Raw genomic sequence first — 57,671 nt, forward strand, 5'->3', positions numbered from 1 at the left:
GAAACCGTCCCTGACGAAGAAGGCCTCGCTCTCCACCCCTTCGGCGTTATAGAAGATCCGTCCGTCGGTGAGCACGCCATCGACGTCCATGATAAGCAGACGGATCGCCTTCGCCTTTTCCTGGAGCCTGCGGTCGATAGACATAGACATCCTTCCCATTACAGCCTGTCGCGATTCATCACCAGCACAAAGTCTCGTTGGCGGTATGAATGGTCCGCGAGACGCTTGAGCGGGAGGTTGCCTCGCTGCTCAAGCGCCTCGAAGCTGCTTTTGCTCAGGAGACCGAAGATCTGCCGCTCAACCGTAAAAGCAGCGTAGACCTCATCGGGTGTCTGGAGTTCCGGCACCGGAGATGGTCGATCGAGATAGTAGAGGATATCCTCGCCTAACGACCGGCCCGGGTGAAAAATTACCAGGGGGGAGTCGCCCACAACCGCGCGAACCTGCTCGGCAATGACCTTTGCAGATTCATATCTGGCGAGCGTGGGATAAAAGTATTGAACAAGACCGATGGTCATCACGATGGCGACCGCCGCCACGCTCGAAAAGATGGCCCACGGTTGGCTCCTGCAGGCGGTATAGAGGACACCGATGCACCCGATGCCTAGAAGCAGCGCAAGGGGGATAGGCCAGACATCATGGGGCATGAGGAAACGCAATTGGATGAGCCGTGGCCCGACAAACAGGCCCAGCACGCCGACCAGACCCAGGAGGAAGGCTGCGACCCTGAGCAGACGAGCTTCCATCGGTTGCAAGGTATCGGCATACCGAAAGAGATGATCCCAGTATCGGGCCATCAGCAGGGCGAACGACGGGATGAGATACACAAGAAACCGCTCAGCCTTCCCTGCCGGCAGGCTCAAGAGTACGAAAAAGCCGATAGACCAGACGCGGAGCAGCAGGTCCGCTTCGTCACGATAACGGGAGCGAGACCTCACGAGGGTAAGAACCGCACAAGGGAGAAAGAGGCTCCAGGGAAAGAACACCGCAAAAATCATCACGAGATAGAAAAACGGTGAGTTTGGCGCGTGGACAACGCGGGTCAGATTCTGGTCGACAAAAAAGTGCCGGTTAAACTCACCGCCTAACCCCAGATAATAGGGCACGGTGACAAGCAGAAAGACCGCTACACCGCCCAGAAGGAACGGAATCTCTGCAAGCACCTTGACTCGCCGCGTGAGCGCCAAAAAGGTAAATGCCGCGCCTGCCGGCAGCAGGAGACCTACCGGACCCTTGAGCATCGTTGCCACGGCCATCGACAGAAAGGCGAAACAGAGAGCGCCGAGCCGACGTCCGCCTCTCCGGTACGCCAGATAGAAGGCCACGAACGCAAGATTCATCCAGAACGCCAGCTCGACATCGAATCTGGCCTGATGGGCATGCCAGACAGCGGACAGCGTGGTAGTCGTGATGAGCGCCGCGATCACGCCCAGCCGCCGGTCGAACAGCAGTTTCCCGCTGACGTACACCAGGAACACCAGCCCGATCCCGAAGGTCGCTGATGGAAATCGAACGGCAAACTCACTCGACCCCCACAGCGCGAAGGAAAGCGCCATAAGCCAGAAATGCAGCGGGGGTTTATTGACGTAGGGACGCCCCTCGTAGACAAGCTGCAGCCAGTCCCCGGTCCGGACCATTCTTCGCGCAATGGCCGCGTACATCCCCTCGTCACCTCTCAGCGGCACACCCAGATACGAGTAGTAGACGACAAGCCCCCAAATGAACAGGAGAGTCAGGACCAGCCACTCCTTTTCCAGCGCCCCTCTCGTCATACCACCCCAGCCCTCAGGAGGTCGTGCAGATGGATGACCCCCTCCGGTCTCCCTTCGGGATCCACGATCAGCAAAGAGGTGATCGCGTACCGCTCCATGATCTCCAGCGCCCTGGTCGCGAGGGCGTCCTTGTCGATGGTCTTGGGGTGCGACGTCATACAATCCCTGACCTGCCGCTGCAACAGATCGATCCCGTCCTGGAGTACCCGCCGCAGGTCGCCATCGGTAATGATCCCGGTGAGGACCCCGGCCTCGTCCACCACAGCGGTCATCCCGAACTGCTTTCGCGAAATCTCGGCCAGCGCGTCACGCATGAGCGCACCCTGAGCGATAACGGGAAGTCGCTCACCAATATGCATGAGGTCCTGCACTCGCCAGAACAGCCGCCGCCCCAAGTTGCCGGCCGGATGCAGGAGCGCAAAGTCCGCCTCGGTGAAGCCGCGCTGCTCGAGCAGGACCACGGCAAGCGCATCGCCCATTGCCAGGGCTGCGGTAGTACTGGCGGTTGGAGCCAATGCCAGCGGGCAGGCTTCTTTCGCGACGCTTACATCGATCGCGACGTCGCTCTGCCTGGCAAGGGTGGAAGCGGAATCGCCGACCAGCGCGATCAGCGCGAGGCCGAGCCGTTTGATTGCGGGGAGCAAGCCGACAAGTTCATCCGTCTCGCCGCTGTTCGAGACCGCGATCACGACATCGCCGCGAACCAGCATCCCAAGGTCGCCATGCCCCCCCTCGGCGGGGTGGAGGAAGAATGCGGGGGTTCCGGTGCTGGCCAGGGTGGAGGCAATCTTCTGAGCAATCGAGCCGGACTTGCCCATGCCGGTCAGCACGACCCGGCCCCGGCAATCCCGGAGGATCTCGACGGCCCGGTCGAACCGCTCATCAAGCTTCGGGATCAAGGCCAGGATTGCCTCGGCCTCGATCTGCAGCACGTGTCGCCCTCGATCGACGATCATGGGATCTCGATCCGCTTTGGCGGCCGTCCGAGCATCCGCTCCACGACGGGAATCACCTCGTCAAGCGCGATCAACCGCATACAGTTCTGTTCCCCCCGCCGGCACCCGCCAGGAAAGCAGGGCCGGCAATCAATTCCCTTGTAGAGCGTGGCATGGCCCTGACCGGCCGGCCCCCAGATCCTCGGGTCGGCAGGACCAAACAGGCCGACCACCGGCGTCCCCATCGCCGCCGCGATATGCATCGGTCCGTTATCGTTTCCGACAAAGAGAGCGGCCTGTCGAAGCAGCCCGGCCAGTTCCAGGAGCGTCAGGCGCCCGGCCAACGAACGGCAGCCGGTTTCCACCTGGCCGAGGATCGCCTCCGTGATCTCCTGATCTGCAACTGAACCAAGCAGCACCGCTTTGACGCCGAGTTTCCCCTGAATATAGTCTATAAGGGCCGCGAATCGAGCGGCGGGCCAGCTCTTAAACCACCACCGGGCGCCTGGGTGCACCGCCACGAAGCGCTCGCCGGGCGCGATCTTGAGCGCGGTAAGCGCTTCGCCGGCGGCCGACTCATCGGCCGGCCTCACCTTGAGTACAGGCAGCGTAGGAGCAACCGGAATCCCCAGCGCCTCCAGAGCCATCAGATGCTGGCGGATCATCGGCATCGGCTGCTCCTGCATCGGGACCAGATGCGTGTACAGCCGCCCGCGCCAGCGACCCTCCCGATTGAAGCCGACCCTGATCGCGGCGCCGGTGAGCCGGCTCAGGATCGCCGCTCGATCACCGTCGGTCAGGTCGAGCACGAGGTCGAAGCGGCGCCGACGCAGCGCGGCGGCAAACCCGAGCTGGCGCAGCGGCGATCCTGCCCGCTCCGCGATCAACACCTCGTCGAGATGAGGATTGGTGGCGATCATCGCCTCGGTCCCAGGATTGACCAGCATCGAGAGGTGGGCCTTGGGAAAGACCGCCCTGAGCCCAGCCAGGACCGGCGTACTGAGCAGCACGTCCCCCAGGTATCGGAGCTTGATCACCAATATCCGCTCCGGTGCAACTATGCCAGGGGTCGGCATCACCGACCTCCCACCCGGTGATATGCCTGCAGCGTCTTGCGCGCGGTTCCCTCCCACGAAAATCGCTTTGCGCGTTCGAACCCGCGCGCTCGAAGCATTGCGGCCAGCGTCTGGTCCTCCAGAACAGTGTTCATCGCGTCAGCCATGGCCTCAGCGTCCAGGGGATCCACCTGGAGCGCCGCCTCTCCGACAACCTCGGGGAGCGAGGATGTGTTCGAGGTAATGGTGGGGGTTCCGCACGCCATCGCCTCCAGGGGCGGCAACCCGAACCCCTCATAGAGCGAAGGATAGACAAACAGGTCGGCGTAGGAATAGAGGCGTCGGACCTCCTCCGGAGGAAGATAGCCCGGCATGACGACCTCCTCATCCAGACCCGAGCTCCTGACGACATCAGCAATCTCCTGAATTCCCTGTCCGGGAGCGCCAACGAGCACGAGACAGTGAGAGCGCCGTATGTGCGTCAGCCGACCAAAGGCCTGCACCAGTGTGGGGACATTTTTGCGCGGCTCGAGCGTCCCCACGAACAGTACATACCTGTCCTTGCGCAAGGCATACCGACGACAAAGCGCCTCGCGACCCCCCGCAACATGCTCGGGGTAGTAGTCGTCGCCTACGCCTTGATTGATGATCTCAATCTTCTCGCGGGACACGCCCATCATATCACTCACGTCTTGCGCTGCGTGCTCGGACGGAACCACAACAAGGGTGGCTCGATGTACGGTGCGCCTGGTCTTCTTTGATGCCAGGCGGGCTCCCCAACGCCGCGGCGCGATACCGGGCATGCGTTCGGCCGCCAAGTCATGAATCGAGACGATGCTCCCACATCTGCCGATGCCCCGAAGCCGATAGCTCGTCCCATGGTAGACATCCAACTCGTCAAGCCGGCTCCTCACCCGCAGCAGAAGTTTTGGAGCGGACACCACGCGAACATTTCTGCCCCATTCCGTCGGGGTCTTCGATTCGCCCCACATACCGGTGCGGTACAGCACAAACTCATCCTCGGGGGCCAAGCGCACCATGTGCGTGATGAGATTGGCCACATATTGACCAATCCCGGCCTGCCGTATGAACATCGGATTCGCGTCAATGCCGATACGCACAGCACGTTCTCGCTCGTTGCAAGCGCCCGCAGATCAGCCGAGCACACCATAGAAAACGCGACGGGATCCCACAGGCTTTACATTGCCCATCACGCACTCAACTGAGTGGAAAGCGGCTTTCTCTCTGCAAGATCGACGGCAACAATAAGCAGCCCTGTCAGTGTTGCGAAAAGAAGGGCCACTTGGTGGCCCAGCAACTGGTCGATGATTCCACCACCGAGGATCACGAGAAAAGATCCTGTCGCCGCCCACCACAGCGCCCTGGCCAAGTCACACGCCACCCGGCGCCGGATAGTCACGAGAAAATGTGCGTAGGCTCCGATCAGGGCCAACAGCGCCAGAAGACCGAGGCCGCCGAGTTCGGCGGCAACATGCACCAGCAGATTATGGGCTTGGCCGAACTCCTCAGGTATGTCGTATTTTTCCCGACTGGGCCGAAAACACTTTGGCCCGACCCCGAGGAACGGATGATCCTGCGCCATACGCAAGGCACGCTTCCAGACGGGAATTCTGTCCAGGAAGCTTGTATCCTGCCAGGGCGCCATCAGGCTGATCACCCGCTGCTTGATCAGCACATCCGATTTTACGGCTACAAAGGCCACGGCCACAAAGAAGGCGAGCAACATGATAGGCCACTTCCAGACCCGTCCCATTGCACTGAGGATTCCCAGGTTGAGCCCTGTAATGAGCCACATCGATCTGGTGTGGGTAAACACAAGGGCGACGGCGGACAGGACCATGACAACCCCGATGCATAGTCGCCAGCGAACATCGAATCGAATATGGATCAACAAGGCTGCCATAGCAACAAGCGCCATGGCAAGGAAGGCGGCGGTAAAAGACAGTCCAGGAACGCTCAGGCGCACCGCTGTGGTGGGAACCAGAAAATATCTGTATATCCCAGCAACATCGCCGATTCCGGTGGCAACTATCATGGTCAGCATGACCGACCTGACCTGAGATTCCGAATTGAGCGAATTCACGATCAAGAGGAAGAAGAAGCTGTAGATAAATATATCGGTGATTCCTCTAGCGACATTCAGGGCGCCGCAGGCATTCAGCACATCCCACCGCATGGCGCTCATGAAGGAGACCCCCAATAGCCCGAAGAAGAACCACCCCAAGGTGGGGATCCTCATGTCGAAGCGTCGGCGCCCAACCGCTCTCAGCGCCCACATGCCAAGCGCAGACGCGAACCCGATATTCTTTGCGGATTCTGAGATCGGCATAAAAAACACCGTGAAAAGAATGGACAGGCGCAGACCCTGTTCGGCGAACCGTATGAATTGTTCGCGATCTGTCGTCATCATCCGGCTATGCCACCCTGACAGCAAGATTCGATCGGTATTGCGCGATTTTCGTCGGTCATGTCCACCCACGCCTTTCGAATTTCTCCGGCAGCCGACTCAGCAGTTGATCATATAGACTACTCAGGATCCTCATCTGCGAATCCGGGCCGAAGACGGTCTCGATCCGCTCCCGGCCCTGTTGCCCCATGCGAGCGCGCCGCTCCGGATCTTTCAGGAGTTCTACAAGCGCGTTGGCCATCGCGTCAGAGTCTCTAGGAGGCACCAACAGGCCGGTCCGCCCGTCTTCCACGATCTCGGATGGGCCATCCACTCTCGTTGCCACCACCGGCTTCCCGCAGGCCATCGCCTCCAGCAGCACGATCCCGAACCCCTCATCGACAGAAGCCAGAACGAACAGGTCCATGGCATCAAGGTAAGGAATTACATCTTCCTGGAATCCGGCAAACCACACCCTGCCGTCCAGACCGAGAGATACTCCTAACCGCTCTAATCCCTCCTGCAAGCCGCGCTCATCGGCCCCTACAATGAGACAGGCCAGGTCATTGATGTCCTGCCTTGCCTTGGCCATCGCCCGAATGAGGACATCGTAGCCCTTTTTGGGGGCGATATTCGCCACGCTCCCGATCACAAGGGTCTCCGGAGAAATGCCGCGCTCCGCCCTGATGCTCCGACCGTCTCCGGATGCCTTGGCCCTCTCAGGATCAATACCGCTATAGACGGTGACCACCTTCTCCGCCGGTATCCCGCCTTGGATGGCTTTCCCCCGCACACCCTCCGACACGGCGATCAGGAGATCGGCCCAATGCAGGCATAGCTTCCTGAATTTGTTCGGCACCATTTCGCTGCGCATGTGGGCCACACAGGGGATCCCAATGAGGCGGCAGGCCATAGAAGCGATGGCAGCATCGTCGGCATCGTTGACGTGGACAAGGGCGATCTCCCTTGCGCGAAGCAGTCGCCAAAGTCTCAGGACTGCAAACGGAAGAAAAGGAATCGACTTCCCCTTCCTGAGCGGGGGGAGCGGAAGAGAGATCGTCTCCACCCCAAGGCGACGAAATCTGGTCATGGGCTCATCCCCGCACGAGAGGAGGATCGTGGCCGTATAGCGCGTTGGATCAAGTCGCGCCACGACATTGAGGAGGTCTACCAGCGCCCCGCCGTAGTTCTCACCGAGCGACCGATAAATGTAGAGAATCCGCTTCGGGCGAACCATCCCCTACCCGGAACACCTTAGGCGCCTGCCCAGTTCCCAGGCCTTCACATAGCGGGTGAAGGTATGGAAGCTGCAAAGGACTGCAAAGACCAATCCGTGGAGGCCATCCCGAAATCCCTGCTTGAGCAGGTACACCTTCAAGCAGGCGATCATGGGCCTGAAGGTGACATCCGACCAACCGATCCGGGCGCACCGCGCCATGATCTCCCGAGCCTTGATCTGCGTCTCCGCATCGATCTTCCTGAGGCGCTGATGGATGCTCCGACCGGTAAAGTGGTCGATCGGGTTCTGCAACGTGCCGCTCGCCCCGCCGACAATCGGTGTATCCAGCGTTGTCTCATCATACCGGATGAAGCCCCGCTTGAAGAGGCGCCACTGAAGATCCGGAAACGCCCCGCCCCAGCGCAGCCACCGGCCGAAGAAAAAGTTCTTCCGAGGGACCTGGTAGGCCACCACCCCCTCGCGGTCCGCTCGCGTGATACACGCGAGAATCTCATCTCTGACCGCCGGCGTCACCCGCTCGTCGGCATCCAGGATCAAGACCCACTGTCCGCCGGTCCGTTCGAGGCCGAAGTTGCGCTGGGCGGGAAACCCGGGCCAGGGATTCAGGTAGACCTTGTCGGTAAATCGTCGGCTCATCTCCACCGTGCGATCTTCGCTCACGGCGTCCACCACGACGATCTCATCAGCCCAACTCACGCTCTCCAGACATTGTTGGATATTTTCCTCTTCGTTCAGCGTGATGACGAGAGCCGAAACCCCGACTGTCCGTTCATCCTGTCCTGGAGGAGGTGTAACCGCCGGCGCACTGTGTCGATCGAGCAGCCGTTCCTGTCGACTTTCGGTTCCCTGACCCGACTCAGTGCGGAGCCCCAACTCCCAGATCTTGGCATATTTGATGAAATTGAAATAGGAAGCGCCGACTGCGGCAATCAATCCATGCATCCCATCGAGAAAGCCTCGCTTGAACAGGTAAAGCTGCACGAACTTCACGAGTGCGCGTAACAGCAGTTCCGAGCCGGTCACCGAACCGGACTGACGGCCCCTCGTCACCTGCTGCTCCGCCGAGATCCCCGTATACCAGTCCTGTTTCCTCAGATACTGCGAGAACTCTTGATAGGTGAGATGAACCAGGTCCCTGTCGATACAGCCGACGGAGCCCTCTGCGATGACAAAGTAGGCATGGGGATTCAGACCGCCGAACCGCCCTTTGCGTCGGTCAAACAGGCGAAGGACCCGATCGGGGTACCACCCCCCATGCCGCATCCACCATCCCAGGAAATAGTTTCTGCGAGCGATCCGGTACCCATCGTAACGGGGCGCCGCAAGCTCGCGTTCGATGGCCTGACGAAGCTCCTCCGATACCCGTTCATCGGCGTCGATATTCAAGATCCAATCATGCGTAGCCAGCGAGACAGCAAAATCCTTCTGCTCGATGAATCCGATCCATGGGTGAATAAAGATCTTATCGGTGTAGCCTCGGCAGATTTCCAGGGTACGATCCGAGCTGCCCGAGTCCACCACTATGATCTCCTTCGCCCACGTCAAGCTTTCCAAACACGTTTGGATATTCTTTTCCTCATTGTAGGTGATAACAATGACGCTGAGATCGGCCATTGCTGCCTCAGGCCCGAGCAAGCTGCGTGTTGTACAGCCGACAATAGACCCCACCAAGCGCCATGAGTTCCGGGTGCGTCCCTTGCTCGACACAGCATCCGCCGTCCAGCACCAGGATCTTGTCGGCCCGTATGACGGTGGAAAGCCGATGCGCAATCACGAAGGTCGTCCGATTCTGCATCAGCCGATCCAACGCCTCCTGGACCAGTCGCTCCGATTCCGCATCCAGGGCCGAGGTCGCCTCGTCCAGGATGAGGATGGGCGGGTTCTTCAGTATAGCCCTGGCGATGGCGATCCGCTGCTTCTCGCCGCCGGACAGACGTACCCCACGCTCGCCGATCCTGGTCTCGTATCGATTCGGGAGCGCGTCGATAAACTCCTCGGCATTGGCGATCCTGGCTGCCTCCACGACCTTGCTTGGAGCCACGTCACGCTGTCCGTAGGCGATATTGTTCAAGATGGTATCATCGAACAGGATCGTCTCCTGGGTGACGATCCCCATCTGCTCCCGCAGCGACGGGAGCGTCACCCGCGTAATATCGATCCCATCGATCCTGATACAGCCGCCTGTGGGATCGTAGAATCGGGGAATAAGATTGACGAGGGTCGTTTTGCCGGCCCCGCTGCTGCCGACGATCGCCACGATCTCACCCAGCTTGGCCCGGCAACTGACCGTGCGCAGCACGATCCGATCGGGCTCGTAGGCGAATGAGACGTTGTGGAACTCGAGCCCCTCCTGCATTCTCGGAAGCGTCGTGGCGTCCGGTTGCTCCACCACATCGGGGCGCTCATCCATCAGCTCGAAGACGCGGGCTACTCCCGCCATGCCGCGCTGGATGTTGTTGTTGATCTGGCTGATCCGCTTCACGGGCTGATAGAGGGATGCCAGGGCTCCGAGGAAGGCCATGAACGCCCCCGGTGTGAGGCTTTTGGAAAAGACCAGATAACCCCCGACCCAGACGGCCACCACGATGCCGATCGAACCAAGGATCTCCAATACGGGCGAGGTGAGCGCATCGACCCGCGTGATCCGCAAAAGAGCCCTGAAGACCTGATCGCTCGCCTCCCAGTATCGCTGTTTCTCATACTCCTCCATACTGAAGCCCTTGACGATCCTGATACCGGAGACGGTCTCATGCAAGATCGTGTTCAACTCAGCTCGTCGCTCCTGGACTTGAGTCCCCCTTCGGCGGATCTTCTGCCCGAATTTCACGATGGGAATAAGGGTCACAGGGAGAACCAGGAGCGACAGGAGGGCAAGCTGCCACTTGATGAGAAAGAGGACGGCAAGCAACGCAATGATGTTCAGCGGCTCTTTCAGAGCGTTGCGGAAGAGCTCGGTCGATGCGTCCCCCAGGGCTTCCACGTCGGAGCTGAGACGGGACATGATCTCCCCTGTTGAACGGCGGCTGAAGAACGCCAGCGACAGTGTCTGCAGATGGGCGTACAGCTCATTACGGATATCCCGCTGAATCCCTTCAGCCACGTACCGCATTTGCAACTGCTGGAGATACGTGAGCACGCCTTTGGCCAGAAACACCAGGAAAAGGGCCGCGCCGATAAAGGTCAGGGTGCTGATCCGATGAGTCTGCAGGAATATCTGAAACTGGACCAGCCGCTGGCCCAGCAGGGCCCTGATCGGGTCCGGGAGGCTAATCCCCGATCCGCTACCCTCAGCAGCGAAGAGACCGTCGAAGATCGGCTGGAGTGAGCCGATGGAGACCGCATTGAGGATGGCGATGAGGACCAGATAGACGAGGGCAAGGATAATCCGTACCCGGTAGGGAACGGCGTACCGGAGCACGCGAAGGAACTGCTGCAAAGGGGTGTGCATACTCGAAGAACGGCCTTCAGCTATCAGCGGTCAGCCTTCAGCGTCTGAACGGATGGCTGGTTCACATACGGCGCCACTGCACGCTGAACCTCCAGCAACTGGCTCAGAAGTCCTGGAAGCGCGTCGAGCCGGAGCATGTTGGGGCCGTCGCTGGGCGCATTGGCAGGGTCGGGATGGACCTCCATGAAGAGTCCGTCAACCCCTGCAGCCACGGCGGCTCGCGCAATGAAGGGGATGAATTGGGGCTGACCTCCCGAGGCATTACCCGCACCGCCAGGCAGTTGCATGCTGTGCGTGACATCGAACAGAACGGGGTAGCCGAAACTGCGCATGACCGGGAGTGAGCGGATGTCTACCACCAAGTTGTTGTAGCCGAAGCTTGTTCCACGCTCTGTCAGCACGATCGCTTCTGAGCCGGCAGATCGGAGCTTCTCGACGATATGACCGGCATCCCATGGCGACAGAAATTGTCCCTTCTTGACATTGACCGGCTTACCGGATCTCGCAGCAGCCAGCAGGAGGTCGGTTTGGCGGCATAAGAAGGCGGGGATCTGCAGAATATCCAACACCTCCGCCGCGGCAGATACCTGATTGACGTCGTGGACATCGGAGATAACAGGAACGCCCAGCTTTGCCTTCACACGCTCCAGAATGCGAAGCCCCTCCTCCAGGCCTGGGCCGCGAAATGAATGACCTGACGAACGATTGGCCTTATCGTAAGAGGCCTTGAGGATGAGGGGAACCCGGCAAGCTTCGCATACCACCTTGATCGCCTCACCGGTTCTGAGCAGGTGCTCCTCGCTCTCGATGACGCATGGACCGGCCACCAGAAGAAGCGGCGCTCCGCCGCCAAGCGTGAGTTCGCCGATCCGCACCTGTTTAGTCAGCGTCGCCTCTCCTGATGTCGCAACGAAGCTTTAATGAATTCACGGAACAGCGGGTGAGGGCGCCTGGGACGTGACTTGAACTCGGGGTGGAATTGACCGCCAACAAACCACGGGTGATCCGGAAGCTCGATCATCTCCACCAGCATATTGTCCGGTGAAAATCCGGACAACCGCATTCCGTGACGCTCCAGGTTGTCCCGGTAGTCGTTGTTGACCTCATAACGATGGCGGTGGCGTTCGCTGATTTCAGTGGTCCCGTAGACTTGGTGAGCAACAGACGGCACAACGATACGGCACGGGTATGTTCCCAGTCGCATGGTCCCTCCCAAGCTGGTAATCCCACGCTGCTCAGGCATGAGATCAATGACCGGGTGAGGGGAGTTCGGATCGAACTCGCGGCTATTGGCGCCCTGCAGGCCGCACACATGCCTGGCAAATTCGATGACGGCACACTGCATCCCCAGGCAGATCCCGAAGAACGGAATTCGCTCTTCGCGAGCAAAGGCGATGGCCGCCACCTTCCCCTCAACCCCCCGATTTCCAAAGCCCCCCGGAACTAGGATGCCTGCAACATCGTGCAGATGCGCCTTTGGGCCGTCACGCGCCACCATCTCCGCATCCACCGCCTTGATATGGACCTGACAGTCGTTGGCGATACCGCCGTGAATGATGGCCTCAGTCAAGCTTTTATACGAGTCTTTCAACTCAAGGTATTTTCCGATGACCGCGATCGTCACGCCGGCCGTGGATTCCTTCACCTTCCGAACGAGGGCCTCCCATTCCGTCAGATCGACCTCGGTCTGTGGCAGGCCGAGCATCTGGACAATGATCCCATCCAGCCCCTCACTGTGCAGGACCAACGGCACTTCGTAGATGCTGCTCACATCCTTCGCGGTGATGACCGCCTTTTCAGAGACGTTGCAGAAAAGCGCGACCTTGGCCTTCAGCTCCTTGGGGAGGATCCGGTCCGTCCGGCACAGCAGAATATCCGGCTGAATCCCGATCTGGAGCAGTTCCTTCACGCTATGCTGGGTCGGCTTCGACTTCAGTTCGCCGGCCGGCGCAATGTACGGCACCAACGTCAGGTGGATATACAGCACGTTCTCTCGCCCGACATCGCCCCTGAACTGCCGGATCGCCTCGAGGAACGGGAGGCTCTCGATGTCGCCGACCGTCCCGCCGACCTCAACGATCACCACATCCACACCCACCGCCACCCGATGGATCGCGCGCTTGATTTCATCGGTGATATGAGGAATGACCTGAACCGTAGCGCCCAGGTAGTCCCCTCGCCGCTCCTTGGTGATGACCGAATGATAGATTTGTCCCGTGGTGACATTGTTGGCCTTGGTCATGACATGGTCGGTAAACCGCTCGTAATGGCCCAGGTCAAGATCGGTTTCAGCGCCATCATCGGTGACAAACACCTCCCCGTGCTGAAAGGGGTTCATGGTCCCGGGATCCACATTGATATAGGGGTCACATTTCAGTATGGTGACCTTGAAGCCGCGACTTTCCAGCAAACAGCCGATGGAGGCGGAGGCTAAACCCTTACCGAGCGATGACAGAACCCCACCCGTCACAAAGATAAACTTTGTCGCCATCAATTTCCCCTTAACCCCTAGCCCCTGTCTTTCAACGCGTCCAACAGCTCTTCCCGACTGATGGTTGCCGTCCCAGCCCTCCCCACCACGGCACCAGCCGCATGATTGGCGATGACGGCCGCCTCTCGCAGGGAGGCTCCCGATGCCATAGCCAAGGCAAGGGCAGCCAAGACGGTATCCCCCGCCCCCGTGACATCGTAGACTTCCTTCGCGACCGCCGGGATATGGGTCACCCGCCCATCCTCAAAGAGCGACATCCCCTCCTCTCCCCGCGTCACCAATATGGCCTTGACCTCAAGTTTCCGGAGCAGCTCTCTTCCTGCAACGGCAAGGAGATCCTGTTGTCCCCATGCTGGAAGACGGGCAAAGGCCAAGGCCTCGTGATGGTTGGGGGTGATCACCGTAGCCCCCTTGTACAGGGGAAAGTGATGCACTTTCGGATCGACGACAATGATTTTCTGGGAACGTCGCGCGAGGGAAAGGATCTGCCGGGCGATCCGCCTGCTGATCACTCCCTTGGCATAATCCGAGATGAGCACGGCATCCGCATCAGCAAGCCGCTTTGTTGCCAGCTCGAGTACCTGATCCGCTGCCTCCTTCGAGAGGTCAGACATGCTCTCCCGATCGAATCGGACGATCTGTTGGCTCCCCGCCACCACTCGGGTCTTGATGGTGGTCGGGCGCGCGCGGTCTACCACCACACCATCGCTTTTTATCCCGGCAGCTTCGATCTGATGAATCAGGCGTTCTCCCGGCAGATCGTTGCCGACGACCCCTACCAGGATCACCCGTCCGCCCAAAGATCGGATGTTGGCGGCGACATTACCCGCTCCCCCCAGACGGAAGCTTTCGGCCTTCACCTCCACCACCGGGACCGGGGCCTCCGGGGAAAGCCTTGATACGCTCCCCCAAATATACTCGTCCACCATAATATCTCCGAGGACGAGGAGCTGCTTCTTGGGAAAACGAGCCAAAATCTGTTGATACCGAATAACCACACCCCCTGAAGAAGTCTTCATGACGAATGCGTATTGTCCGTCAGATTAGCCGAAATTATGGGAAAATTCAACGACTTTCCTTTACGCAATGGAATACCTTCTCCCGATAAAACGCCACACTTCGTGAGATTCCCTCCTCAAGGAAAATAGTCGGCTCCCAGCCTAACTCTGCCTTGGCTAGAGAGGCGTCTAGGCAGATCCTGTCGATCTCTCCAGACCGTTTGGATGCCAGAATCGGCTCCACCGTGGCCCCCACCGCCTTGCGTACCAGTTCAAAGATCTGCCGGTCGCTTACCTCGCGCCCCAGACCCACATTATAGCTTCGGCCTGAGGTCCGCTTCTCCGCCATCGCTAAAAGGTTCGCCCTCACAACGTCATCAACGTAGACGTAATCTCGGGTCTTGGTGCCGTCGCCGAAAATCGTCGGACGCTCACCGGCGAGCATCTGGCGGCTGAAGATCGCCACGACACCGGCCTCCCCTTCGGGATTCTGCCGAGGACCATAGACATTGGCGTACCGCAGGATCGTGTAGTCCAACCCGGACCCATCAAAGAGGCGCAGGTACTGCTCTACGGCATACTTGCTCACCCCGTACACAGATGCCGGACGGATCGGGTGGATCTCGTCAACCGGAAGCCGCTGGGGTTCGCCATATACTGCTCCCCCAGACGAGATGTTAATGAATTTCTTTACCTTGTAGGCAAGGGAGAGTTCGACCAGATGGAGCGATCCCACAATGTTCACCGAGGCGTCGAACGACGGTTCACTCATCGACCGACGCAGGTTGCCCTGGGCCGCGTGATGGTTGACCACGTCCGGGCGCTCGACGCGAAAAACCTCCTCCAGCGCCTGACGGTCACGAATATCCACCCGGTAAAAGCGCGCCGAAGGATGGACCTGCTCTTGTTTGCCCATCGAGAGATCGTCTGCTACGGCAACGTCATGGCCCTCTGTCACCAAGGCGTCCACAACATGCGATCCGATAAAACCGGCCCCACCTGTTACGAGAATTTTCATGCCTCTCCCCTATGAAACAGGGTGAAGGGTGTGGGGTGTCGGGTATTTCTTCTTTTACCCTATACCCTAAACCCTATACCCTGGCTCCTCACATGGCATTCTTATGGATGAACCCTCTCCAAAGACTCAGCCAGAGAATCCTCAAATCGAAGAACAATGACCAGTTATCAATATAGAACAGGTCGCACTCGATCCGCTTCTCGATCGAGGTATCGCCCCTCCACCCATTAACCTGGGCCCATCCGGTAATGCCCGCCTTCACTTTATGTCGGAGCATATACCGAGGGACCTGTTTCCGAAACTCCTCAATAAAGACCGGGCGTTCCGGGCGTGGGCCAACGAGGCTCATCTCCCCTTTCAGCACATTAAACAGTTGCGGCAACTCATCCAGCGAGGTCCGACGGAGCAATGTACCGATCACCGTTCGACGCTCATCACCGCGCGCGGCCCAGATCGGGCCGGTATCCTCTTCAGCGTCGGTCCGCATCGATCGGAACTTCAACATCTGGAAGATTCTGCCGTCCAGGCCCATCCGTTCCTGACGGTAGAGAACCGGACCGGTAGAGGTCAACTTGATGATAGCCGCAAGAAAGAGCAGTAACGGCCAGGTAATCAGGAGGGCCGCGCTTGAGAGCATGAGGTCCATCGCTCTTTTGCTGACCAGGCTCCAGCCGTACGTGGGCGAGTCCTGCAGGCTGATAAGAGGAAGACCGTCGAACTCCTCTACCCCTCCACGCAAGGTCATGTACTGGTAGAGGTCCGGCACAACGTTGATGTCGGCTATACCGTCCTCCAGACTTCGAAGGATCCCTTCCATTCGTCCGTAGGCTTCCAGCGGAATGGCGATGAACACCCTATCGATCGACAACTCGTTCGCCATCTCCCCTGCCTGTTCGTAGGTACCCAGAGCCGTCAACCCCTCCACCTGTTTCCCCACCATTCGAGGATCGCCGACCAGCAGCCCCATGACACGAAGGCCGAGTTCCGGACATGCATGGATCCTCTCGACGATCTTGTGCGCCAGCGCCCCTTCTCCGACAATCAGGATATGGCGGAGATTATACCCGCTGCGCCTCATAAAACGCAGGACTTCGCGGAAGGAACTCCTGACCAAGCTGACCGACAGGATACTGAACACCCAGAAGTAGAGGATCACGACTCGCGAGACTTCGAACGGCTTCAAAAAGAAGGTCGCCGCAACGAGGATCAAGACCGCGATGGTACAGGCCTTGGCAATATCCCTCACTTCAGCGAGGCGTGAGGAGATTCGCTTGGGGCGGTACAACCCGAAGGCCTTAAAGACAACACCCCAGACGATGGCGATGAGACCAAGCAGGAGGAGGTATGGGCGAACGTCAGGGATGCCGCGGTAGACAGGAACCAGGCCCCAATAAAAGCGGAGATAGTACGAGCCGAGCCAACCAACGCTGATGACCAGCAGGTCGGCAAGAAGCATGAGGCTTTCGATAAACTGGCTGTGGCGTTTCAGCATAGCCGTCGGCGCCCTGCGCGCTTCCATTCCTCGAAGCGTTCACCAATATAGTTCGCGATCCGCTTTTCGAAAATCGAGCGATCGAAGGTAAGGGCATGCGTGCGAAGCGCCTCCGGATCGAACCGATCGGCTGACTGCTCGAACAGGTCGATGGCCTGAATCAACGCCTCGACGGTTTGCTCGTCAAAGAAAACACCGGTGGGAGGTCGAGGTTCAGGGTTGAAGGCTGAAGGCTGAAGGCTGAAGGTATGGTGTGGCTCTGAACATTGAACGTCGAACATTGAACGATCCAATGGGATGACGGTTTCCGTCACGCCGCCCTTCCCATACGCGATCACCGGCCTCCCACAGGCCATGGCCTCCACCGGGAGAATCCCGAAATCCTCCTCACCTGGAAAGACGAGCGCGTGACAGCGGCTCAGAAGGTCGGCAACCTCGCTGTCCGGACGCCACCCCAAAAATTCGATTGTGGGACCGGCCATGTGTCGCAGTCGTCGGCTCTCCTGGCCTTCACCCACAATCACCAGGCGTCGCCCCAGGCGGTTAAAGGCCTCGATTGCCAGATCGATCCGCTTATAGGGGGCGAAGGCTCCGGCCACCAGATAATAGTCGTCCGTTCGTTCGGCAATGTGAAAGCGCGTGGTCTCAACCGGAGGATAGATGACCGCAGCCTCCCGACCGTAGTGGCGTCGGATTCGATCCGCTACATGTTGAGAGATAGCGACAAAGTGATCGACCCTGGTGTTGACCCCGATATCCCATCGTCGCAAGCGTTCGGCGATCGCGCGCAGCATGAGTCTCGATACCGGACCCATCCGACCAGAACCTATATAGGCATCCTGCATGTCCCAGATGTAACGCATGGGGGTGTACAGATACGCGATATGAAGCGCGTCCGGTGGGGGCTTGACCCCCTTGGCCACACAGTGGCTACTCGATAGGATCAGATCGTACCTATCGAGCGTGAGTCGCTCGATGGCCCACGGGAAGAGGGGCAGATAGTAGCGATAGCAGCCGGCAGCAAAGGGCAGCGACTGGATAGCCGATGTCCTGATCCGCCGTTCCTCGATGGTCTTCGATACGCTTCCCTTCACATGCAGCAGAGTGAAAATATCCGCTCCAGGGAAAAGCTCGCAGAGCGTCTCCAGACATCGTTCCCCCCCCCGCATCCCGGTCAGCCAATCGTGAATCAGCGCAACCCTTGCCTCAGTCAGCATCGCCATCTCAACCGGTGGAGATCGCCCGACTCATAGACCTAGATGAACCAGCGGCCCATTCTTTCCGCAGAGGAGCGGCAGCGTCCCATAATAATCCCACGCTTGTAGCGAGCGCCGGGCACATATTTCTTCAGATCCAATACGGCCTTTAAGAGGGCAGGTTCCACGAGGAAGACATAGGCCATCGCGCGTATCCCCAACCAGAGGATCGGCAAGCAATCCCGTCGCAGTAAAGCCGGAAGTTCATTTTTGATCATCATCAAGGAATGGTTTTTGAAGGAATGATACTTTCGGAGCCACGGGACGCGCCGACGGTCATCTCGACGCTTCCACCCCCGCAGGTGATAAGCGATTGCTGCGGGGTGATACCGCGAACTCCAGCCAAGCAACTGAGCCCGCCAGCAGGTATCTACGTCCTCCTTATAGGCAAAAAAATCCTCATCGAAATACTCTCCATCAATCTGAATATCATCAAGCATCGACCGTCGATAGAGGACCGCCGCCCCGCAGATGCTGAAGACCTCCTCGGGTCTGTCATACTGGCCGACATCACACTCACCATGTCCCCTATCGATGACCCGTCGACTCCGAAAGATCAGGTGGCCTGTGCTGTCAAGTATTCGTGGTGCGTCACCACACGGCCCACCGACGGCCTGGGAGTCGCCCAGAAGGAGCTTACCGCCCACAGAGCCCACGCCCGGTGCTGAGACCATGACCCCTACCAATTCCTCCAGGTGTCGAGGCCCCAGTACGACATCAGGATTGAGGAGCATCACGTGATCATACCCGTCCGCTTCCCTAACGATGCGATTCGCGCCACCGCTGTACCCAAGATTGTCCTGCATCGCGAGAATCTGCACCTCAGGGTAGGCGCTGCCGATGGGTCCGATCTCATTGGCGCGACTCTGGTTATCGAGCAGTATAATCCGATCGGCTCTCAGACTCTGCCGCTTCACGCTATCCAGGCAGACCGGCAGATGGCGGTAGTCACCGTAATTGATAATCCCAACCGCCACGCGCGGATCTATCACGATGAGCTTCTCCCCGATGCCCGATCTTTCAGATAGGCCTCCAGCGCATCGCGCCACTGCCGTAAATCGTCAAGACCAAGCGATCGCAGGTTCGCGTTATCCAGGACGGAATAGGCCGGGCGGGTGGCGCGGGCACCATACACCGCACTGGTGGTCTCGGTGAGGCGGGACCGCACACCCGATAACTCCAAGACCGCTTGGGCGAATTGGTACCAGGAGCACTCCCCGTTGTTAGTAATGTGGTATAGCCCGTAGGCGTCTGTCTCCACCAATTGGCGGACTTTGTGCGCCAACTCCTTGGCACTTGTAGGGGTGACGGTCTGGTCTCCCACGACTTGAATCTCGCGCCCATCCGCTGCCAGTCGGAGCATCGTCTCGACAAAATTCCCTGCCTTGCTCCGACTGCCAGCCATTCCGTACAGCCCGCAGGTTCGGATGAGGTAATGTCTCTTCAGGACAGCCTGGACGAAGTATTCGCCGGCCAATTTCGAGGTGGCGTATACGTTCAGCGGCCCAGATCGATCAACTTCCCGATAAGGGCTGCGCTGCCTGCCGTCAAAGGCATAATCGGTACTGAAGTGGACAAGCGTCGCCCCGATCTCCTCGGCGGCGATCGCAAGATCCCTCATCGCAATTGCGTTCTCGGCAAATGCGCGCTCAGGGAAGTCTTCGCACTCATCGACCCGATGATAGGCGGCGGTGTTCAGAATCAGGCTTGGTCGGTGCTTGGTGAGGGTGTCCCTAACCTGTATCGGGTTTGTCAGTTCGAACCCGGCATGGGTCAGCGGTACCAGATCACAATCGTTGAACGCCTTCCGCAGCTCGCTCCCCAACTGTCCGTTGGCGCCGATCAAGAGAGTACGCATCACTTTTTGGTCATAGCTCGAAAGTCTGTCTCCCTTAGTCGCTAATCAGACTTGAGCTCCCCAGCAGAATGTAACCAGAATATTGGAAATCGATGGCGGGAAATACGCTCTCATATAAATCGTGTCCATAGTGAGTTGCGTGCGCGACGTTTGATTCTGCGCGCCTGAAGGAATGTACGTAGAGACCATCTGAAAATGGGAGCGGTCTCCGGGTGAACCATAAGCCCTGGAACCCATCCAACTTCCGTCAGGAAGCTATCCAGTTGCTGCCGATGGCGTTTTGACAAGAAGGCGAACAGGAGACCTTGCGCGCGCGACGACTGACGTTTATCGGAAAAACGTCCTACACCGAATATCTCATTATGGTTCAACTCAAAGTAGGCCGTAGATAGGAATGATGGAGGTTTTTGAATGAGCGTTCCCCATATCTCCATGGCGAGCGGTCGGATCTCGGCGGACGTAAAGGCATGCGTCCGAGCAAAGTCCGACCAGTACGCGATGGAATCGATGACGCCGGCCTGAAAATGCCGGATGTACGAATCATGCACCTGATTCTCCGCAGGATCAGTGAGGCGCACAACCCTCACGCCGGTCCCGGAGACCTCATAGCGCTCTACGCCCCCGTGAGGAGAATTGCACAGCATCTCGACAGGAGCAACAAAATCCAGCAAATCGGCATAATCCGATTGTGCTTCGTTCAGATTCGGCCCAAAGGCATTCTTCACGGCATTGGATGGTTGGTCGTTCAAATAGCGAAGTAAACCCAGATAATAACCGTATAGTTGAACCGTCGGCATTGCATAGGCCAGGTTATCCTGGATGGTTCCACGCCACCCTATATCAACAATACCGGCTTTAGTATGCTGCCCAGGAAGTCCAACTGAAGCAAGATATGATAATAAGTCGGATTTCTTTTTAGAAAGCTCGCGCTCAATTTCTTGTCGTACCCAATCGTCTCTGAATAATGCCTGAACTCGCGGATCTTGCCACGGATAGGTGATATCCTGATCGATATCTATGCCGTACGATGTCGCCTTATCCACAAATTGTAAAGGATCAATGTCCAGGGATGCCAGGAGGGCACTCATAGATTGTACGCTATACTGATTCCAGATTCGCATCAGCTCAGTCGACGTAAATGAACGAAGCGATCCTGCAAATGTTGAGATCCTGCTGACCTCAAGTAGCGTGCCTTCTGGCACAGAACATCCAAGGATACGGCACTCAGCCGCACGCCTATAGAGTTCGAGAAAGAATTCTCCTTCACGAGTCAGAAAGAAGAGCCTGTCCACTTTCTCGGTCACCGCACATTCCATCAGATACAGGATAAAACCAAAAAACCACAGGGAGGACTCGCGACCAAGCGCATAGAACCGGGCCGGCAACGAACCATCCTGGTCGTATTGAGAATCGCGAGCATCGCGCAACGAATGGACGGCCTGCTGCAGAACGTTCCCTCTGGCACGGAAACTATCCTCGCGCATCAGACGCTGTCGATGCTCGTTCTCCGGCATGTAGTGCGCAACAGCAATGCCGATCCGTTTCGGCGATTCGACATCCGCCCAGGCATGATCCCCCACGTGGATGTGTCTGTCCGGAGTAATCCCGAGGCTCTCATGGAGGTAACGAAACAGCCTGCCGGATTTCTTATTAAGTTTGATGTCGCATGAGACAACACCATCCGGAGCTATTCCATCCATACGATGGAATGAAAGAAGCTCCCTTACCATCTCGACCGGCAGGTAAAAATCACTGACAAAAAGGGTCTTGCGAGCGCGAATATTGGCAAGCACATCGGCGATCGATGGATCGGCGTATGAAACATACTGCTCCTGCTCCAGCTCTACTTGTCCCAGCGCGCTGCAAAGGCGTGAGATCTCTTCAGGACCAAAAGTCATCTTGAAGCCGGCCAGATAGAGCCATCGCTCATACACCTCAAGGTGGCGATACTCATCATCACCTCCTCCTCGCCGGCTCTCCTCCGCAAGCTCCTTCTCTGCCTGTTGACGCAACCGTAGCAACACCCAGTGATCCCTGTGCTCGGGGGGGAGATATTGGCCGTGGCAGTACAATAGCCAGCGGCACACGTGTAACTTCACCGCATCCGGATGACAACGCCGGCGAAGCAGCGTATCCCAGACATCCACCGTCATCAAATGGTACTCAGAGGTCCCGTCGGCCTCTGCCGCATTGCGTATTTTAAGAGGCATGGGACTGACTCATCAGCCGGCGAAAGGTTCGATAGCAACTCCGCACAACCACTCGAACGCCAGGTGGCAGAAAGGCCAACCGACCTCTATCCGGAATAGATGGAGAAAACCCACCGTAATTCCCATTGTGCTTTCTATATGAGTGAGAGACAACAGGAGGGACATGGTACATCGGCTCCAATTTCACTTCCGGAAGACCGTTTCCCTGCAGCAAACGTTCAACGAGTTCCAGGAACTGTCCTAACCCCTTCTCCAGCGGACGCTCTGCCATGTATTCCTGACCAGCCCGACCCATGCTCGCGGCCAATAAGGGATCTTTGAGGATCCTCAAGAGCCCCTCAGCCAATGACTCCGGTGTCGGATCGCACAGCAACACCGCGTCGTGCGGAAGGTCATACAGGGTGCTCTCCCGGAACATTTCCACGACAGGCAGACCGGACGCCATCATCTCAAAGGGAATACGAGAAGGATTGGAGGAGCTGAGACACAACCCCACAGTACACTTGTTATAGAGACGATTGCATTCTTCCAATCTCAACAGCCCAAGGTGTTTATGCTCGAACCACGGCCCACCGGAATCTTTTGAGCCGTAAAGATATATCGTCACATCGGGCATCAGATGCTTCACGATACCCAGGGCTTCCAGGCCAATCTGGGTACAACGCCTGGTTTTTTCCGGCTGAAATACGAAGCACACCGCCCGTTCTCGCCGAACGTTCGGCAACTGTCGATAGATGCCGAGATCGGCACAGAAATCAAAGAAGGCCGCCTGCACATCGAGGCGCTTTTTCAGCCTCGCGGGCAGCCATCGCCCGATAGTGATGGGATACAACCCATATCGAAACGAGTTTTCCGCCATCAGAAATCCATCGCCCATGGGATTAAACCAAGCCTCGTAATCCTGAACGAAATACGCCTTCATACACGGGAATGGCAGATCTCTCACGATCTTTGCAGAGTACCAGATTGTTGCGAACACGAGGTCAGCCGGGCGTACGTGTGACCAGCCGAGCTGGACATCGTCAAATTCAAAACCGAACATTCTTGCAATATCTTTTTTCAGTGATCTCTCGAATAAATATTGATGGTCCTCCAGATACAGCACACAACGGTGCCCCTGTTGTTGCAAGAAGGCCGCATGTTGGAGGATTGTGCGGTGCCCCCCTGATCCTTCCAGGAGGTTTGGCACAAGCCATGCTATAGTTGCCATTTCGGCTACTTACCTATCGTTGTGTTGGGGATCTTCTGAATTACACCCCGTCGAGTAGCGTGGGGGAGCCATACCCCAGTGCTCCCACGTATACAGGTCCGTCAAGGTAATCGAAGTATAGGCTCGATTATTCCGCATACTTCCTTATGTGCCCGGTTGAGTAGACGGCCGACATCGCCGCAGCAGAAGGTAGGTTACGAACAGTTGCACGGGAAGAAACAGGATCATGGCGATTCCAACTATGGCCAATAGCGCAACTGGGTCACGTATAAGAGCGCTCACCAATTGATGAGTATCCAAAGTCATCGAACTCAACACCACCTTACCGTCGGAACCAATCCGGATCGCCTCACTTCCGTTCGGCCCCTTCACGCGGAATCCTTGTGTACCGCTTGACAACGTCAGCGTACCCGATTCATCGGCATAAATCTGCCCGCCCTGGCCGCCGTTAAAGACCACACCCTGTCCTTCTCGCTTAGTATGGAGACGCATGGCGCCGCGCTCGAACACCGGCTGGTCAAAGTCAATGCCGATCCCGGCCTCCTCGAACAAACCGTAAATAACCCGGCCATCCTTCGCGAGGCTGTTATACACCACCATGGCAGCCTTCCACTGGCCCTTACGGTTGGCAGAATCTGGCGAATCGGAATCCTCACTACGAATCTCGATCGCCTGGGTATTCTGCTTTCCGAAGCCTACCACCTGAACACCCGTTTTGGCCAATACGCCGGCATTCTCGCGCCCCCAGCCTTTCCAATCCTTACCGGCATTTAGAACGTCTATCTCGAGACCGACAAGTTGGGCGTCAAAATCGTTGGCATTGAAATGTGGACGGTCCTTCGGCACGTACTCCTGCCAGTAGAGGGGCCAAGATCGCGCCGAAAGAAATCCGCCCCACACCTTGCTGCCAGGCACAAAAGCGCCTGAGTCTCCCCAGATCGCCACGCCGTTGATATATGGATTGAAGTTCCATACCTCGCTCATGAGGTTCTGATAGTGGTTGTGCTTACTGTGATAATCGGCGGGCGAACTGAACTTCGTTGAACTGTATTCCTTTGGATTTGACTTCCAATCGGTAACCTTGGCGTCGGGAGTGATGACATCAGTGATTGTGATATTCTGTCGCAGGCCTGTCCCAAGATGAGCATATTGGCCCCAGATGCCTTCCAGTCGAGGATGGTGACCACGCACCAGGTTTACACCACCTCCATACCTGAGATCAAGGATCCGAACATGCTGAGGAATTCTGACGGGAAGAGGGCCACGTGGGGCATCCTGCTTGATGACGATAAGAGGATTGTTGCTCAATCCGGCCCGAGAAATAATCGAGGCCGCCTCACTCCAGTTCTCCTTGGTTAGTTGAAAAGTCGTGAACCCGGGAAGCCCTGGCTGTTGTAGTGCTCCTTGGGCCCAAGCAATCTGAACGACGATTACGCATTGCGCTAACAGCAGGCTGAAACAGAGATACTTCATCTGTGTCCTCACCACGCCACGCACCTCCGAATAATGTTTGAAACATGCAGCTTATCGTCGGATGTTATCAGTCAGTTGATCGTCGTTCTACTCAGCACGCCCGACAGCAGTGTACGTTTGAGAAGTACTCATGCATAGATTGAGATTAACCTTTAACATCAAAAGCTTTTGTATGGTCTCGCGGAGGCGTTCCTGCATCGCTGCCCAGCGTTCCCCGAACAGTGGTACTGCCTAATCCGCCAGACGCTCTTGCAGTTCCGCGATCCGCCGGTCGCGGTTCCCGATCTCCTGACCCATCTGCTGCATGGCAGCCCAGCGCTCTTCGATCATCTGTGTTTGCGATGCAATAGTCTCATCCCGCTCGCGGACCATCGCCTCCATCTGCTGCATGGCAGCCCAGCGCTCTTCGATCATGGCCGCTTGGGAGTTAATGATTTTTTTCATTTCAATTAGGTGTTTCGCCGACAGAAAAAGATCTTCCGGGAGACTCAGTTCGTCCGCAAGGCATCGCAAATCTCCCTCCTTATCGCTGGCGGTCACCAGTTCAAAGAGTTGCGCTTCGGTGAAACCCGCCATCCCTAGAACAACAAAGTACAAGGTCGCAAGCGGGAGAAAACTCTCATTGTGAAGAAGTGATGTATACACATCGCGTACCACTCTGCTCGGATTATCCATTGAAGCTATTCGCTGTTTGAGCGTCAAGATTGCCTTGGCATGAACAAAGGCGTTCTCGCGGATATGAGGCCATATATCGCTTTCCGCTATGGTGTTTGAGCCGTGAACCCTATAGCTGAGCAGGTTTTCACGGACCCAGGTTGGCGGGCAGATGGCTGTAGCCCGGAGCGCCCAGTCCCAGTCATGGGTGTAACGGAGCGCAGAAAACTCACCAACGGCATGAAAGAGGGTTTTGGGGAAAAAGAAATTGGAACTGGTCATCGCCACGTTGCCCACCAAAAATAGACTCTCGACTGGCGTCTCTTGGCAACGCTGTTGAAGCATCCTGTAACCCTGGGCCCTCTCGTGTTCCGGCGCCTGGTATCCTTCATCATTGATGAATTCCAGATCTGAGAATACCAATGAGCCAATTCCATCAACCTGTTGCGCTTCTTGAATCAGCACCTCAATCCGCCGACTGTGGAACAGATCGTCGGAATTCAGGATGGCGATGTATTCGCCGGATGCCTGATGGATACCCACATTAATTGCCGCATGAGCGCCGTTATTTTGCTGGGTCACAATCTTGACGCGCGGATCTCCCGCGTAGCGTGTCTGCAGCAGGTTTACACTATTGTCCTGGCTGCCATCATCGACGACAATGACCTCCAGATCCCTGTACGTCTGGGACAGACAACTGTCAACCGCAGCCACCACGTACTTCTCGTGGTTATACGACGGAATTACTACAGTAACTAATGTGTTCATATTCCTTGTCGGCTAGATCGATACTATGAACCTGCTCGTCAAATCCGCACCCGTCCGGAGACATATTCGTGAACATGATGTCTCCAGAGAGACCTATCGACGGAGGAGATTGCCCATCAGCAAATCCAGGGTCATGTCATACTCCCTCTCAAAGAAGGACACATTTTCTGTTTCGAGGATCAGGCTTCCAGATCCAGCAATATGCTGTTCACGCATAGGGGGATATGATACAAGGAAACGATCAGCAGGGTTCAACCGCGAAGGTGATTGTTGAACCTCAAAATAGTCAGGCCGGCAGCCTTGAGGATCGATTTGAGGGTTTTCGGCTTCAGAATGCTCTTGCCATGGACGGGAACAGTGACGCGATGAGTAAAGCGGTCACCAATTCGCAGATGCAAGCAACGCATGGCTTCCCGGATGTGTTGAATGACCTTTTCCCGTGTGTCACCTTCGCTCACGCAGTCGGGGAGGGCCGGACAGGTCACAGTGTAGCCATCTCGCCTATTACCATCAAGAACGATCGGTGGCTTCACAACGCGATCCCCCCGTAGTTGATACTCTTCCCGTCAAGCTCAATTAGTATACCAAATCTGGGGTGGGTTGGTCAGCTTAAACTCGGTATGAGTCAGCGGCACGAGGTCATAATCGCTGAAGGTCTGTCGTAGCTCGCTCCCAAACTGGCACCTAGCTGCACACGCCGGACGGCTGTCGTGTAATACTACGATTTTACAAGCCGTCTTCAGGACAGGCTCATATCCCATGCAGTAAAAGATACTTTACCGCTTTTTTACAGATTTTAGAGAAACTTCTCCTGACATTCGAAGCATCCCTTTTAATTAGCCAATTTATCTCGTTAATCTTGACAACTAATTCTTCGGACAAAAAAGCCGGGACACATGAGGCGTTTCTGAAGTCAATGTACGATCTCGTGTACTTTCTATAACCAAGCATACCAATAATAACGGCAAGTAATTTGCTGAATTTCCCGTAATCTTTTATTGGTATACGGTTATTATCTCTCCAATAAAACCTGGCATCTATCAAATATCCTGGCAACATGATTTCTTTTATGGAATCCTTATATCTATCCTCAAAAGGAAATTCTTTAATATTGAACCACTCATTTTGATATACCAACACATCTCTATCTGGATGTGTGTTTTTTATTTCATCTTCACTAATTCCGCTGAGAGAGCTGAATGCCTTTTTCCCTTTTTTGCCTGTGAGAAAGTCTCGTATTGCATCAAGTACAAGTTCCGCTAAAGGCGTAAGTCCTTTTAACTCAAGTTTTAGGGCATGAAGACATTGCCTCCTTAAAAATCTTTTCACATCTTTTTTTGTCGCATGTTTTTCAAGGAGAAATAACATATTTCTTACATCATAATATAAGGCCCAAGTAATAGGTTTCTCCATGGCGGAAAGATGCCATATCACAGAATCGGCCACCCCAACAACCCTGTGACCCATCTTCTTAATCCTGAGACACCAGTCAACATCATCAAAATGAATAAAAAAGTCTTCCCAGCATCCTGCCCTTTTTGCTACGTTAGCCCTTACAAGCATAGACGCCCCAGCCACATAATCAACGTCAAAGATCCCTGTGGTATTGTTCTTCCTTCTTGTCAGATGTCTGTTGAGAACGAGGCATCCCATATGAAGGTCTACGAAAGCCCCAATCTCATTTGTCACCCTGGGATTATCGAGCTGGCACATCTGTGAGCCCGCAATAGCGATTTCATTATCTTTATCAAGAACCTCAATAAGTTTCTCTAACGTGTCTTTAGAAACAACGACATCGTTATCGAGCAGCCAGTAATATTCGTACCCGTATTTTTTAAAAGCATAATTCAGACCAGTATTGAATCCCCCTGAACCTCCACTGTTCACGCTGTTTCTGATGACACTTACATCTGGAAAATGCTCCTCTATATAATCCGCTGTTCCATCTGTACTTGCATTGTCTACGACAATAACGTCATAATTTTTGAAATTAAGCTCTTGAAGAGATTTCAAAAGATTGGAAACATATTCTTTTTTATCGTAGGTAACGATGATAGTAAGTACCTTAGGTTCTTGCATACTCATACCTTTAAACCAAAATCCTCGTATATGTCAGTGAGATTTGGATTATAATATTTATCTTTTAAACCCTCTTCCATCCACTGGTCTAAAAATGCATTCGTTTCCTCATCGTAATTCAGCCTGTCTTTATCAATCCTCAGACACATATACGGAACGCACGTTATCCTCTCTCCGGACTTTATAATCATTTTAAAAAAATTCATAACTGAATAAAAATAACCTTTGCCGCTACAGAAAAAATTCCTTTCCTGTAATACAGAGCCTTTACATCCCCAGAATGACGGAAAAACAAGAGACACATTTCTCGGTATCATTGTTACTCCACCATAGCCCTTCTCATCACGAGGACTACCTCTATATGAAAATAATAACCTACCTGATGTTGCTATTGAAAGGCCTACATTGAATATTTTATTTTCTGAGTCTATAAATTTGCAACCAACCGCACTCACGCCATCCATAGATAGATAACCCATTGTGTCAATTAATCCATCTGAGACAACCTCGATAATATTGTCATCACAAAAGTATACATATCCATCGCGATGAATATTTTTCAACGCTCTATTAATATTTTCAATATCGTAATCAGTAGATATAAATTCAACGTCAAATGAGCGCACGACATCTTCAAAAAGATTCCTTAATCTATCTGTCTCTTCCAAACACCTGCCTATCAGAATCAAAAAGATTTTTTTACCTGATTTAATACTGTCATCCCATGTAATTTTATAATGTCCTCTCCATAAAGTTTCATCTTCAGTGACTCCTTTTACCGGCAGATTTCTCCTTCTTACTGTATCAGCTATTGCCTTTATTCCTGACTCGAAAATGTATGATTTCATATTAGGACTACTGGCAATACTGGACTGGGACTGTCGCCAACTGTAAAGGATCAGTGGATGATGATAAATCTTATCGGTTTGTTCCGTAATTCTCAAGGTTAAGTCATAATCCTGAGAGCCTTCATAACCCTTTCTAAAGCCACCGACATCTAGCACAAGACCTTTTTTATATATTTCAAAATGAGAGGTATAATTAAAAGATAGTAGGTATTCAGGAGACCAATCGGGTTTAAAAAAATGCATATATCTTCCGCCACTGGATGAAATCATATCCCTATCACTGTAAAAAAAATCCACCTCTCGCCGCTGAAGAATATCGATAAAAGAATAAAGTGCGTCTGGATACAATTCATCGTCCTGATCCATCAACGCTACATACTCCCCAGTCGTCATTTCGAGGGCATATTGAGAGGTCTCAGCTATTCCAGTATTTTTATTTTTTATCTTTATCTTTATTCTGTGATCAGAAAGTTTGGATAAAACTTTTAAATAACTTAAATTTTCAGAGTAATCATCGACTATACATAATTCCCAGTACGGGTAGGCCTGCCACAATACGGAATCTATAGCCTGCCTGAGCTCGTAGGGATCGGGATTGTATATGGGCATGATGATTGATACTTTAGGCTTAAATTTAAAGTTGTTGGCTCTTTTATTCAATTCTTGAAGTTTATAGAGTGAAAAATTACGATTTCTGAATAACCACAATTCATACTCACGCCACGCAGAAATAGTAAAACGCTTAAGAAAGATTTCATCTTCCATATAATGAAAGGGAGAACCTTGAGGTACCATCAAACGGTATGCAAGCAGAAGAAAGGCAGTGGATCCGAAAGTGCAGACTCGAGACGACCGCCCAGGTCTTGGACCGAGGCTGGGACCGGATGCTCACCTTTTACTAATTTCCCAAAGCACACTGGGTCCACCTGCGGACGAGTAACCCGATCGAGTCGCCCTTCGCCACTCTCAGGCTGCGGACGGATGCGGCGACACGGTTCAAGCGAGTGAAATACGCGACTGCGGTCATCTGGAAGATGCTGTTCATCGCCAAGCAGCGGTTCCGACGACTGAACGGCCCAGAGTTGCTGAGGGAGGTCTACCACGACGCACAATGCGTCACCGGCGTGCGAGTCGGGGATAATTTCTATTTTAGGGATTCTACTTAGCATAATTTGAATTTGCGATAGTTGGAAATAGGTATGTGATTTCTGGAATCCCCAGTACAATATTATTTACCCATTCCACTCCCTGTAACAAAGAATGATCCTGATTCCCTACTTCATATTTCCACCCCCCAAAACGCCCCCTTGAATATACCCCAAGATTGTCTAAGGTAGGAATTAAGGCATTGATTATTGCATCCCTCTTTAAGGAGGGTACAGGATAGCCATAATCTGCCGTGTGTGTCCAGATAGAAACAATATCTGACCTTGATTCGATCAATTTCGTATTTAACAAACCATTTATTGTCTCTTCGATCAGAGTAGATCTCTCAACTGGCTTCCTGGGTGATTCGCTGGTCTCCGTCATAAGTGACCAGTATTGGTTAATATCAGGTACGTTGTTTGGACTATAATTTGAAAAGACCGTTACCCTATAAAAGGGGCAATTAGATTCAGGAAAATACATCCAGCATTTTGTAGAGAGCGTATCCTTTGGTTCACCCCTCAAACCTATCCCGACTATGTGAGAAGTGGAATGCATTAAATCTCCGGCGATTTCTCTTAATCCCTCTGGCACTCCAGCGACAATCGAGGTTAGGATATCTAACGGCATTGTTGATAACAAATATTGATACTCAATAACATCACCGTTAGAAAGCTCTACCCTTTTTTCTCTGGGTTTAATTCTTATAACAGTTGAATTTAATCTTACGTGCTTTAAGCCTATCAAATTTGCAACAGCATGCCAGATCGCCCCTGTGCCACCTTCTTTTGGGAATCTAAAGGTGTTATTCGGTCCCCAGCTATGATCGTCCTTTTCAAAAAGAATGCTCTCCAACACCTTTTCAATATCAGTTAAATTGACCCGTTCTCCTATCCACTGATACGCCATCTCCTGTGGCGGATATGCCCAAACCTTGTAGTTGTAAGGGATCATAAATTTTTCAGCAATACCCTGACCAAATCGCGCCTCTATCCATTCCATAAAATTATTTCTTTTTGTATGATTTGTATTTTGAATAGTCGTTATAAGACCTTTAAGACAATGCCACATCGACTCTTTTGGTAAGTAACGTATATTGTTCTGAAATGGATAAGGTACGAAACGATCTTCTATCCATATCCATGATTCTCTGTGATGGTGTAACCAGCCATCCTTTCCCAGCGCATTATGCATCAATTCATCGAAGTATTTATAATGTGAAAATAGGACATGTCCTCCTATGTCCCATGTAAAACCACGATCGTCTACAAAACTTGTGGATAGACCTCCTATTAGGCCAGACTTTTCCAGGACCACAAAATCATCTTCTCCCAATTCCTTCAGGCGATACGCCGCCCCCAGACCTGTGGGACCTGATCCAATAATCACATATTTAATGTATTCCATCACCACTGTCCGGTTGTTGGGTCATTCCATTGCTATAACTGCTGACACTGCGACAAGTAACGGTCCTTAGGGTTTTTCGCCGGTTTGCTCAGGCGACTACCGGCAATGACGCACACCTAGAAGCTGTAGGGAGGCGAGAAACTACCGTTTCGTATCAAAGCCGGGTTCACTGTATAAAATCTTTCCTGCCCTTGAATTATCAAACCTGCTTATGAGACCATCGAAATACGCACACGTAATAAGCTTGATTCTCCTGTATTTATAATCATCTAATAGCAATATACCAACCGAATACCTGATATAAGATTTAAGGAGGCCAAAATAAAAGCGCCATCTTCTAATCGTATTTGTTTTCCCGAGCCAGATCAGATTTCTATGAAAATAAAAAAGTACCCAGAGCCTGTCATATGGGATTCTCGGAGATCTTCGCCATAAAAAATTTTTGTTTATTCTCGAACTGTTAGTCTGTTCTTCGTGAATAACAATACTGTTGGTTATTAGCAATACCTTGCCAACTTTTTTCAGTCTCATAAAATATTCTAAATCGTCGTGCTGGGAGAAAAATTCTTTTTTTGGGAAACCAATCCCGTTTATGGCGCGCCTATGTATTAAGACCCCTACAAAAGAAGCAAAGTCTATCTCTATCGAATTCTGTTTAGAATATGCATCTATCGATAACGGTTCCTGAATCAAAGGGAAAACATTCTTAAAATTAAAATACCCCCGATGCATTAGCTGAATTTCACCATTATCGCCCTTAACCACACAAGCCAATGCATACACATTTTCCTCGGTACAATAATCACACAATTTTTTCAATGCGTCTTCTTCGGGCGCAGCATCATCATCCATGAGCCATAGCCAATCATACCCCATTCTGTAAGCTCTTTTAACCCCCTCATGAAAGCCTCCTGCTCCTCCTGTATTCTTCTTCATTCTAATGTAATAGAATTTAGTCTTACCCTGGTTAAATGCATTTTCTACTATCGATTCTTTTTCAAAGTCATCACTACATATTTCAATAGGAAAATTCTTCATATAACCGTTCTTGGTTAACATTTCCGGTGTCCCATCTGAAGATGCATTGTCAATCAAAAAGATGGCATCTAATGTTCTTGACTGTTTCATTAAAGATTCCAGACACCGAGATAGAAGCAACCTTCTATTGTACGTAACTATCACGGCACAAAAAGTCGTTTGGCAATTCATTTACATTGCCCAAGAGGATTACTTATTAACCGTCTCATCATAGACTGCACCCTGCGGCATACCGTGCGGTAGCGTCATTGAAGTAACATACTGTCCCCCTGAGGTCTTGTCAAGAGATGCGCAACGACCCACTATACAAGATAGACATTGCCGTGATGTCAGCATGGGCTGATCACCATCGATTGACAGCCCCGTGACCAGCATGACCTTCAGGCGTGCGAGGTTGATCGTCATCAATCCGCGCCGAGCAGGGCGCGGATGGGATGGCGTAACCATCGGATCGGTGTCGTGAGCTTCCAGAACGTGGATGAAAGGATAGCGTCCAGCGTTTCGCGATAACGACGGGCTTCTGCATCAAGTTCACTGGCCCCCTTTTCCAGCTCCGATACACGCAGAAGCTGCTCCCGCAACGCAGCGTCCCGTTCCTGGACAAGGGCCGTCGCCGCGGTTTCGGTCTGCATAAGGCGCGACTCCAGATTCGCAAGAGCCTCCTCGCGCTCCCGGACCTGCTGCTGGGCGTGGACGAGTAACTTCAGATAGGGTGCGGACGTCTCTACCTTCGGCCGGCTGGTCTGAGTGGCATCCTCATAGATCTTCTCCAACATGGCGACATGGGCCTTCATTGACAAGAGTGTCTCGATCCGGATGCCCAGGCGCATCGCCTCCAGCACCTCCGGCGCGTCTAGGATCTCCTGGAGGCGCCGGGCCAGATCCTCTGCATCCTCAGCCCGAAAGGTCAGGCCGGCCTTCCCAATCCGCTCCGAAAGAGCGCCGCGGTCCGAGGCGAGGACCGGCAGCCCCAACCGCATCGCCTCGTCAATGGTAAACGAATAGGATTCACTGGTAATGGAAGGGAAGACAGCAAGATCAAGATCAAACGCCTGCAGGTCGGCCGGCTGATAGGCGCCATGGAATTGCACCGAGAGGCCGCGCGCAAGATCGTGAAGTCGTTCCCCATATGCCTGGTCTAAGGCTGTTCCGATCAGATGGACCTGCACTGCCGATGGATCGTCCAGACGATGCAGCGCCTCGAGGAGCAGGTGCGTACCTTTATGGTACAGGAAATAACCCCAATGCCCGATCTGAAGCGGTCGATCTGGGAACACTGCTGCCCCCTTCCGCCTCTCCTGCGCTATGATGGTCTGGGCACTCCCATGCGGGAGAACAATCAAGCGGTTCTCCGAAAGCTCAAGCAGCTCAAGCAGCAATGAACGGTGAGCTTCTGACGGTACGATGAGGGCTGAGGCCAGCGCAAGTTCCTCCCCTATCATCTGTTGACGTAATGTCAGTGCAGCAGCGACCTCCCGATCCGTCTGCCATTGAGTTCGCTCGACACAGTGCAGACACGGTGCGGTCAAGAGGGGCTCGCTGCAAAACGACCCCTCTCGGTGGATCCGATGGATTCGTGGGCAGGAGGTCCAGACATCGTGCAGCGTCACCACCACAGGAATACTTAGGTCCGCACAGATCGCCACTAGGTTATTGGTCAGTCGGTGCCAGTGATGCACATGGACGATATCCGGCCGACACGAAGTCAGGGTGCTCCGCAATACTTGCTCCACCTCCGGATCGTATCCGTCTATCCATCCATAGTCTCGTCCTTCCGCGCGGTAATACCGCGTCACATCGTGGCCGTCCTGCTCTGTCGTGACGGTCGTCGCCTTCGCAGCCGGCTGTCCCGTTCCGGCGAATACCGCCACTGTATGACCGCGAGCTCGCAACTGCGCACAGACAGCCTCGCAGTAGCGCTCCGTACCTGCATTCGACTCAGATGGAAAACCGTGAACGATCTGAAGGATTCTCATAGCCCGTTACCGCGCCTCAAACGCCTCTACGTAACGGGCTGATGGCAGATGGATCGTCCGATAGGCATTCAAGCCCGTCACCATTCGAAGATAGTCGTTATACCGAAGCTGGCTCTGGTATTGGCTAATCGCCTCGCATTTCAGGTCCCAGACCGGCGTGATGTCGAGGATATGCGACGGGTGGACTGTAGCCCAGATCTCGTAACACCAGTCTCGTACGGGAATGATGTATCGTCGAAGCGCCTCTTCAACGGCCACCCCAAGGGCCCAATGATCCGGGTGGATCTCGTTGATTGATGGCCGATAGAGGATATCCGGTCGTTCAATCGTGAGTAACGCCCCGATTCGCTCCACCAACTCAGGAGTGGGGGCGAGCTTGCCGTCCGGGTAGTCCCAATGCTCCAGGTCGCTTACCCCGAGGATGGCGCCCGCTCGCCTGCTCTCCTCACGACGCAATACGGGGTAGTCGCGCCCCACATAGTATCCCTTCGGGTCTCCAGCCGCTCCGTCGGTCACGATAACGACCTTGACCCGATCACTCTGGCAGCGGTGAAGCGCAATCGCGCCACCACACCCCAGGCTCTCATCATCGGCGTGGGGGGCCAGGACCAGGGCACGCCCAACCGGTGGGGCCAATAGTACCGCAGGCGGCGTCGGCGGCATCATTGCCCCTGGCATGTCATTGCCTTAGAACGGTTAGGATGGACGGTGGCTTGCGAGATTCAGCAGGGCAGACCGTCGTCCATCCCATGACCATATGCTTCGCACCGTATTCATTCAATAGATATCCGAATCGCCCATCGTGTAATACCATTGCTTTTTTGCCCACTCGAGGGAGATCTCAGGGCTTGTGGGCAAGACGACAAACTGATAGATCGTGGTTTCTGGACGAAAGCTCTGCTCTTGCAAAAAGCGATAGGACCAGCTATATGGCGCAAACCACGCCTGTATCTGTCCCATGCCAGCCCTTCTGGCAATCAGACTACAGTGGGCTAGGAGCGCGAGAGAAGCCCCTGTTACGCGGCTGCTTACCAGCCAATCGACCAGAGCGGCTACGGGCTCACCGCGTACCCCCATTCGCAGAACCGCCATCCCGGCCGCGATACCCGTAAGGCGATGGTAGGCCACCAGCATCTGATAGCGAACATCTGGACAGTTAGCGTACCGCCAGTTCAGATACCGGGCGTTACGAATAATTGCTATGGGCAGCTCCGGCCTCACCTGTTCCCAGAGTCTGTCCACCTCCCCTTCAAATCGATTGACTTCTTCAACCCGGTAGAGCCTGGCACTCCAGGGAAGTCGATCGCCGTGATCCTGGTCCAGATCCCGTACAAGCGCGACGACCGGATGCAGTGGGGTATAGCCGGCAACCCGTCGTCCGACTCGCAGGGCCTCCGGCGTCGGGAATCCATATCCACCAGACACTTTATCCGGCCCGCCGTAGTCGGCAATAAACCGGTTGGCCACGGCGGCAAAAAGGCCAGGCCGCTTCAGGCCGAGTCGAAAGCGTGGATCCACCATGACGTCGATGATCTGGGTGAACACGAGCGTCTTGCCCCCCCAGACCATTCGGGCAGGCAACCCGGCATACTGTGCCACCACCTCTCCTGATGGGGTCTCTGCCAGCCGTATATACTGCCCCGCCGGGTTTTCTGCAAACTTCCAGCGCCAGTGGTCGTAGGGGCGCTCGACATGGAAGACCCGCCGAAAGAGATCCAGGATCCGAGTTTCATCGCCGGGTCGGTAGGGACGGATGGCCCACCGACCTGCGGGATCCTCATAGATGCCGGCCTCTTCAATCGCGGCAGCCTGTTCACCCACGCACCGCTCCTGACAAGAGGGGATGTTGCCCATCAGGATCAGAGGGTACCTCTACCTCCCACCGGTGCTCCAAATGGCACAGCCCCAACGCCTGGATATTTTGCACGACCTGGAATGTGAACTCCCGTTCCCGCTGATGGTAGAAGTGCACACCATGATCGTCCAACAGGAAGACAGAGATCGCATACTCTCCTGACATCAAAGGCAGGGCAGGAAAACGCAGGCGGATGCTTCCGGAGTGCGCAGGGGGTTTCACGTTGGCGACATGCGTACCTGTCCCAAAGACCTCCACGCCGTCATTACGGTACAAGACCACGCCCAAGTGGACGGGGGTCGGAGGGTCAGGAACCTCATACTGAACGGTAATCGCCAGCTCATCTCCTGTCATGAATTGATCACACTCGGCATCCTCTCCGTCGCGGCTGAGCCTGACCCTCGAGATCCAGGGGAAGGTCCGTGGGCCTTGGTCCACACGGATGACAGGTACTCTGGGAAGCTCTCGTTCCCGCAGATAGTTCTCGTACATCCCCACTACCCGCGATGTCTGTCCGACCATCGCCACTTGTCCATCCCTCAGCCAGATCGTCTCATCGCAAATCGACAAGACCTGATAGAGGTTATGCGAGCAGAACAGAATCGTCTTGCCCGACCGCCTGAACTGTTCGATCCTGTCGATGCAGCGCTTCTGGAAGTACTGGTCCCCCACTGAGAGGGCCTCGTCGATGATCAGGATATCGGGATCGACGCTCGTGGCCACCGCAAATGCCAGCCGGACGTACATGCCGCTCGAGTACATCTTCACCGGTCGCTCGATAAAGTCGCCGATCTCGGCAAAGTCGGCAATCTCAGGGAATCGTCGCCCCATCTCCTTCTGGCTGATCCCCATGATGGCGCCGCTCATAAACGCGTTCTCGCGGCCCGTAAACTCCGGGTTAAACCCGGCGCCCAGTTCCAGGATAGTAGAAATGCGGCCTTTTAACGATACGTTGCCGGAGGTGGGACGGAGCGTGCCAGCCACCAGTTGCAAGAGGGTACTCTTGCCTGCGCCATTATCGCCGATCAGCCCAACAGTTGAACCAACCCCAGCCCGGAAGCTCACATCTCGCAGCGCCCAGAACGCCTGGTGATAGGTCCGTCGACCCCGAAGGAGGTACTCCTTGAGGCGGTCCTTCGGGTTGGAGTAGATCCGGTAGACCTTGGAGAGTTCGGAGACCTCGATGGCGTACATCAGATCACGTCGGCGAACGCCGGCTGCATTCGCCTGAAGATCTGGTGGCCTATCACAAAGGTCGTGAGCGCGCACACGCCCAGGACCGCCAAGCTCGGCCACGCCGGGGGGCGCCCCAGGAGGACCAGACTCCGGTAGGCTTCAACGACGGCGTACATCGGATTCATGCTCAGGAGGATGCGCCATTCCGCCGGCACCAGAGTCGGCGGATAAAATATCGGTGTCAGGAAGAGCCACAGGGTAAGTCCCACCCCCATGATCTGTCCAAGATCCCTAATGAAGACTGTGGTCCCTGCCACGATCCAGGCTAACCCGACAGTGAAGGCGACCTGGAGGAGCAGGACCGCGGGAAGCGCCAGTACCAAGGGGCTAAAGTGATGGCCGGTGAACAGCAGCACGGCGAACAGAATCGCCAGTCCGATTAACTCATTGACAATCCCGGAGACCACCAAGTATACGGGCAGGATTTCAGCCGGAAAGATGGTCCGCTTAATCAGGTTCGCGTGCTCCAGGACCACACCGCTGGAGCGGTTCAACGCCTCAGCGAAGGCGTTCCAGGGCAGCATTCCACAGAAGAGGTAGATCGCAAAATTTCCCGTCCCTTCCTCGGCCCCCACGCGTACCTTGAGGATCTTCGAGAAGACAAAGCTGTACAGGACCAGCATGATGAGGGGGTGAATAACTGACCAGAAGAGGCCAATGGCTGAACCCTTGTAGCGAGCCATCAGGTCCCGCTTGACAAAGTTGCCGATCAACGAGCTATGGCGCCAAAGCCAAACGAACGAACCCACGTTCCTCCTGTATCCCACATGTGTACACAGCCGAACAGCACGACGTGAAATTTAATATACTAAGGATTAGCGCAGAGCGTCAAGGAAAACAGGCGTCCGATGGTCGTTCTAGCGTTGCCTGTCAAATTTGCCTGTCAAATTGTCCCTTGACAGAGCGTGTCACCCATGTATGATAACGCCACCGCGAGATACCCCCCTTGGCATCGGCTATTCGGAAAAAGGTGTCCGACGAAGTGGCGATGGGAAGCCGGTAGCAGGCTTTCTGGTAGTCGCCTCGACCATGTGATAATGTCGTTCGACTACGCATGAATAATTCGATCGATCAAGGCCGGCAGCAGAAAGAGGAGCGTATTCGATGCTGACTGTCGAGGAAGTGTATCACTTCGATCTCAAGGGCTACGTTCTGGTCAAGCACGCGTTCGAGCCGGACGTGATACGCGCACTCCACGACCAGCTCTGTGAGCTCGAACACGTCGAAAAGGAACAACTTCCACCACAGTGCATCCCCCACTGGACCCCGGTCGTCAACGAGTACCGCATTATGAACATTGTTGAATGCGGCAATCTCTTCATTCAACTCATCGATCATCCCCAGATTCTCAGTCGGGTCGAAGCCCTCGTGCCAGGGCCAATCCGCCTCACCGAAGCATACAGCATCTCGCGAAGGCGGGGGATCGGTCTTCCCCTCCACGCAACTCCCATTGCCCAATACCGCATGACGCCATCGGGTCCGAAGTCCTTCCATGTCAAGGCCATCATCAATCTGACGGATTGCGGACCGGAGGACGGGCCGCTCGTCGTCTTCGAAGGCACACACAAGCTGGGCATCCCCTTCCCGTACTCTATCATTCATCCGGACTGGCCCACACCCGCACATGATGTGGCCATGGCTCAGGCCTACCTCAAGGCTGACGGGTCCGCACCTACCGTAAAGGTTCCATGGGAACAGATCCCAGGGTACAAGGAGGTGTACGCTGAGGCCGGCGATCTCCTGATATTCACGGAAGATCTCTGGCACGGGGCCAAGGAGTTACGGTCTGACCGTACTCGACGGACCCTCTACTTTGCCTATAGCCCTTACCATTTTGCCACCTGGCACGGTGTCGAATATTCTGCGGAGTTGAAGCAAAGGGTCACCGAGCGGCAGCGCCATCTTTTATCCGGGCCATTCATCGGGAGCTTTTACGAAGGCGCAGACATCGCATCCCGCGTGCCTAAGGATGTGCCATTTCAAATCTTGCCGAACTCCGAACGATGGTCAACCTGGGGGAAGGATAACCCCCCGGTGCCCTCACCCCCCTCACCTCAAGAGGGTCTTCTCGCGGAAACCCTTCGAGACATTTTTGAGCGCACGCTCCCACAGCGCCTTGCGGCTCACCCCGAACTTGCGATGGCGCACCTCGGAATTTGCCAGTTGATTATCTCGGGGGAGAACGGGGGAAAATGGTTCCTGGACCTGACCGACCGGAACGGACACGTAATCCCTGGTGAATGCGACACACCTGACTGCGTGGTAGAGGTCAGCTCACAGGATTTCGTCGGCCTTTTCACGGGAAAGGCGGAGCCGGCTGAGCTCTTTTACCAGGGCAGACTCGCCATACGGGGCAACATCAGCGTGGCCATGCAGATGGCCACGCTGTGGGGAGAGTAGCCCACCCGCCCTCACGCCTGGCCTCGATCGTATCGCCCTTCAATCAGCTCAGCGAGTTGGCTTACGAAGGTGAATGGCGGCGAATGAATACGCCGCAATGCGATAGTCGAATCCATCCACAGTCTTGACAATAGCCTTGACCGGGGGACCATTGTCGGAATCAAACACGGGCTCAGAGAACCCTTCCCCGACAAGCTCCATACCGGATGGCCGAATAATCTGCTCATCTATCTCTTCGATTGAGATGGGAGGATCGCCGACCATCCGGCCGCCTTCGCCGTAATCAAACGTCATGAGGAGGGAGGCGCCTGGCCTCATGACCCTGCGCATCTCCGACCAGAAGAGTGGCCGATGCTTCCGCAAGATCCCCTCGAAGACCGAAATTGAAATGACGCAGTCAAACCGCGCGTCGCCAAATGGCCACTCCTTACCGCTGTAGTGGACGCCCCTCAGTCGCGAATCCCATCCCAGGACACGGCTATTGCTGTTGATCAGCTCTATCATCCGCTGGTCAATGTCTAGGATTGAGACGCTGTGGCCTTCTCCCGCCAAGTAGTAACAGATTGGGCTATTACCTCCCCCGAAGTCCAGGATCGTCCTGACGGGCATCGAGGTTCTCAGGCGGTCCAGTTCCAGCAGGACGTGAGCGTTTTCCCACTCGCGGGCGAAATCTAGCCTGACCGGCAGACCCAACTGTATGACTCGGTCCACGAGGGCTTGCAGAACCGCACTCTTGGCCAGATATTCCGGCCTTGACAGATCGTCCCGAAACAACCGAAGGATTCGATTAAAACCACATAATGAACGATGATTCATGGTCATGGCCACACTCCCGAACCATCTCACCGAGGAGGGAAGGTCCCGTCATCAGACGGGGAAGACGGCAGTCGCTCCTGGATCACCTGGTAGATGATGACTGCGCGGCCCTGCTGCTCGCTCAGCACATGCACAGGGACTAGCTCTGTGAGCGCCCTGATCCTGTCAGGCTCGTACAAGAGGAAACGGAGCTGGGGCCGGAGACGGCCGGCAAAGATCTCGTCCATCACCAAAAATGAGACCCGCTGCTCTCGCAAGCTCCGGAGCAACCCCTCGTAATCAGTGTACGGGAGCGGGACCCAAGACCGCTCGGCGTAAAACGCTGGCATCGGCTTGCGAGCCATGATGACGGCATCAGGCGCGGTGTGGGTCTTCAACCAGAGGCCAGCCTGTTGCAGCTCGATCGGTTCGCTCCAAGGGGTGCGCTGAAGATACGCGGCAAGTTCCCGACCGGACCAGGCCAGGATGACGACGGCGGCCGTGACAGAGAGGGCCAGGCCCGCCCGCTTCACCATAGCCTCGGTTCTCTCCTGCCGAAGCAACTTGGGCAGGTAAGAGCCGGCCCACCTCGTCCCCTCCAACGCGAGGAGCACGAAAACCGGGATCAGTGGCGCCATATACCTGAGCTCGACATGGCCGAGGGGGTAGGCAAAGAATGGCGCAAGCATCGAGAGGTAGACAATCCCCCGCTTCCTGGCCTCATCCCCGCCCCACGCCAGGCACATCAGCACAATCAGCCCGAGGACAACCAACGCCAGCGGGAAGACGAAATGGGCCAACTGCAGGCCGAGGAAAAGCTGATGGCGATACGCCGTGAGCATCGGGAGCGGATGGCGCAGGAACGACGTGAACAGCCCCGACTCCTCGGGCACAGCGGCCCTATCCGCACCGTACAGCAGGCGTTCGTAGTTCTCCACCTTCTGCGCCGGATCGTATGCGCTGTAGGCCTCCCGAATCAGCACGTTTGGATCGACCTTGTTGGAGAGCCGCCACTGCCCCGTGTGGGAGTGAATCGAAATCCAGTACGGGCCGGCGAGCAGCAAAAACCCCAGCGTCACTGCGGCACATCTGGCCATCGCGGGACGGGACTGGAAACGCCCTGCCGCCAGCGTGGCAAAGCTGAGCAGGAGCAGCGTGAGCACGGTGGCGATCCCCGGGATCCTCGTCAGAAATGCCAGGCCAAGGACCACGCCAGAAGCTACCGCGACAGGCAGACTCCCGCCTTGGTGCGCCCTCCAGAAGCACAGCATGGCCAGCATGATGAGGCAGAGATACAGGGCCTCGGAGAACGGGTGAGTGCTGTAATATATAATTTGGGGATGGACAGCGACGAGTAGGGCCGCCAGCAGCGCGAGCAGACGGCTACCGAACAACTCATAGGCGAGTAAGAATACGAGGCCGATCGCGATGCTTCCGGAGAGGAGCGAGATCGCCTTTCCGGCCCCTTCGTAATTGCCTCCGAAGATCGGCGCGACCAGGTTCAACAGCAGTGACAGGAGCGGCTCTTTATAGACCTTGCCTACTGCCCCGATCCCCTCCTGTCGCAATGTCTTGGCGCCTTCTACCCAGACATAGAAGTCGTAATCGATCATGTAGCTGTAACTGAGAAAGAGGAGATAAAGACCGAAGGCGCTCAGCGTCACAGCGGCCGCAAGCCACGGTGGCAGGAGCCAGCGGCTCGCCGCCCAGGCGGAACCGCCGGTCGGCTTCTGCGGAGGCGCTATACCGTTTCTGTGAACCTTGCGATCCACGAGGTCAACCGGCGAAAGTAGCCGCCTCGCCTCGTAGACAGCGGCATTGACGACGATGAACTATTGCCAGTATACTCACTGCTTCCGACCTCTACCATGCACTGCACGGATGTCCAACACCGTACACCCTACCCAGAGAGGAGATCTACCATGATACGACACGCAACGCAATGGATTGCACTGCTTGCCCTCGCCGCGCTGAGCGTGGCATGCGCCACCTCCCCGCAAACAGGTTCCCAGGATTCCCTCACCGACACGCTCACCAGACTTCAGGAGCGGCAGGCCGCCGGCCGCGTCGGCGCCATCCACGGCTACCACTTCTTCTCCGGCCCGGATGTGGCAACGCGCTTCAAAAACGGCCTGGTCTCCCTCATTCCACTCTCCCCTGACCTCGAGGCGGCCATCACCCAGGCGCACGAGGCATACGCGACCGATCGCCTCGCTCCTCTCGCCCCACAGGTCGTTCAACAGCGCTTTGCCATCCTGGACGACTACGTCCGCGAGGTCAAGCAACGTGGACTCGGCGCTATGATCCGGGTAACCACCACCGATCCGAAGGAGGCCCGCTATGACTTCACTGATGTGCCGGAGGGCCGCTGGCTCCTGGTCGCCGAGGTCACCTCGCGGGTCTCCGTCCTGTACTGGGCGGTCCCGATTGAGGTCCGCGCCGGGGAAGCCCTCGCGCAGAACCTGTACGAATCCAACATCTGGGTCGAAGGCCTAAAGTAAAAACAACATGGCCGGGGGCAACGCCCCCGGCCATGTGACGAACGCGATGAAACAGCCTAGCTCGCGATCAGTTAGCGATTCGCGTGGCTGTTGTTATCGAGCCAGTTACCAGTCATGCTGTTGCTGTTACAGCTCTTAGTAGACTGGGAATTGGTAAGCTGGGAACTGGTATTACCCAGGCCAAAGCACGGCCAGTTCAGCACAGAGACCTGGCGTGGGTCGTTCCAGTTGCGCAGCGCGTCACCTGTCTTCACGGCTGTCCCGGCAACCAGATCACTTGCCTGGATCTCGAACAAGACCCCGACCATACCGCGCTGACGACCAGAAGAGGTGTCGAAGCCGTTGCCGATGACAAAGTCCGGGTTGTTCGGCAAGGTTGAGCTTCCAACGGCGGGACCATTCGGCACCGCTTGCGTGTTGTCGAGATTGAACCAACCGACGGCATTGACCGCACCGAGTGTCGAGTCAAGCGTCGCGTAGCTTGCGCCACCAGAGGCGGCGTACTGAGTCCTGGCCTTCACCGTCGGGTAGACCGTGCAGAGGCGACCATTCAACAGATGGGCAAAGGCAGACACTGAGGTGGTGTGCTCCTCGCCATCGAAGACATCCCCTGCGGTGTTGACCAGCGTCGTGACGGCGCCAGTCGAGGCATTCAACTCCGAGCCTGGCGCTTCCTTCCTGAAGCCGTCGGCCGGCCCAGCGATGGAGATATAGGCGGTCAGCGTCGGGCTGGAAGCCGTGCACAGATCCTCCGCAAAGAACGCCGGGAAGAGGGCCTGGGAGGGGTACGTCTCATACAGCCCGGTCCAGGCGCTGGCGAAATCCCCAGCCGTTGCACGGGTCAAGATTTGGCTGGTGGAAATCGTGCGGGTATTCCCGCTAATGACCACAGAAGTCGTGGTAAATGTGCCTTGGGCCGATCCCTGGGCGGCTGCGGCCGGATAGGCGAAGGCAAAGTCCTTCACCGTATCGATGATCACCGCCTCGCCCATCAGGGCATTGAGCTGATAGCTCGGTGAGTTTCGCAGGTTGGCGGAATCGCGCACATCCACATCCACCCAGCCGATCCCGTCAGAGGAGGTCTGCTTGGAGCCGCTGGGGGCAGGAGTGGCCGGGAGCGCCGCGGCACTACCGAGGGCCGCATTGACGGACACTGCCGCGATATCCTGAGGCGTCAAGATAACGGTCTGGTCGTTCCGCTGACAGTTCTGCCCGTAGAAGGTGAGGTGTGTGGGCGAGGTAATCGAGTTGCTGGCGTTTGTAAGGAGCAGGAAGGTCTGACGCCCCGTGGTGATATCAACGTACGGGAACAGCAGCCGAGAGCCGGGGACTAACTCCGTATTGGCGAACACTGCACTGGGCGCCGCGGTCGCCACGAGGGCGGTCGCGAGAAGCCCCACTAAACTATTGCGTAGAAGTTTCATCTGCGTGAATCCCTCCTTGAAGTGGTCGAGATCACCCATATTGTGATACGCAGTCATGTCAATCTCGACCTGAACCGTGGTCTGTGAAACGATCGGTGAAACTTCTTACAGCGCTCTTCGTCTTTGCGCCACACCTCCTTCCTACCCCCTAAAAATTCCCCCCATTCACGTCCAACGTCTTTCAACCCCTTAGGATGTCACCCCCGCTGTTCACTACTATGGCCCATAGCCAGACGGAGAGGTAACCCACGAACTTGGCCCTGTTATATATCCTGCTCATGGACCCATGTCAAGCAAATTCTCTACTCCTGATTGAGGTCGGCTCCCCCGGGGGTTTTTGGTGGTCCAACCGCAGCGCGATATTGCAGATACCATTCACCATCCATCCACACCCAGCGCTGCTCGACATCCACCTCTTGGAGCGACAGGTGAGCCAATTTCGAGAACATGATCTTATACTTGAGATGCAGCTTGGCCACGGCATCCGGGGATTTGACCTCGACCCCTTTGATCTCGTACTCAAGAATCTTTGTGGCCCCCTTGCCCCTGGCATAGGCTGTCAGCGACACACGTTCCCGCATCCAGGGCTCCTCGAACCTATACTGCTCCACGATGTCATCCCTGACCCGCGCATCCCAATACTGTCGGACGCGCTCCATTAATCGCTCATCCGGATCCTGGACGGCCTGCTTCAGGACTTGGCCCGCACAGGCCGACACTGCCAAGGCCGCCAGGGCGCACCAGAGGATGACTGTCCCCCGTCGGCGCCATGACGGGCGAGATCTCTGCCTCATGCTTGGTTGACCCCTTTCCTCATCCACAGGCCGTGGTAGGCATGGCAGGCATCGCCAACAAAGAGGTTCAGCAGCTCTTTGTTCCCGGCGGCCATCTTCCCCACCCCTACCCGTCCGATCCCCTGAATCACCGCTGCGAGCGCCTCTTCCCCGTCCCGGATCGCTCGCTCTTGGGCAGCGGTCGGACGAAAGAGCTGATACAGGCGAGCGTACTGGATCACCTCGGACGCATGTCCCAGGAATTTCAGCATGGCACTCGAGCGGTGGACCTGCACCAGATCCGGGGGAGACTGCTTCATGGCCTCCTGGAAGAAACGATCCATGAGGAAGCTGTCCGCCTTCAAACGCCAGATCAGCAGGTCATACTGGTCCTTCATCCGGTCGGCAAAACGATTCTGTCGATAGCCGGACCTCAGGCAGGTCATGAGACCGTAGATCAGATGGGTGCCGCCACAGGTGAAGTTATGAATCCAATCCTTCGAGGCCGGCATGGTCCCCTTCTGCTTGGCTGCCATCAGTTGTTTCGATGCGTCCTCCAGGGTAACCATACCGAACTCCACCACATCAGCAAAACGGACGGTCTTCCCATAGGCGTTTACCCAGGTGTCCTGTTTCGGAGGGGTGGTATTGGCAAATACGATCAGGCTCCAGGCCAGGTCGTTCCGGTCGAACGAGGCGGGATTAAACGCGAACAACGCCTTGGCGCCGGCCACGAGATCGCCGACCGTGCGCTGACGATCATGCCACCGGAACGGATGGTTGGCCGTGATCCCCACATCCAAGGCCGCCTCGCTCAGGAAGGCGTTCGTGTGGCCCTCGACCTCGACCGGCATCGTGAGGTAGACCTTTCCGTTCACTGACTTCTCCTGCAGATACCGGCTGCACAGGTACTCGAATCCTGCGATGCCTTGAACGGAAAACCGCTCGCCTTTGGCGCGGACCCCGTGAAAGAGCACCCATGGGTTCTCTTTGTTGGCGGCGAACTCGAGGATGATTCCATCGAGGATCCGCTTGGTTTCTGAGGGCGCCGCAGCCTCCGCAGCGGAAAGCAGCGATCCCACGCCCTCGAGCGACAACGCGCCGCTCGCAGCCAGTCCTGCGCCTCCTGCAATCGCCCGCAGAAACCCCCGCCTGCTGAAACCCCCGCCTCGACAACACGGACAGGCCATCTCTATGTTTACCCCCCCTTGACGTTTGCCGGAATGTCGTTTATAACACCATAGTCGCTATACCCTGTCAACAGGATTTCACCGGATCCCGTTAGAAAAGAGAATCACAGGAGGGAACCATACGATGACGCAGACAACGCGCGTTCTCTTCATCCTTGCGATGTGCATTGCCTTTACCTCCGGATGCGTGAGCCAGCCGCGCGTTCCGCCCACACGCCCGGTGGCCGAGAAACTGCAAGCTCCCAGGGAAGGACCGGAGTTTCCAAGCCTCATGGCCGCCCTCGGTCCCAAAGGCGAGCTGTACCTGGTCTTTCACACGATCGACAGGGACACCAAGCTTCTTCAAGCCCTGTTCGCTCGCTCGACCGATCTTGGAGTAACCTGGGACAAGTCCCCTGTCCAGCTCTTCAGCACCACCGATCAAGACGTCTCGGTGAGTCTTCCGATCATCCAGACTGATGAAAAAGGGGGCATCTACCTTGTCTGGCGATGGAAGCGCCAGGGGATCAAACACATCTTTTTCACTCGATCGCTCGATGGGGGCCGGACGTGGCCTGGCCAGCCGACCCAGTTGGCGATTCCCGGCCAACCGTTCGCGCCCCTGATGGATGTCGATCCCACAGGCCATCTCTCCCTTCTCTGGCAGGACGAAGAGCAAGGCAAAAAGGGGTTCTGGTTTGTCGGGTCGATCGATTCCGGCGCCACATGGCAGGCGGAACCGGTCCGGCTCACTGCCTCTTCCCCCTCGACGGCCCGCCTCTATACACCCGGTCTCACGTCAGACGGCAGAGGCCACGTCTACGCAGTCTGGCATGAAGTGGACCACAGCCCTCCTCACTTTACCCACTCGATCAAGCTGAATCGGTCGGCCGACTTTGGAGCCACGTGGCTGCCGTCCGCTGAGACGGTGTATAGTACGCCGCACCATAGTCCGCCGTGGCCGGTTCATCCTTCTCTGTTCGCGGAGAGCGACGGGCACGTCTACCTGCTCTGGCAGGAGTACGATTCTACCGGCATCTACGACCTCTACTTTATTCGCTCCGACGATGCCGGCGTGACGTGGCATCCGAAGGTCCGTCTGAACACGACCCCACCGCGGGAGGCGATGGCCCGACATCACCAGTTGGCCTTCGATGGCCGAGGGAATCTCTACGCGGTCTGGGTGTCAGAGCACGACCAAGACACCATGATCGCCTTTCGCCGCTCGACAGACTTCGGTGAAACCTGGGGTCCGGAACTACGCCTTGATGAGCGCAAGCGGGGCGTCAACGCTCTGTCCCCAGTCATCGTCACCGACGTGAAGGGCCATGTCGTTACAGTGTGGCAACAAGAGGAGCGGAAGGGGTGGGGTGTGTATACCAACCGGTCCGACGATTTCGGTGTCACCTGGCTTCCCCGGCCTCTCCGGTTGGATACCCTCCCCGAGCGCGCCTCGCATCCGCGCCTGATCCAGCTTTTGAGCGATCGGACTGGACACCCGTACGTCGTGTGGCGTGGAGATCCTTTTGGCAAGGAAGACTTCTTCATGACCCGTTCCACAGACCATGGCAAGAGCTGGCTACCGAAGGAGCAGTGGCTGACCGACCCCTCGGAGCTCCACCTTCGCCAGGCAGCGGTCCAGGACGGAGGACCGCCATCGCGCCCATGATGGAATCATCAATGAGCTCCCCACCTGACAGATTGCTATGCCGAAGGGCGTGACAAGCAAGTCGCGACCGCCACAGTGGGAGGGCCACCGCAGGACAGAACGCCGACCTCCCCTCTCCCCAATCGGCTCCTTGTCTGAAAGCGAGCATCTTAAGATTAAGAGGCCGGACAGGCATAAGAGTTGGCTGGCCGCGGGGTGGTGGGTGGTGGCTGCCGCTGCCGCTGCCATCTACGCCAATGCGCTCGGCAACGGCTTCGTTGGCGATGACTACCCCATGATCTTACGAGACCCGCGGATCCGGGATCTCAAGAATATCCCGTCCTTTTTCATTCCCCCTGTTGCGTCGACACACGAGGTAATCGCGACGTATGGCTACCGCGTGACGATCGAGATCGCCCATACTATCGACTACTGGCTGTTCGGCCTCGAACCATGGGGATACCACGCCACCAATATCCTCTTTCACATCGTGGCCTCCACGCTCGCCTTTCTCATTGCCACCCGCCTGCTCGGAAAGTTGCTCCCGGCCCTCTTCGTGGGCCTCCTCTTTGCCGTCCATCCATCTCAAACGGAAGCCGTCGCCTATGTGACCGGCAGAAATGACGAACTCTACAGCATCTTTTATCTGGCGGGCTTTTACAGCTTTCTCCGCTACCGGGAACAGCCCAGCCGGCATTACCTGATTGGTCTCGTCTCCGCATTCGTGCTGTCCCTTCTCTCCAAGGAGGCAGGGGTCACCTTGCCGCTGACCCTGCTGGTCTTTGATAGCATCATGGGATTGACGTTCGAAGACCATCGGCAAGGCCCGACCCTGAGAGACTGGCGGCAGAGCCTCCGTGCCAGTTGGTACCGGTTCCGGCCTCTCTACCTCATGTGCTTCTTCCTCGCGGGGATCTTTGCCTATTACGTGGTCGCCTACAGCGCCGCCAGCGGCAAGAAGGAGTTCTGGGGAGGGGGGCTGGGGCCGACTCTCCTTACCTCGGCCCGAATTCACCTGCACCACATGATGCTCGTCCTCTTCCCTGCTACGCTCAGCGCCGATTACTCCTACAATGCATTTCCCGTATCGAGCACCATCTTCGACCCTGTCGGTCTGATAACGGTCGTGGCTGTAGCGACCATCCTGTACGGGTTGATCCGGCTCGCCAGGGTCTCCCGAGTGGCCACTTTCGGCGGTCTCTGGTTCTTCATCACCCTCCTGCCTGTCTCCCAGCTCGTGCCCCATCATATCCTGATGGCGGACCGCCATCTCTACCTGCCTTCGTTCGGCTTATTCCTGATGGCAGGCGTCCTGGTTGACAGGCTACACGAACATGGGCGCGCTCGTCAGCTTCTCTACACCTGTACTGCCGCCGTGCTGTTGATCCTGTCCGCCCGGACAGTCGTCCGAAACCGCGACTGGCGGGACGATTTCACGCTCTCGAGTAAGACCGTCCAGACGTCCCCCCAATCAGCTCTAGCCCATGTCGCCCTCGGCGAAATCCTCCGCAGGCGAGGCCGACTCGACCAGGCGGAGCGGGAATTCCGAACAGCGCTTGGCATTCATCCGAGCGAGCCCAAGGCCCACGCGGGAATGGGGGCCCTGCTCGCCATGCGGAAGCAGTGGGCCGAGGCGGAGCGGGAGCTGAAAATGGCCATGGAGCTGAACCCACTCTCCGATTACGGCCATCTGGAGCTCGGACGACTCTATCAGCTCCAAGACAGGTGGACCGAGGCCGAAGCAGAGCTGAAGCGCGCAGTGCAGCTATGGCCCAACTTCGACGAGGCCCACCTGAACCTGGGATTGGTCTACCTCAACCAAGGACGGCTGGCGGAGGCAGAGCGAGAGGTGTGGACAGCCCTGGAGATTACGCCACGTCTGGCAGACGCGCACCTGGCACTGGGCCGCATAGCGCTTCAGGGTGGCCGAACGGACGAGGCCCTCGCCCACTTCCAGACCTCGGTTAAGCTGAAGCCTGACAACGCGTTCGCCCGCAACAACCTGGGTGTGCTGTACATACAAATGGGCCAGATCGAACCGGCGCTGGAGGAGTTTCAGGCCGCCCTCCGGATTACCCCGAATTTCGTCGAAGCCAGAGACAACCTTTGCCGGCTTTACTTGCGCCAAGGCCGTGTCGCCAATGCGGAAGCGCTTTGCCCCCGGCAATCGCACTGAACGCCTTCCGCCATAGAGCAGAGTATTCATTGATGAGCGCTGCCCAATCGCTCGAAGATCTATCGTTGTCGATAATTATCCCGGCTTACAATGAGGCGAACCGCATCGGCGCCTCGCTTCACAAGATTGCGGTACACTTCTATGGGCGAACCGATCACCTCGAGGTAATCGTGGTTGACGATGGGAGCCAGGACGCGACGAGTCGCATCGTCGAATCGATAGCGCAGGCGCATCCTTGGATTCAGCTGCTACGGAATGCGGTGAACACCGGGAAAGGTGCCGCGGTAAGAGCGGGTGTGCTTTCTGCAAAGGAAAACAGGATTGCCTTCTGCGATGCCGATCTTTCCGCACCGATTGAAGAGCTCAACGAACTTCTCACCTATCTGGATAAGGGATTCGATATCGCCATCAGTTCCCGGATCTCTGGTGGTCCGGCGAAGCACGTGAAGCGTGAACTGTTCCGTCGCCTCATGGCAGTCGTCTTCAACCGGTTTGTGCGGTTCCTGCTCATTCGCAAGATTGCCGATACCCAGTGCGGCCTGAAGGCATTTACACGACCAGTTGCTCTGGACCTCTTTGCCCAGCAATCCATCACCGGATTTGCCTTTGATGTCGAACTCCTTTGGCGTGCGCAGCGGGCCGGCCACCGAATCGTCGAGGTCCCAGTCTCTTGGGTCGCCGACCCAGAGAGTCGGATTCGGCCGTGGAGTGATTCGCTGACCATGGCTCGCGACGTCATCAGTCTGTGGTTTCACGAGCGAGTCATCCCCGCCTGGCGCGGAATAGCACACGGCTAGTTGAGCGCCGGCTATTGCCCCCGGCAGAGATCGAGAGACGACCACGGAGTATACTGCCTAATGGCAGATAGGTCGGCAACGGATCGGGATTGTGAGCCTGTGGTGGGACCACGGACGGTAGCACAAGATGGATTCGCGAAGCTACACTGAAGGATGCAAGGGTTGCTTTGCTTCTGACTCGCAATGGCGAGACCGTAGACGCTTATTTCAGGATGACATCGATCGGGGGATCGCTTTCGCGGTTTGACCCGTAGACGATCATTTCTGCCAGGAGACCAAAGGAGACAAGTTGAATCCCGCCAATGACCATGAGGGTACCCAGTATAAAGAGCGGACGGGACCCGATCCATTGACCAAACAGCCAGCCGACCGACAGGTAGGCGACGATGCCAAAGCCAATCAACCCCACGACAACACCTAGCAAGCCGAAGAAGTGAAGCGGGCGAGTCGTATAACGGGTGAGTATCAGGACCGTCAGCAGGTCGAAGAAGCCCCGCGGGATTCGCTCAGCCCCGTACTTCGACCGGCCATACTTTCTCGGGTGGTGCGCGACCTCGATCTCACCGATCCTGAACCCACGCCAACTGGCCAGTACCGGGATAAACCGGTGAAGCTCCCCGTAGAGTCTCATTTCCTGAATCACCACGCGTCGATAGACCTTGAACCCGCAGTTGAGGTCGTGGAGCTTGACCCCGGTCAGCCGGCAGGTGACCCGATTGAAGATGGCCGACAGGAACCGCCGAGACCAGGGATCGCGGCGCGTCGCCTTCCAGCCAGAGACCAGATCGTACCCCTCCTCCAACTTTTGCAGGAACCGGGGGATCTCCTTGGGATCGTCTTGCAGATCGGCATCCAAGGTGATGATCACTTCGCCCCTGGCCTCCCGGAATCCAGCCGTCAGTGCCACGGCTTTCCCCTGGTTACTCCGAAGTCGAATGGCCTTGAGCCGCTTGTCCCCCTCTTGCAGGCATTTCAACGCCTCGAACGAGCCGTCGGTGCTACCGTCGTCCACATAGATCATCTCGCACCGGTCGGCAAACGGCAGTAGGGCCGCTGCCAGCGCAGCGTGCAGTTCGGGTAGGCTTTCGGCCTCGTTGTACAGTGGGATCACCACGGAGAGTTCCGGATGGCCTGCCGTCATGGCACTGCTCCCCTTACCGGTTCAACCGTCAGCCCGCCGCTCCCCCGGAGACGCTGTAATCGCGCTAAGTTCTGCTGGGCCTCGCTGAGGTCGGGTATCCGGGCAAGCGCCGCCCGGAATGCCGCCTCTGCCTCCGCCATCCGACCATCCTTGGCAAATAGGACGCCCAGATTGTTGTGCGCATAGGCATCATACGGGGCTTTAGCCAGCGCCGCCCGAAACTGTTGTTCCGCCTCGGGTACCCGCCCCATTCGCACTAAGACCGTCCCAAGCCACAGATGTGGAATCATCTCGCCTGCGTTCAGCCGAACGGCCGTCTGGAGTTCCCGCTCTGCCCGCTCCAGGTCATCCCGGTCAAAAGCGATCTTGCCGAGGTTGCCGTGAGCGGTCGCGAAATCGGGCTGGAGACGCACCGCTGTTTCTATCTCCTCTTCAGCTCGCGCAATCTCCCCGCGACGGAGGTACGCCGACCCCAGATTATTCCTGGCCCTCGCCGTCTGTGGTGCGACCTGTACCGTCTGGCTCCAGAGGGTCAGGTCATCCCTCCAATCAGTGTTCCGCCAGACCGTACGGAGAGACAAGAGGAGAAGAACCACAGCACCAGCCACATAGAGCGCCGGGGCGGCCTTTGGGTGATCCACCAGCGGGTCTAAGAGCCCCGCAATCATCAGGAAAAATCCAACCGATGGAGTATAGAGGAAGTGCTCGGCCATCATATCATGATGGGGGATGATCTGTGAGACCGGGAGCAGCGCGGCAAAAAACCACACGCCACCGATGGCGACTATTGGTTTGGTCCTCAGGCATCTCAGCACGCCATATCCGAGCGCCGCAAGGATCAGGACAGCCGCTAGTGCTTCTGCGTCCGTCCAGGAGGTAGTGACAGGGAACGCAGAGTAGTCGACATTAAGCGTGAGCGGGAAGATCAACAGCTTGATGTAATGGAGGAAGACCCTGGCCATGGTGAGTCCGGTGAACCAGAGGCTCCCACCATAATAAGTCCGCACCCAAGTCCCGCGAACGAAGAAAAGGACGTAGAAGGCCAGCCCTCCTCCTAGAACAACCAATGGCATGTAGAATAGGCGGGCTTCACGAACAGCGGACCAGGCGCAGGTCCCGATCTCCTGAAGGGTCGGAATACCGGGGGTCGATTCCTTGGCCTGAATCCGGCTGATCAGGTCATAGCCGAAACAGAGTAGCGGCAGGATGATGCCGCTCTCTTTTGAAAAGAACGCCAGCGGGTACACGAGCAGTACGGAGGCGAGGTATCCTGCCCGGCCGGTCTGTCGGTACCGGAGGAACAGATACAACCCCAGTAGAACAAAAAAGCCGGCCAGCACATCCCGCCTGCCGGATAGGTATGTCACCGACTCTGTCTGAATGGGATGAATAGCAAAGAGGATCGCCGTAAAGAGGGCCGGGGTCAGTCGCTTGAACAGGCTCTGGGCAATCAGGAACACAACAACGGCTGAGAGGGTATGATAGGCAATATTGCTCAGATGATAGCCCCACGGGTCGCGGCCGGAGAGGGCGTAGTCGAAGGCATACGAGGCGCTCCGAATGGGGCGGTATGCCGCCCCGCCCTTCAGCAAGCTGGAGAGCTGACCGAAGTGCCCTGACCCTCCAGCGGTCTGCTCAGCAACAATCGTTTCTAGGTCATCGAACAGAAACTCGTTGTGGAGCGAGTTGGCGTACACGAGCCAGGTGATCGCTGCAACGACAAGGACAGGCCACAGGCGTGAAGGCGACCATCGCGTTGCCGTCACGGTTGATCGCGCTTCAGCTCTTCTCTTTTTCATCTCACGGACGGGGTCGCCATCGAGACGGACCTCTCGACCTTGTGCGACCCCTCGCTCCTGGGATGGACTGGGAAAGCGTGTCCGCTCTTCCGCAGGGGTTGATTTTTACTCGTCCCCCGTGTAGAGTCCCAACCACAAAGGGGGGTCATTCCGGTGAGCCGATGCGAATCTGTCTGATTGGTCCGGCATACCCGTTGAGGGGGGGGATAGCCCACTATAATTCTCAACTGGCCTTGGAGTTCGCCACGCGCCATGATACCACCCTCATCTCGTTCTCGCGCCAGTACCCGGCGCTGTTGTTCCCGGGCCGGACACAGTTGGACCAAGGCGCTCCACCAGAAGGACTGACATCCGAAGCCCTCCTCGACTCGATGAACCCCTTCACCTGGAGCCGGGTCGGACGCCGGATCGCCGAACTGACTCCCAACCTCACTGTGATCCACTGGTGGAACCCATTCTTCGCACCGTGCATCGGAATGATCGGACGGTTCGCCAAAAGGAGGTCTCGCACCGCCGTGGCCTTCATCTGTCACAATGTCTTTCCGCACGAACCGTTTCCCGGGGCGCGCGGACTGACCAGATTCGCGCTGGCCCCAGGCGATGCGTGGCTGGTCCATTCTGAAAACGACCGACGAGACCTGGAGTCGCTGACCCTGCAAGGCCAAACCCTTCTGGTCCCCCAACCTCCAGGGAAAGGGTTCGGCGAACCGATCGACAAAGAGGAGGCGAAAAGCCGTCTTGGCCTCTCCGGAAACACCCTCCTCTTCTTCGGTCTGATTCGCCGTTACAAAGGACTTCCTGGGCTGCTCCAGGCGATGCCTCGCATCCTCCAGAGCTTAGACTGTACCCTACTCGTGGTCGGAGAGTTCTACGAGGGGAAAGACCACTGTCTGGAACTCATCGGCAACTTAGGCCTCGCGTCGCGCGTCCGGGTCGTCGATCGCTTCGTTCCAGACAACGAAGTCGGCCTCTACTTTTCCGCAGCCGACTTGGTCGTGCTCCCCTACGAATCGGCTACCCAAAGCGCCATCGTCCCGATCGCCTATGCCTTTGAGCGGCCGGTGCTGGCCACTCGTGTGGGCGGGCTGCCGGAGGCTATCCGTGACGGGGAAACCGGCATTCTCGTCGAACCGCGCAATTCAACCGCCCTGGCAGAGGCGATCATCCGCTTCTACAAGGAAGACGTGGGGAGCATATTTCGCCGGCATATCCTGAAACAGCAACACTTTTCCTGGGGGGAACTGGCTATCGCGCTGGAAGCCGCGGCGACCAGCCACACCTCATACTGAAGCGCGCGAGTCCACTCCAAGGGAACGTCCCGTTTCCCACGCCCGATATCCAGCCGTGCGATCCTCTGCCTGATGGCTTCCCTGCGACTACTGGCGGCCAGAGTGGGTTTTCACTCGCGCCAGGGAATCCTAGTATAGTGTCTCAGCACGAACAGTCATGGTGAGACACTACCATCACACTGATACAGGGCCCACGGGACTATCCTCTCACATCACACCATGAAATCTCTTGCTACTCGCCAATAATAGGTGATTTACCACCTATTGAACTTATACTAGGCCCATTTTCGCACTTGTCAAGAGACTTCTTGGGAAACAGATGGGAAACGGAACAAACATAGTCCCCCCTGCCCCAGCACAATCAGGGACACCGGTGGCAGGCTTGGCAAGAGGACATAACTGCCGTGTTGATGATAGATTTGCTTGCCATCTCTCGCCCTTCTTGCGTATGGTTGTGCTGAGGTTACATGTGTCCCTTTTAACTGGAGAGTTTTACGATTGAAAACGCTTAAATCGGCACTGATCGTTCTGCTGCTGGGGCTGACGACCGCTGCCGTCGTTGGCGTGCTTCTGCTCACGTTCCTCCTACCCACCCTCCTCCAGCAGTTCGCCTGCGCGCCGTATGGGATTCGCTGCGCCGTCGGGCAGGCCAACATCCGCCTCCGCCAGAACCTGACCGCAGACCTCGTGATTGACCATCTCACACTGTTTGACCCGGATGGCCGAGGTGTGGCGCTGCAGGTGAAGCGTCTCGCCACCACGCTGAACATTCCGGCGCTGATCCTCACGCACCAGGTCATGCCGACCGAGGTCCGGATCGAGAGCCCGGAACTGCTGCTCAGGCAGCTCGACGATGGCCGGTGGAATCTAGTGGCGTTGGCTCAGGAGGTACAGCAGCATCTGCGGCCCACCACCCGGCCCACAACATTGCAACTCCCCCGAGCCTCTGTAACCGCCGGAACGCTTCAGATCGGCGGCCATCGAGTCACCGATCTAAATGTGACGCTCGAGCCGAAGCCGGCCCCTTTACTGTTTGAGATGCAGGCGCGGGCCGCCGTCGGTGGACGATCGGTTCAGGTCAGCGGCGCCTTGAAGAATACGCTCGAGGGGCAGATCCTGGCGCAGGTCCAGGAGACCATGCTGCGGGGCGCACTGCGGTTTCGCCTTGATCAGTTGGGTCGCGCCGTGACTATTCCCGAATGGTCGTTCGAGGCGGATGGGGCGATGGCTCGCGGGTCAGCGGCCATTCGATATGCCAACTGGCCGCCCGCCTATATGCTAACCGTCGCGCAGTGGCGGGCAGGTCTCACGGTATTGGCACATCGGCTCTCCTTCTCCGGGCTTGCAGACCTGACGGGCACGATAGAGGGCGAGCCGACTACGCTGCAGGGCCACTGGCTGGAGCTGCCTGTCGGAGAGGTCACGGCCACGCTCAGAGACGGTGGACTGGAGGTCGCTAAGCCGCGATTCGGGGTCACGGGGCTCAGTGGACGTCTCAACCTCTCGTTGCCGGACGGAGACCGCCCATGGAAGGCGGAGATGATGAGCCGATCGATACAACTGCACGCTGCCACCATGGATGGTGCGACAACACTGCAAACCGCTCAGATCGCCGTGCAAGGGATTGGGATATCGGGGCGTGATCTTCAAGGCACACTCGCCATTGGACAGGTCAACCTCACTGGTCGGCAACTGCGCGCACTCAGGGCCAGGTTTGAAATAGACCCTGACCAGGTTCGAATCTCGGAGTTTCATGTTGCCGTTGGTGATGGGAATGTCCGTGGCCACGCCTCGTTTTCGAGGTCTACGCCCCTGCAAGAGACGCGCGTGGCGCTTTCGGTACGCGGCCTCCGCCCGCAGTCGTTGTTCACCCCCACCGAAAAGCCGGC

45 protein-coding genes (1 of these 45 running past the window's edge) are annotated in these 57,671 nt (G+C 56.4%); 9 read left to right on the plus strand and 36 right to left on the minus strand.

Going from position 1 to position 57,671, the window contains the following annotated elements; translation table 11 throughout:
- Positions 1 to 158: 158 nt before the first annotated feature.
- The 20 genes from PHV01_RS05890 to PHV01_RS05985 form a co-directional block, all read right to left on the minus strand.
- Positions 159 to 1,772 carry a glycosyltransferase family 39 protein gene (locus PHV01_RS05890; protein WP_337290224.1) on the minus strand — a complete coding sequence of 538 codons (1,614 nt, stop codon included), beginning with the start codon at positions 1,770 to 1,772 and terminating at the stop codon, positions 159 to 161.
- Positions 1,769 to 2,728 carry a KpsF/GutQ family sugar-phosphate isomerase gene (locus tag PHV01_RS05895; RefSeq protein ID WP_337290225.1) on the minus strand — a complete coding sequence of 320 codons (960 nt, stop codon included), beginning with the start codon at positions 2,726 to 2,728 and terminating at the stop codon, positions 1,769 to 1,771. Before PHV01_RS05895 ends, PHV01_RS05890 begins: the two co-directional genes overlap by 4 nt.
- On the minus strand, positions 2,725 to 3,783 hold the full coding sequence (gene rfaQ / locus PHV01_RS05900) for a putative lipopolysaccharide heptosyltransferase III (RefSeq protein WP_337290226.1): 1,059 nt from the start codon (positions 3,781 to 3,783) through the stop codon (positions 2,725 to 2,727). Before rfaQ ends, PHV01_RS05895 begins: the two co-directional genes overlap by 4 nt.
- Positions 3,783 to 4,856 (minus strand): glycosyltransferase family 1 protein, encoded by a 1,074-nt coding sequence (locus PHV01_RS05905; protein WP_337290227.1) that lies wholly within the window; start codon positions 4,854 to 4,856, stop codon positions 3,783 to 3,785. Before PHV01_RS05905 ends, rfaQ begins: the two co-directional genes overlap by 1 nt.
- Before the next feature lie 116 nt (positions 4,857 to 4,972).
- Complete coding sequence (locus tag PHV01_RS05910; protein WP_337290228.1) at positions 4,973 to 6,193, minus strand: O-antigen ligase family protein; 1,221 nt, start codon at positions 6,191 to 6,193, stop codon at positions 4,973 to 4,975.
- 55 nt (positions 6,194 to 6,248) lie between these two features.
- The gene (locus tag PHV01_RS05915) at positions 6,249 to 7,406 is read right to left on the minus strand and encodes a glycosyltransferase family 4 protein (protein WP_337290229.1); all 1,158 of its coding nucleotides are present in this window, start codon (positions 7,404 to 7,406) and stop codon (positions 6,249 to 6,251) included.
- A gap of 3 nt (positions 7,407 to 7,409) precedes the next feature.
- On the minus strand, positions 7,410 to 9,023 hold the full coding sequence (locus PHV01_RS05920) for a glycosyltransferase family 2 protein (RefSeq protein ID WP_337290230.1): 1,614 nt from the start codon (positions 9,021 to 9,023) through the stop codon (positions 7,410 to 7,412).
- Between the two features lie 7 nt (positions 9,024 to 9,030).
- Entirely contained in the window at positions 9,031 to 10,857 is a 1,827-nt protein-coding gene (locus tag PHV01_RS05925) for an ABC transporter ATP-binding protein (protein ID WP_337290231.1), read from the minus strand.
- 23 nt (positions 10,858 to 10,880) lie between these two features.
- The gene (kdsA, locus tag PHV01_RS05930; protein ID WP_337290285.1) at positions 10,881 to 11,744 is read right to left on the minus strand and encodes a 3-deoxy-8-phosphooctulonate synthase; all 864 of its coding nucleotides are present in this window, start codon (positions 11,742 to 11,744) and stop codon (positions 10,881 to 10,883) included.
- Positions 11,741 to 13,348, minus strand: a complete 1,608-nt coding sequence (locus PHV01_RS05935) for a CTP synthase (protein WP_337290232.1) — start codon at positions 13,346 to 13,348, stop codon at positions 11,741 to 11,743. The genes kdsA and PHV01_RS05935 overlap by 4 nt, the downstream gene beginning before the upstream one ends.
- 17 nt (positions 13,349 to 13,365) lie before the next feature.
- Positions 13,366 to 14,346, minus strand: a complete 981-nt coding sequence (rfaE1, locus tag PHV01_RS05940) for a D-glycero-beta-D-manno-heptose-7-phosphate kinase (RefSeq protein WP_337290233.1) — start codon at positions 14,344 to 14,346, stop codon at positions 13,366 to 13,368.
- A 67-nt stretch (positions 14,347 to 14,413) separates the two neighbouring features.
- Positions 14,414 to 15,364: an NAD-dependent epimerase/dehydratase family protein gene (locus tag PHV01_RS05945; protein WP_337290234.1), complete on the minus strand. Its 951-nt coding sequence runs from the start codon at positions 15,362 to 15,364 to the stop codon at positions 14,414 to 14,416.
- 88 nt (positions 15,365 to 15,452) lie between these two features.
- Entirely contained in the window at positions 15,453 to 16,883 is a 1,431-nt protein-coding gene (locus tag PHV01_RS05950) for an undecaprenyl-phosphate glucose phosphotransferase (RefSeq protein ID WP_337290235.1), read from the minus strand.
- Positions 16,850 to 18,073 (minus strand): glycosyltransferase, encoded by a 1,224-nt coding sequence (locus PHV01_RS05955; protein WP_337290236.1) that lies wholly within the window; start codon positions 18,071 to 18,073, stop codon positions 16,850 to 16,852. Before PHV01_RS05955 ends, PHV01_RS05950 begins: the two co-directional genes overlap by 34 nt.
- A 38-nt stretch (positions 18,074 to 18,111) precedes the next feature.
- Positions 18,112 to 19,104, minus strand: coding sequence for a glycosyltransferase family 2 protein (locus PHV01_RS05960; RefSeq protein ID WP_337290237.1), 993 nt, complete (start codon positions 19,102 to 19,104; stop codon positions 18,112 to 18,114).
- Entirely contained in the window at positions 19,101 to 19,970 is an 870-nt protein-coding gene (rfbD, locus tag PHV01_RS05965; RefSeq protein WP_337290238.1) for a dTDP-4-dehydrorhamnose reductase, read from the minus strand. The genes PHV01_RS05960 and rfbD overlap by 4 nt, the downstream gene beginning before the upstream one ends.
- Positions 19,971 to 20,080: 110 nt before the next feature.
- Complete coding sequence (locus PHV01_RS05970) at positions 20,081 to 21,904, minus strand: HAD family hydrolase (protein ID WP_337290239.1); 1,824 nt, start codon at positions 21,902 to 21,904, stop codon at positions 20,081 to 20,083.
- Positions 21,905 to 22,169: 265 nt separating this feature from the next.
- Positions 22,170 to 23,222 carry a glycosyltransferase family 1 protein gene (locus tag PHV01_RS05975; RefSeq protein ID WP_337290240.1) on the minus strand — a complete coding sequence of 351 codons (1,053 nt, stop codon included), beginning with the start codon at positions 23,220 to 23,222 and terminating at the stop codon, positions 22,170 to 22,172.
- 312 nt (positions 23,223 to 23,534) lie between these two features.
- Entirely contained in the window at positions 23,535 to 24,878 is a 1,344-nt protein-coding gene (locus tag PHV01_RS05980) for a hypothetical protein (RefSeq protein WP_337290241.1), read from the minus strand.
- Between the two features lie 216 nt (positions 24,879 to 25,094).
- Positions 25,095 to 26,285 (minus strand): glycosyltransferase, encoded by a 1,191-nt coding sequence (locus tag PHV01_RS05985; protein WP_337290242.1) that lies wholly within the window; start codon positions 26,283 to 26,285, stop codon positions 25,095 to 25,097.
- A gap of 224 nt (positions 26,286 to 26,509) precedes the next feature.
- Here PHV01_RS05985 and PHV01_RS12805 point away from each other — a divergent pair, with 224 nt between their 5' ends.
- Complete coding sequence (locus PHV01_RS12805) at positions 26,510 to 26,836, plus strand: hypothetical protein (protein WP_349255499.1); 327 nt, start codon at positions 26,510 to 26,512, stop codon at positions 26,834 to 26,836.
- Between the two features lie 199 nt (positions 26,837 to 27,035).
- Here PHV01_RS12805 and PHV01_RS05995 read toward each other — a convergent pair whose 3' ends face one another.
- Positions 27,036 to 28,364 carry a glycosyltransferase family 2 protein gene (locus PHV01_RS05995; protein ID WP_337290243.1) on the minus strand — a complete coding sequence of 443 codons (1,329 nt, stop codon included), beginning with the start codon at positions 28,362 to 28,364 and terminating at the stop codon, positions 27,036 to 27,038.
- Positions 28,365 to 28,366: 2 nt separating this feature from the next.
- Positions 28,367 to 29,977, minus strand: a complete 1,611-nt coding sequence (locus PHV01_RS06000) for a glycosyltransferase (RefSeq protein WP_337290244.1) — start codon at positions 29,975 to 29,977, stop codon at positions 28,367 to 28,369.
- A 239-nt stretch (positions 29,978 to 30,216) separates the two neighbouring features.
- Between PHV01_RS06000 and PHV01_RS06005 the strand changes: the two genes are divergently transcribed.
- Positions 30,217 to 30,378, plus strand: a complete 162-nt coding sequence (locus tag PHV01_RS06005; protein WP_337290245.1) for a hypothetical protein — start codon at positions 30,217 to 30,219, stop codon at positions 30,376 to 30,378.
- Here the strand turns inward: PHV01_RS06005 and PHV01_RS06010 are convergent.
- The 7 genes from PHV01_RS06010 to PHV01_RS06040 all read right to left on the minus strand — a co-directional run bounded on the left by PHV01_RS06010 (position 30,371) and on the right by PHV01_RS06040 (position 38,619).
- Positions 30,371 to 31,765 carry an FAD-dependent oxidoreductase gene (locus PHV01_RS06010; protein WP_337290246.1) on the minus strand — a complete coding sequence of 465 codons (1,395 nt, stop codon included), beginning with the start codon at positions 31,763 to 31,765 and terminating at the stop codon, positions 30,371 to 30,373. The genes PHV01_RS06005 and PHV01_RS06010 overlap by 8 nt on opposite strands.
- A gap of 141 nt (positions 31,766 to 31,906) precedes the next feature.
- Positions 31,907 to 32,974, minus strand: a complete 1,068-nt coding sequence (locus PHV01_RS06015; RefSeq protein ID WP_337290247.1) for a glycosyltransferase family 2 protein — start codon at positions 32,972 to 32,974, stop codon at positions 31,907 to 31,909.
- 233 nt (positions 32,975 to 33,207) lie between these two features.
- Complete coding sequence (locus PHV01_RS06020) at positions 33,208 to 34,779, minus strand: glycosyltransferase (protein WP_337290248.1); 1,572 nt, start codon at positions 34,777 to 34,779, stop codon at positions 33,208 to 33,210.
- Between the two features lie 6 nt (positions 34,780 to 34,785).
- The gene (locus PHV01_RS06025) at positions 34,786 to 35,457 is read right to left on the minus strand and encodes a PIG-L family deacetylase (protein ID WP_337290249.1); all 672 of its coding nucleotides are present in this window, start codon (positions 35,455 to 35,457) and stop codon (positions 34,786 to 34,788) included.
- A gap of 99 nt (positions 35,458 to 35,556) precedes the next feature.
- Positions 35,557 to 36,600 (minus strand): GNAT family N-acetyltransferase, encoded by a 1,044-nt coding sequence (locus tag PHV01_RS06030; protein WP_337290250.1) that lies wholly within the window; start codon positions 36,598 to 36,600, stop codon positions 35,557 to 35,559.
- Entirely contained in the window at positions 36,593 to 37,828 is a 1,236-nt protein-coding gene (locus PHV01_RS06035; protein WP_337290251.1) for an ABC transporter ATP-binding protein, read from the minus strand. Before PHV01_RS06035 ends, PHV01_RS06030 begins: the two co-directional genes overlap by 8 nt.
- Complete coding sequence (locus PHV01_RS06040) at positions 37,828 to 38,619, minus strand: ABC transporter permease (RefSeq protein WP_337290252.1); 792 nt, start codon at positions 38,617 to 38,619, stop codon at positions 37,828 to 37,830. Before PHV01_RS06040 ends, PHV01_RS06035 begins: the two co-directional genes overlap by 1 nt.
- Positions 38,620 to 38,974: 355 nt before the next feature.
- Here PHV01_RS06040 and PHV01_RS06045 point away from each other — a divergent pair, with 355 nt between their 5' ends.
- Positions 38,975 to 40,270, plus strand: a complete 1,296-nt coding sequence (locus PHV01_RS06045) for an SCP2 sterol-binding domain-containing protein (protein WP_337290253.1) — start codon at positions 38,975 to 38,977, stop codon at positions 40,268 to 40,270.
- A 48-nt stretch (positions 40,271 to 40,318) separates the two neighbouring features.
- Here PHV01_RS06045 and PHV01_RS06050 read toward each other — a convergent pair whose 3' ends face one another.
- Positions 40,319 to 41,092, minus strand: coding sequence for a class I SAM-dependent methyltransferase (locus PHV01_RS06050; RefSeq protein ID WP_337290254.1), 774 nt, complete (start codon positions 41,090 to 41,092; stop codon positions 40,319 to 40,321).
- A 20-nt stretch (positions 41,093 to 41,112) separates the two neighbouring features.
- Positions 41,113 to 42,837 carry a glycosyltransferase family 39 protein gene (locus tag PHV01_RS06055; protein WP_337290255.1) on the minus strand — a complete coding sequence of 575 codons (1,725 nt, stop codon included), beginning with the start codon at positions 42,835 to 42,837 and terminating at the stop codon, positions 41,113 to 41,115.
- A gap of 150 nt (positions 42,838 to 42,987) precedes the next feature.
- On the opposite strand from PHV01_RS06055, the gene PHV01_RS06060 reads away from it, so the two are divergent.
- The gene (locus tag PHV01_RS06060) at positions 42,988 to 43,566 is read left to right on the plus strand and encodes a hypothetical protein (RefSeq protein WP_337290256.1); all 579 of its coding nucleotides are present in this window, start codon (positions 42,988 to 42,990) and stop codon (positions 43,564 to 43,566) included.
- Between the two features lie 71 nt (positions 43,567 to 43,637).
- Here the strand turns inward: PHV01_RS06060 and PHV01_RS06065 are convergent, their stop codons facing one another.
- The 3 genes from PHV01_RS06065 to PHV01_RS06075 form a co-directional block, all read right to left on the minus strand.
- Positions 43,638 to 44,990 carry a hypothetical protein gene (locus PHV01_RS06065; RefSeq protein WP_337290257.1) on the minus strand — a complete coding sequence of 451 codons (1,353 nt, stop codon included), beginning with the start codon at positions 44,988 to 44,990 and terminating at the stop codon, positions 43,638 to 43,640.
- A gap of 302 nt (positions 44,991 to 45,292) precedes the next feature.
- A complete protein-coding gene (locus PHV01_RS06070; protein ID WP_337290258.1) occupies positions 45,293 to 45,784 on the minus strand; it encodes a hypothetical protein in 492 nt (163 codons plus the stop codon).
- Positions 45,781 to 46,953: a hypothetical protein gene (locus PHV01_RS06075; RefSeq protein ID WP_337290259.1), complete on the minus strand. Its 1,173-nt coding sequence runs from the start codon at positions 46,951 to 46,953 to the stop codon at positions 45,781 to 45,783. Before PHV01_RS06075 ends, PHV01_RS06070 begins: the two co-directional genes overlap by 4 nt.
- 124 nt (positions 46,954 to 47,077) lie before the next feature.
- Between PHV01_RS06075 and PHV01_RS06080 the strand changes: the two genes are divergently transcribed.
- From PHV01_RS06080 to PHV01_RS06090, 3 genes are all read left to right on the plus strand, one after another.
- Positions 47,078 to 48,601, plus strand: a complete 1,524-nt coding sequence (locus PHV01_RS06080; RefSeq protein ID WP_337290260.1) for a sialidase family protein — start codon at positions 47,078 to 47,080, stop codon at positions 48,599 to 48,601.
- Between the two features lie 205 nt (positions 48,602 to 48,806).
- A complete protein-coding gene (locus PHV01_RS06085; RefSeq protein ID WP_337290261.1) occupies positions 48,807 to 50,756 on the plus strand; it encodes a tetratricopeptide repeat protein in 1,950 nt (649 codons plus the stop codon).
- A gap of 65 nt (positions 50,757 to 50,821) precedes the next feature.
- On the plus strand, positions 50,822 to 51,553 hold the full coding sequence (locus PHV01_RS06090) for a dolichyl-phosphate beta-glucosyltransferase (RefSeq protein WP_337290262.1): 732 nt from the start codon (positions 50,822 to 50,824) through the stop codon (positions 51,551 to 51,553).
- 202 nt (positions 51,554 to 51,755) lie between these two features.
- Here the strand turns inward: PHV01_RS06090 and PHV01_RS06095 are convergent, their stop codons facing one another.
- Both PHV01_RS06095 and PHV01_RS06100 read right to left on the minus strand, forming a co-directional pair.
- Positions 51,756 to 52,694 carry a glycosyltransferase family 2 protein gene (locus tag PHV01_RS06095; RefSeq protein WP_337290263.1) on the minus strand — a complete coding sequence of 313 codons (939 nt, stop codon included), beginning with the start codon at positions 52,692 to 52,694 and terminating at the stop codon, positions 51,756 to 51,758.
- Positions 52,691 to 54,493: a tetratricopeptide repeat protein gene (locus PHV01_RS06100; RefSeq protein WP_337290264.1), complete on the minus strand. Its 1,803-nt coding sequence runs from the start codon at positions 54,491 to 54,493 to the stop codon at positions 52,691 to 52,693. Before PHV01_RS06100 ends, PHV01_RS06095 begins: the two co-directional genes overlap by 4 nt.
- A gap of 161 nt (positions 54,494 to 54,654) precedes the next feature.
- Between PHV01_RS06100 and PHV01_RS06105 the strand changes: the two genes are divergently transcribed.
- Together PHV01_RS06105 and PHV01_RS06110 are read left to right on the plus strand one after the other, a co-directional pair.
- Positions 54,655 to 55,782: a glycosyltransferase gene (locus PHV01_RS06105; RefSeq protein ID WP_337290265.1), complete on the plus strand. Its 1,128-nt coding sequence runs from the start codon at positions 54,655 to 54,657 to the stop codon at positions 55,780 to 55,782.
- Between the two features lie 498 nt (positions 55,783 to 56,280).
- A protein-coding gene (locus PHV01_RS06110) for a hypothetical protein (RefSeq protein WP_337290266.1) crosses the window boundary here: on the plus strand, positions 56,281 to 57,671 show its 5' portion. It continues 1,279 nt past the right edge of the window; only the first 1,391 of its 2,670 coding nucleotides appear in the window; it begins with the start codon at positions 56,281 to 56,283; its stop codon lies beyond the right edge, outside the window.

This window comes from Candidatus Methylomirabilis sp., from assembly GCF_028716865.1.
Lineage (GTDB): Bacteria > Methylomirabilota > Methylomirabilia > Methylomirabilales > Methylomirabilaceae > Methylomirabilis.

What these genes read in the sequence shown, in the direction of transcription:
- PHV01_RS05905 (WP_337290227.1), bottom strand. Translation starts at nt 4,856, where the DNA reads ATGTTCATACGGCAGGCCGGGATTGGTCAATATGTGGCCAATCTCATC.
- PHV01_RS06070 (WP_337290258.1), bottom strand. Translation starts at nt 45,784, where the DNA reads ATGAGGCAGAGATCTCGCCCGTCATGGCGCCGACGGGGGACAGTCATC.
- PHV01_RS05915 (WP_337290229.1), bottom strand. Translation starts at nt 7,406, where the DNA reads ATGGTTCGCCCGAAGCGGATTCTCTACATTTATCGGTCGCTCGGTGAG.
- PHV01_RS06020 (WP_337290248.1), bottom strand. Translation starts at nt 34,779, where the DNA reads ATGAGAATCCTTCAGATCGTTCACGGTTTTCCATCTGAGTCGAATGCA.
- PHV01_RS06015 (WP_337290247.1), bottom strand. Translation starts at nt 32,974, where the DNA reads ATGAATTGCCAAACGACTTTTTGTGCCGTGATAGTTACGTACAATAGA.
- PHV01_RS05975 (WP_337290240.1), bottom strand. Translation starts at nt 23,222, where the DNA reads ATGTTCGGTTTTGAATTTGACGATGTCCAGCTCGGCTGGTCACACGTA.
- PHV01_RS12805 (WP_349255499.1), top strand. Translation starts at nt 26,510, where the DNA reads ATGATACAAGGAAACGATCAGCAGGGTTCAACCGCGAAGGTGATTGTT.
- PHV01_RS05955 (WP_337290236.1), bottom strand. Translation starts at nt 18,073, where the DNA reads ATGCTGACTGAGGCAAGGGTTGCGCTGATTCACGATTGGCTGACCGGG.
- PHV01_RS06095 (WP_337290263.1), bottom strand. Translation starts at nt 52,694, where the DNA reads ATGACGGCAGGCCATCCGGAACTCTCCGTGGTGATCCCACTGTACAAC.
- PHV01_RS05890 (WP_337290224.1), bottom strand. Translation starts at nt 1,772, where the DNA reads ATGACGAGAGGGGCGCTGGAAAAGGAGTGGCTGGTCCTGACTCTCCTG.
- PHV01_RS05935 (WP_337290232.1), bottom strand. Translation starts at nt 13,348, where the DNA reads ATGGCGACAAAGTTTATCTTTGTGACGGGTGGGGTTCTGTCATCGCTC.
- PHV01_RS05895 (WP_337290225.1), bottom strand. Translation starts at nt 2,728, where the DNA reads ATGATCGTCGATCGAGGGCGACACGTGCTGCAGATCGAGGCCGAGGCA.
- rfbD (WP_337290238.1), bottom strand. Translation starts at nt 19,970, where the DNA reads ATGCGTACTCTCTTGATCGGCGCCAACGGACAGTTGGGGAGCGAGCTG.
- PHV01_RS06035 (WP_337290251.1), bottom strand. Translation starts at nt 37,828, where the DNA reads ATGTACGCCATCGAGGTCTCCGAACTCTCCAAGGTCTACCGGATCTAC.
- rfaQ (WP_337290226.1), bottom strand. Translation starts at nt 3,783, where the DNA reads ATGCCGACCCCTGGCATAGTTGCACCGGAGCGGATATTGGTGATCAAG.
- PHV01_RS05995 (WP_337290243.1), bottom strand. Translation starts at nt 28,364, where the DNA reads ATGCAAGAACCTAAGGTACTTACTATCATCGTTACCTACGATAAAAAA.
- PHV01_RS05950 (WP_337290235.1), bottom strand. Translation starts at nt 16,883, where the DNA reads ATGGAAGCGCGCAGGGCGCCGACGGCTATGCTGAAACGCCACAGCCAG.
- PHV01_RS06045 (WP_337290253.1), top strand. Translation starts at nt 38,975, where the DNA reads ATGCTGACTGTCGAGGAAGTGTATCACTTCGATCTCAAGGGCTACGTT.
- PHV01_RS06105 (WP_337290265.1), top strand. Translation starts at nt 54,655, where the DNA reads ATGCGAATCTGTCTGATTGGTCCGGCATACCCGTTGAGGGGGGGGATA.
- PHV01_RS06060 (WP_337290256.1), top strand. Translation starts at nt 42,988, where the DNA reads ATGATACGACACGCAACGCAATGGATTGCACTGCTTGCCCTCGCCGCG.
- PHV01_RS05925 (WP_337290231.1), bottom strand. Translation starts at nt 10,857, where the DNA reads ATGCACACCCCTTTGCAGCAGTTCCTTCGCGTGCTCCGGTACGCCGTT.
- PHV01_RS06080 (WP_337290260.1), top strand. Translation starts at nt 47,078, where the DNA reads ATGACGCAGACAACGCGCGTTCTCTTCATCCTTGCGATGTGCATTGCC.
- PHV01_RS06100 (WP_337290264.1), bottom strand. Translation starts at nt 54,493, where the DNA reads ATGAAAAAGAGAAGAGCTGAAGCGCGATCAACCGTGACGGCAACGCGA.
- PHV01_RS06075 (WP_337290259.1), bottom strand. Translation starts at nt 46,953, where the DNA reads ATGGCCTGTCCGTGTTGTCGAGGCGGGGGTTTCAGCAGGCGGGGGTTT.
- PHV01_RS06000 (WP_337290244.1), bottom strand. Translation starts at nt 29,977, where the DNA reads ATGGAAGATGAAATCTTTCTTAAGCGTTTTACTATTTCTGCGTGGCGT.
- PHV01_RS05910 (WP_337290228.1), bottom strand. Translation starts at nt 6,193, where the DNA reads ATGATGACGACAGATCGCGAACAATTCATACGGTTCGCCGAACAGGGT.
- PHV01_RS05945 (WP_337290234.1), bottom strand. Translation starts at nt 15,364, where the DNA reads ATGAAAATTCTCGTAACAGGTGGGGCCGGTTTTATCGGATCGCATGTT.
- PHV01_RS06050 (WP_337290254.1), bottom strand. Translation starts at nt 41,092, where the DNA reads ATGACCATGAATCATCGTTCATTATGTGGTTTTAATCGAATCCTTCGG.
- PHV01_RS05920 (WP_337290230.1), bottom strand. Translation starts at nt 9,023, where the DNA reads ATGGCCGATCTCAGCGTCATTGTTATCACCTACAATGAGGAAAAGAAT.
- PHV01_RS06025 (WP_337290249.1), bottom strand. Translation starts at nt 35,457, where the DNA reads ATGCCAGGGGCAATGATGCCGCCGACGCCGCCTGCGGTACTATTGGCC.
- PHV01_RS06065 (WP_337290257.1), bottom strand. Translation starts at nt 44,990, where the DNA reads ATGAAACTTCTACGCAATAGTTTAGTGGGGCTTCTCGCGACCGCCCTC.
- PHV01_RS05985 (WP_337290242.1), bottom strand. Translation starts at nt 26,285, where the DNA reads ATGAACACATTAGTTACTGTAGTAATTCCGTCGTATAACCACGAGAAG.
- PHV01_RS06010 (WP_337290246.1), bottom strand. Translation starts at nt 31,765, where the DNA reads ATGGAATACATTAAATATGTGATTATTGGATCAGGTCCCACAGGTCTG.